This window comes from Citrobacter sp. Igbk 17, from assembly GCF_028069775.1.
Taxonomy (GTDB): Bacteria; Pseudomonadota; Gammaproteobacteria; order Enterobacterales; family Enterobacteriaceae; genus Citrobacter.
The window spans coordinates 1-57,395 of record NZ_JANEWI010000009.1 but is presented as its reverse complement, the minus strand read 5'-3'; the positions used below and the strand labels follow the sequence as shown (position 1 = coordinate 57,395).

Here is a 57,395-nt window from a genome sequence, read left to right as displayed (position 1 = left end):
TTTTATAATCGACAGGTTGGATTGTGGAAAAGTCGCACCATCTCCGCCAACGATCTGGAAAATGCCCGTTCATCGCGTGACCAGGCGCTGGCATCGTTAAAATCCGCGCAAGATAAACTCGCGCAATATCGCAGCGGTAACCGTGTGCAGGATATTGAGCAGGCAAAAGCCACGCTCGAACAGGCTCAGGCTGAGCTGGCACAGGCTGAGCTTAATTTGCATGACACCACGCTGACCTCACCGTCAGACGGCACGCTGCTTACCCGTGCGGTCGAACCCGGCAGTATGCTCAGCGCAGGCGGTACGGTACTGACGCTGTCGCTCACCCGCCCGGTCTGGGTGCGCGCCTATGTTGACGAACGTAATCTGAGCCAGGCGCAGCCGGGACGTGAAATTTTGCTCTACACCGACGGTCGGCCGGACAAACCGTATCACGGTAAAATTGGCTTCGTGTCACCTACCGCAGAATTTACCCCGAAAACGGTGGAAACCCCGGACCTGCGTACTGACCTGGTTTACCGTCTGCGTATTGTCGTGACCGACGCAGACGACGCGCTACGCCAGGGAATGCCGGTGACGTTAAAATTCGGTACCGAGGCGCGGCATGAATGACGCCGTCATTACGCTGAATGGTCTGACGAAACGCTTTGCCGGGATGGAAAAACCGGCAGTCGCCCCACTCGACTGCACCATTCATGCAGGCTACGTTACTGGGCTTGTCGGGCCTGATGGCGCGGGCAAAACCACGCTGATGCGAATGTTGGCGGGGTTATTAAAACCTGATGCCGGAAGTGCTGCGGTGATCGGCTTCGACCCCATCAAGGACGACAGTGCGCTGCATGCGGTACTCGGTTATATGCCACAGAAATTTGGCCTGTATGAAGATTTAACCGTCATGGAGAACCTCAATCTCTATGCCGATTTGCGCAGTGTCACCGGCGAAGCGCGAGAAAAAACGTTTGCCCGCCTGCTGGAATTTACCTCGTTGGGGCCATTTACCGGGCGTCTGGCTGGCAAACTTTCCGGTGGGATGAAACAGAAGCTGGGGCTGGCCTGTACGCTGGTCGGCGAGCCCAAAGTATTGTTGCTTGATGAGCCGGGTGTCGGCGTCGATCCCATCTCCCGTCGTGAACTGTGGCAAATGGTGCACGAACTGGCGGGGGATGGCATGTTGATCCTCTGGAGTACCTCGTATCTGGATGAGGCAGAGCAGTGCCGCGATGTGCTGCTGATGAACGAAGGCGAACTGTTGTATCAGGGCGAACCAACTCAACTGACGCAAACCATGGCGGGCCGCAGTTTCCTGATGAGCAGTCCGCAGGAAAACAACCGTCGGTTGCTGCAGCGGGCATTAAAACTACCGCAGGTCAGCGACGGGATGATTCAGGGGAAATCGGTACGTTTGATCCTGAAAAAAGCAGCCTCAGCAGACGATATTCGTCAGGCCGACGGGATGCCGGAGATTAACATCAGCGAAACGACGCCCCGCTTCGAGGATGCCTTCATTGATTTACTGGGTGGTGCCGGTACGTCGGAATCACCACTGGGCGCGATCCTGCATACGGTGGAAGGAACGCCTGGTGAAACGGTGATCGAAGCCAAAGCACTGACCAAGAAATTTGGTGATTTTGCGGCCACCGATCATGTGGATTTTGCCGTACAACGTGGTGAGATTTTTGGCCTGCTTGGGCCGAACGGTGCCGGTAAATCCACCACCTTTAAAATGATGTGCGGTCTGCTGGTCCCCACCTCCGGCAAAGCGCTGGTGCTGGATATGGATCTGAAAGTCAGCTCCGGCAAAGCGCGCCAGCATCTGGGTTATATGGCGCAAAAATTCTCCCTGTACGGCAACCTGACGGTTGAGCAGAATCTGCGCTTTTTCTCCGGGGTCTACGGTCTGCGCGGCCGTGCGCAGAAAGAGAAAATCGATCGTATGAGCGAGGCATTCGGCCTGAAAAGCATCGCGTCTCACGCCACCGACGATCTGCCGCTGGGCTTTAAGCAGCGCCTGGCCCTGGCCTGCTCGCTGATGCATGAACCCGATATCCTGTTCCTTGATGAACCCACTTCCGGGGTCGATCCCCTCACCCGTCGGGAATTCTGGCTGCATATCAACAGCATGGTAGAGAAAGGGGTTACGGTGATGGTCACCACCCACTTTATGGACGAGGCGGAATACTGTGATCGTATCGGGCTGGTATATCGCGGCAAGCTGATTGCCAGCGGCACGCCTGACGATCTGAAAGCACAAGCAGCCGATAGCGACACGCCGGACCCGACTATGGAGCAGGCGTTTATTACGCTTATCAATGACTGGGATAAGGAGCATACGCATGAGTAGCCACTCTCTCTCCTGGCGGCGCGTGCGGGCGTTGTGCGTGAAAGAAACACGCCAGATCGTCCGCGATCCCAGTAGCTGGCTAATTGCGGTAGTGATCCCGCTACTGCTGCTGTTTATCTTCGGCTACGGGATCAACCTCGACTCCAGCAAGCTGCGGGTGGGGATTTTGCTTGAACAGCAAAGCAAAGAGGCGCTGGACTTTACCCATACCATGACCGGCTCGCCCTATATTGATGCCACCATCAGCGATAACCGTCAGGAATTGATTGAGAAAATGCAGGCCGGACGCATTCGCGGCCTGGTGGTGATCCCGGTAGATTTTGCCCAACAGATGGCGCGCCCCAACGACGTAGCGCCCATTCAGGTCATCACCGACGGCAGTGAGCCAAACACGGCTAACTTTGTGCAGGGTTATGTCGAAGGTATTTGGCAGATTTGGCAAAAGCAACGGGCAGAAGACCGCGGTGAATCGTTCGAGCCACTGATCGATGTGCAGACCCGGTACTGGTTTAACCCGGCGGCCATCAGCCAGCATTTTATTATTCCCGGGGCGGTCACTATCATTATGACGGTCATTGGCGCAATCCTCACTTCGCTTGTGGTAGCGCGTGAGTGGGAGCGTGGAACCATGGAAGCGTTGCTGTCAACCGAAGTGACCCGCGTGGAGTTGCTGCTGTGTAAGCTTATCCCCTATTACTTTCTTGGCATGCTGGCGATGCTGCTGTGTATGTTGGTTTCGGTATTTATTCTGGGCGTGCCGTATCGCGGTTCGTTGCTGATCCTGTTTTTTTTTACCAGCCTGTTTCTGCTCAGCACACTCGGTATGGGTTTACTGATTTCCACCATCACTCGCAATCAGTTTAACGCCGCACAGGTGGCGCTAAACGCCGCCTTCCTGCCTTCAATTATGTTGTCGGGATTTATCTTCCAGATAGATAGCATGCCGGCGATTATCCGCGCGGTGACTTACATTATTCCCGCACGCTATTTCGTCAGCACGTTGCAAAGCCTGTTTCTGGCGGGAAATATTCCGGTGGTGCTGATTATCAACGTGTTGTTTTTAATCGCTTCGGCGGTGATGTTTATTGGCCTGACGTGGCTTAAAACCAAACGTCGGCTGGATTAAGGGGACTGGCATGTTTCATCGCTTATGGACATTAATTCGCAAAGAGCTGCAATCGCTGCTGCGTGAGCCGCAGACGCGGGCCATTCTGATTTTACCGGTACTGATTCAGGTCATTCTGTTCCCGTTCGCCGCAACACTGGAAGTCACTAACGCCACTATCGCTATCTATAACGAAGATAACGGTAAACATTCGGTGGAATTAACCCAGCGTTTTGCCCGTGCCAGCGCCTTTACCCATATTCTGCTGCTAAAAAGCCCACAGGAAATCCAACCCACCATCGACACGCAAAAAGCACTGCTGCTGGTGCGCTTCCCGGCAGACTTCTCGCGTAATCTGGATACTTTCCAACAAGCACCCATGCAGCTCATTCTCGATGGGCGCAACTCCAACAGCGCGCAGATTGCCGCGAATTATCTGCAGCAGATCGTTAAGGCGTATCAGCAGGAGCTGATGGACGGCAAGCCAAAACCGAACAACAGCGAGCTGGTCGTGCGTAACTGGTATAACCCCAATCTGGATTACAAATGGTTCGTAGTTCCGTCGCTGATCGCTATGATCACCACCATCGGCGTGATGATCGTCACCTCACTGTCGGTCGCCCGTGAACGCGAACAGGGCACACTTGATCAACTGCTGGTTTCTCCACTGACAACCTGGCAGATTTTTATCGGTAAAGCGGTGCCCGCACTGATTGTTGCCACCTTTCAGGCCACCATCGTACTGGCCATCGGCATCTGGGCCTATCACATCCCGTTTGCCGGTTCACTGGGTTTGTTCTACTTCACCATGGTGATTTACGGGTTATCGCTGGTGGGATTTGGCTTGCTGATTTCGTCATTGTGCGCGACACAGCAGCAGGCATTTATCGGCGTCTTTGTCTTTATGATGCCGGCGATTTTGCTGTCCGGATATGTCTCTCCGGTCGAAAATATGCCGGTATGGTTACAAAACCTGACGTGGATAAACCCGATCCGTCACTTTACGGACATCACAAAACAGATTTACCTGAAGGATGCGAGTCTGAAGATTGTCTGGGGAAGTTTGTGGCCGCTATTGGTAATAGCGGCCACAACAGGCTCAGCGGCGTATGCGATGTTTAGACGCAAAGTGATGTAACTTTTTGTCTTTCGCCAACAGCGAGACCACTGCGGGTCCGGCAAGGATCGCCAGCCCCGCCAGCGCCAGTAACACGTTGTTTTGCAGCACACGCGACAGCAGCCACAGTACGATCATTGCCGCACCGAAATACCACGTGGTCGTCAGTTCTTCCAGCACGTCAGCCACATCACGCCAGCGCTGTTCATGGTGACGTTGCAATGCCAGCATTAAGATAACCGTTACGCCATACACGACGCATAATCCCAGGCCGACGTGCACCAACTTGCCGCTCATCCAGCCCATTACCAGCAACGCCACTACCAGTAAATGCAACACAATCTGCCAGCAACTTAGACCCGTTGCGACACGAACACGTTGTTGCCACCTCATGGCTTTTCTCCTGAAGGATTTTTAACTAATTATTCAGAGTACCGGACTTTACGGAAAATTCCGCAACACCGCATCTTTTTGTGACGGCGACTACACTATTTATTTCGCCACAGAATTCGCGATACGGTCAAAACCCCCGCATCGCGAAGGATGACGGAGAGAGTCAGGAAAGTGACGCCAACGGGAGAATCATGAGCGAATCCGCAGACCGATTTTCATTCAATGTGCTCACCATTAATACTCACAAGGGTTTCACCGCCTTTAACAGACGCTTTATTTTGCCCGAGCTGCGGGATGCCGTCAGGGCAGTTGGCGCTGATATTGTGTGCCTGCAGGAAGTGCTGGGCGCTCACGACGTACACGCACTGCAGATAGAAAACTGGCCGGATACCAGCCACTACGAGTTTCTGGCCGACACCATGTGGAGCGATTTCGCCTACGGGCGCAATGCCGTGTATCCACAAGGACATCACGGCAACGCCGTGCTATCGCGTTACCCCATTGAACATTATGAAAATCGTGATGTATCCGTTGGCACGAGTGAAAAGCGTGGTGTGCTTTACTGCCGCATTGTGCCGCCGATGCTTTCCCGCCCGATTCATGTGATGTGCGTCCACCTCGGTTTGCGTGAGGCCCATCGCCAGGCACAGCTCAGCATGCTGACAAATTGGGTTAATGCCCTGCCCGACACGGACCCCGTGGTGGTTGCTGGCGATTTTAACGACTGGCGACAACAGGCAAATTATCCGTTAAAGAGCCAGGCCGGTCTTGACGAGATTTTTACTCGCGCTCACGGTCGCCCGGCACGAACGTTCCCGGTGCGATGTCCTCTACTGCGCCTCGACAGGATCTATGTAAAAAATGCTAACGCCAGTATGCCAACCGCGCTGGCGCTGCGACACTGGCGACATTTGTCCGATCATGCCCCCTGAGCGCGGAGATTCGTGTATGAAAACTGGCTGGCGTGAAGGCAATCAAATTCAGCTACTGGAAAACGGCGATCAGTACTATCCCGCCGTATTTCACGCGATTGAACACGCGGAGCAAAAAATCATTCTGGAGACCTTTATCTGGTTTGAAGATGCGGTTGGGAAACAGCTGCATGCCGCGTTACTCGCTGCCGCGCACCGCGGGATCGCCGCAGAGGTGTTGCTGGACGGCTATGGCTCACCAGATCTCAGCGATCGCTTTGTCGAAGAGTTAACCGCGGCGGGTATTGTTTTCCGTTATTACGATCCGCGCCCACGTCTGTTCGGGATGCGCACCAATTTGTTTCGCCGGATGCATCGCAAAATTGTGGTCATTGACGATCGCATCGCCTTCGTCGGCGGCATTAATTACTCCGCCGAACACATGTCTGACTACGGGCCGGAAGCCAAGCAAGATTACGCTGTGCGTGTTGAAGGCCCGATTGTGGTCGATATTCTTACCTTCGTGCTGGAGAGCCTGCCGGGACAAAGCGCCGTACGCCGCTGGTGGCGGCGGCATCACCGGGCCGTCGAAAATCATCGCCCCGGTGAAGCGCAGGTGCTGTTCGTCTGGCGTGATAACGAGGAACATCGCGATGATATTGAACGCCATTATTTGAAAATGCTCGCGCAGGCAAAGCGGGAAGTGATTATTGCCAATGCCTATTTCTTCCCCGGTTATCGTCTGTTGCATGCACTACGTAAAGCGGCGCGACGCGGCGTACGGGTAAAACTCATCGTTCAGGGCGAGCCTGATATACCCATTGTGAAAGTGGGTGCCCGGCTGCTGTATAACTATCTGGTCAAAGGGGGCGTCCACGTCTACGAATATCACCGCAAGCCGCTGCATGGCAAAGTGGCACTGATGGACGATCACTGGGCTACCGTCGGCTCCAGCAATCTTGACCCGCTCAGTCTGTCGCTGAATCTGGAAGCCAATCTCATTATTCATGACCGTGCTTTTAATCAGATACTGCGCGACAACCTGAACCCTATTATTGCGCAGGACTGCAAGCGGGTTGACGAATCCATGCTGCCAAAACGTACCTGGTGGAACCTGACCAAAAGCGTATTGGCATTTCACTTTTTACGCCACTTCCCGGCACTGGTCGGTTGGCTACCGGCACACACTCCACGCCTGACTGAAGTGGAGCCGCCGGCACAACCCGCGCTCGAAACACAAGATCGCATTCAAACCGGGGATGCAGGAGGAAAAAACTGATGGCGACGTCGGGTGAAAAAGTTGCGGGTATCAAACAAGGAGGCGATGGCTAAATCATCATGACTTTAGTGCCGGATGCGGCTTAACGCCTTATCCGGCCTACTTTCAAGGCCGGACAGGCGCAGCGCCATCCGGCGACAAGCATTATCGACGATTGCCGAAGATACGCAGCAACATCAGGAACAGGTTGATGAAGTCCAGATACAGCGTTAACGCGCCGAGGATCGCATACTTGCGCAGATTCGAACTATCACGCAAGTCGATCTGCTCACCGATGTTTTTCAGCTTTTGCGTATCGTAGGCCGTCAGGCCGACAAACACGATCACCCCAATGTAGGTCACCGCCCACATCAGCGCTTCGCTCTTCAGCCAGAAGTTAACCAACGAAGCCAGAACGATACCAATTAACGCCATAAACAGCATGTTACCCAAGCCGCTGAGATCGCGTTTAGTGGTGTATCCGTACAGGCTCATGATACCGAACATCCCGCCGGTGACCACGAAGGTACTGGCGATAGACGAGTAGGTATAAACGATAAAAATACTCGATAGCGTCAGCCCGGTTAACGCCGAATAGAGCATAAACAGCGTCGTTGCCATTCCGGCACTGAGCTTTTGCACCATTCCCGACAGGACAAATACCAGCGCCAGTTGTGCAATAATCAGCCCAAAGAAGGTAATTTTGCTGGAAAAAACAAACATCATCACTGCAGGCGTATTCGCCGCATACCATGCAATAAACGCCGTCAGTAACAACCCACAGGTCATCCAGCCGTAGACCTGCGCCATGTAGGTTTGCAGGCCGGAACGGGCCTGCACAATAGAATCGGATCGTGGGAATCGGTCCATGACAATCTCCTGAGTCAGTATGTGCCTAAACCAATTGTACTCTACCAGCGTTTTGCTGCTTGCTTATCGCTGTCGCGGGCGTCGACCCAACGTTCACCTTCTGGCGTGGCTTCGCGTTTCCAGAACGGCGCACGCGTTTTCAGGTAATCCATAATGAACTGCCCGGCATCAAACGCGCTACTACGGTGTGCGCTGGTCACACCGACAAAAACAATTTCATCGCCCGGCCACAGTTCGCCAATGCGATGGATCACCGTTACCCGGCCCAGCGGCCATCGCGTACGCGCTTCGTCGACGATTTCCGCCAGCGCTTTTTCAGTCATCCCCGGATAGTGTTCCAGCGTCAATGCCTGCACGCTGTCACCCAGATTATGATTGCGGACTTTACCGGTGAAGGTGACCACTGCGCCGTCTTCATCGCGCTCGGCAAGCCAGGGGTATTCATCACCGACGCTGAAGGGTGCATGCCCAACAACAATTCGCGTTTCAGCCATTTTAGCCTCCGGTCACTGGCGGGAAGAAAGCCACTTCATCACCCGCCCTGAGAGGATGATCAAAGCTGACCAGCGTCTGGTTTACCGCCGCCAGCAGCTTGCCATCTTCCAGCGCCAGTGCCCAACGATCGCTTTTGCCCGCCAGATGCTGGCGCAGTGCTTCTACCGTTGGAAACTCAGCCGTCACCTCTAGCGCATCGGTGTTGACCAATTCTCGCACCTGGGCAAAGAAAAGAACCTTAATCATGTGCATCCACCTTAAAATCCCCCGACTTGCCGCCGCTTTTTGCCAGCAGACGTACCGGACCAATCACCATATCCTTTTGTACTGCTTTGCACATGTCGTAAATGGTCAACGCCGCGACGGAAGCCGCCGTTAATGCTTCCATTTCAACACCGGTTTTTCCCGTCAGCCGACATAGCGTTTCGATGCGGACACGGTTGTGTTCCGGTTCGGCCTGCAGATTGACTTCAACCTTGCTGAGCATCAGCGGATGGCACAGCGGGATCAGATCCCAGGTGCGTTTAGCCGCCTGAATACCCGCAATGCGGGCCGTAGCGAAAACATCACCTTTATGATGGCTGCCATCAATAATCATCGCCAGCGTTTCACTGCGCATGGTCACGAATGCTTCAGCTCGCGCCTCGCGTACAGTCTCTGCTTTGGCAGAAACATCCACCATGTGCGCTTCACCAGCGGCATTAATATGGGTTAATTGCGACATACTTATTTCTTCAAATGTGGGTGGAAGTTACACGGACGTGTACGGGCATCGAGCTGCGGCGCAATAATATTTTCCCAGGCGGTACGACACGCTTTGGTCGACCCCGGCATGGCGAAAATCAGCGTCTTATTTGCCACCCCGGCAACCGCACGAGACTGCAGCGTCGCCGTACCAATCTCCTCAAAGGAGAGCATGCGAAATACTTCGCCGAAGCCTTCGACTTCTCTGTCAAACAGCGGCAGCAGCGCTTCCGGTGCTTGATCGCCTTCGGTTAAACCGGTACCGCCAGTAATGAGCACGACTTGCACATCGTCACTGGCAATCCACGCAGAAACCTGAGCGCGAATCGCATAGCGGTTCTCTTTGACAATCGCCTTATCAACAATCTGATGACCCGCTTCTTGCGCCGAATCACGCAGATAATGGCCGGAAGTGTCATCTTCTTCGCCACGACGGTTGGAAACGGTAAGAATAGCAATGCGTGTCGGGATAAATTCAGCGCTTACCTGACTCATGAGAAACTCCTTTTAGCGATCAGCCGCCAATGTAAGATAAGTTTTGCGTAATACCGGTATTGTTCTGATGCAGGAAATGGGTCTGCTTTTTCTCCAGCAACGCGGCAGAGATACGTTCTTCAAGCGCAGCCTGCTGGGCGTCGTCGGTCAGCAAATCACGCAAGTTCACCCCGCCTTCACCAAATAAACACAGATGAAGTTTACCGACGGATGACACACGCAGGCGATTGCAGGTGGCGCAAAAGTCTTTCTCATAAGGCATGATCAGACCAATTTCACCGGCATAATCAGGATGACAGAAAACCTGAGCCGGACCATCGCTGCGCTGGCGTAACTGGTGGATCCAGCCGCGCTTAAGCAGTTCATCGCGCAGTACCTGCCCGGAGATATGGTGTTTGCGGAAGAGAGAACTGCCCTCACCCGTTTCCATCAGTTCAATAAAACGTAGCTGAATTGGCCGCGGTTGAACCCAGGCCAGGAAGGTGTCCAGTTGATGATGGTTTACATCGCGCATCAGCACGGTGTTGACTTTCACTTTTTCAAAACCGGCATCGAAGGCGGCGTCAATCCCCGCCATCACCTGCTGAAACTTATCCTGCCCGGTAATGGCATGAAACTGACGGGCATCGAGGCTGTCGACGCTGACGTTAAGTGCCGTCAGCCCGGCATCGCGCCATGCAGCAGCATCGCGTGCCAGACGATAACCATTGGTGGTTACCGCAATCTGACGAATCGCGTCGTTTTCACGTACGGCAGCAATAATGTCGGTAAAATCGCGACGCAGTGACGGTTCGCCACCTGTCAGACGCACCTTTTCCGTTCCCAGACTGGCGAACGCACGTGTGACGCGGCGAATTTCATCAACGGTCAGAAAGCCGTTATTAGTCACACCACCTGGCTTATAGCCATCTGGCAGACAGTAGGTGCAACGAAAGTTACACACATCGGTAATCGACAAACGCAAGTAGTAAAACTTACGCGCGAATGCATCGGTAAGTTGAGAGCCCATGTACACCTTTCCAAATACGGGAGGCGAAGTCATTTCTTCCTGCGCCCTGGTGACAATCGTATTCACGTATCGTCACGGCCAAAGCACCGTATCATTTGACCCAGGTGCAGAGGCTAGAGTGTTTATACTCGTCATGCTTCGAGTACATTGTGGTTATGCCGATACTAGCGTGTAAATGACACTTTTGCCATGTACACTTTCGCTGTATAAATATGTATATAGCGACATGATCGTGCAATTTCGCTACAGAATAAGCAAAAACCATGGTTTTGCATTGATATACATCATCTTGCTATCAGGTGGATGTCGTCAGAAAGGGGTAGATCGCAGAAAATTATTTTCTGCCGATGGCGACTGGATAATTGCTGAAAACACGCTATTTACGTTACTGTAGCGCCGATCAATTGATATCAGGAATAACTATGCGCACTCGTACGCTGGCAGATCTGGATCGCGTTGTCGCTCTCGGCGGAGGGCATGGATTAGGACGCGTTCTCTCGTCACTTTCCTCTTTAGGTTCACGCCTGACGGGCATCGTCACGACCACCGATAACGGTGGTTCCACAGGGCGAATTCGCCGTTCAGAAGGCGGTATTGCCTGGGGAGACATGCGGAACTGCCTTAACCAATTAATTACCCAACCAAGCGTTGCATCGGCGATGTTTGAGTACCGTTTTGGCGGTAATGGCGAACTTTCCGGTCATAACCTCGGAAATCTGATGTTAAAGGCGCTCGATCACCTCAGCGTGCGGCCTCTGGAAGCCATCAATTTAATTCGCAGCCTGCTAAAAGTTGATGCACATTTAATTCCCATGTCAGAACTGCCGGTGGACCTGATGGCGCTCGACGATCAGGGACATGAAGTGTATGGCGAAGTAAATATCGACCAGCTCACTACCCTGCCGCAAGAATTAATGCTCTCACCTAAAGTTCCCGCCACGCGAGAGGCGATTGAAACCATCGCGGAAGCGGATCTGATCCTGATAGGACCGGGGAGTTTTTATACCAGCCTGATGCCGCTACTACTGCTTGACGAAATGGCGCAGGCATTGCGTCGTACACCGGCACCAATGGTTTATATCGGCAATCTGGGACGCGAACTCAGCCTGCCTGCCGCCAGCCTGACCCTTGCCGATAAGCTGGCTATCATTGAGCAATATGTTGGTAAGAAAGTGATTGATGCGGTGATTGTGGGGCCAAAAGTCGATGTTTCGGCCGTGACCGACCGCATTGTGATTCAGGATGAACTGGAAGCCAGCGATATCCCCTATCGTCATGACCGTCAGTTGCTGCATAGCGCGCTGGAGAAAGCGGTGCAGGCGTTAGGGTGAACGTCTTTGCCTGATGCGCTGCGCTTATCAGGCCTACAAAACGCGCTGCACTGCCATCGGGCACCAAACGCTGTCTGATGCGCTGCGCTTATCAGGCCTACAAAACGCGCTGCACTGCCATCGGGCACCAAACGCCGTCTGATGCGCTGCGCTTATTCGGCATACAAAAACGCGCTGCTCTGCCATCCGGCACCAAACGCTGCCTGATGCGCTGCGCTTATTCGGCATACAAAAACGCGCTGCTCTGCCATCCGGCACCAAACGCTGCCTGATGCGCTGCGCTTATCCGGTCTACAAAACGCGCTGCTCTGCCATCCGGCACCAAACGCTGCCTGATGCGCTGCGCTTATAAGGCCTACAGGTGCGCATGTAGGCCGGATAAGGGGTTTATCCCGCATCCGGCACACACTTACGATGCCGCGATAAACAACTCGCGCAACTGATGCAACTGGTCACGGATCTGCGCGGCCTCTTCGAACTCAAGGTTCTGCGCATGCTGCATCATCTGACCTTCTAACTCGTGAATCTTCTGCTGCAACGCTTTCGGCGTCATATCCAGCTCAACCACCTCGGATTTCGCCCCAGCACGCGACTTCCCTTTGCCCTTCGCTTTGGTCTTCGCAATATTCTGCCCCAACGCCAAAATATCAACGACTTTCTTGTTCAGCCCTTGTGGCGTAATACCGTGCTCTTCGTTATACAGTTGCTGCTTCTCGCGGCGACGTTCGGTTTCACCAATGGCCTTCGCCATCGATGCGGTAATTTTATCGCCGTAGAGAATCGCTTTACCGTTGATGTTACGCGCGGCTCGACCGATGGTCTGGATAAGCGATCGTTCCGAACGCAGGAACCCTTCTTTGTCTGCATCCAGAATCGCCACCAGGGAGACCTCTGGCATGTCCAGACCCTCTCGTAACAGGTTGATACCCACCAGCACGTCAAACTCGCCCAGGCGCAAATCACGAATGATTTCCATGCGTTCGACGGTATCAATGTCGGAGTGCAAATAGCGTACCCGCTCGCCGTGTTCTTCGAGATATTCGGTGAGATCCTCCGCCATCCGTTTCGTGAGTGTCGTCACCAGCACGCGTTCGTTAATCGCCGCGCGAATGCGGATCTCAGACAGCAGGTCATCAACCTGCGTCGCGACCGGACGAACTTCAATGACCGGGTCCAGCAGCCCGGTGGGTCGCACCACCTGATCGACCACATCATCACCGGATTTCTCCAGCTCATAATTGCCCGGCGTCGCTGAAACATAAATGGTTTGCGGTGCCAGCGCCTCGAACTCTTCAAACTTCAGCGGACGGTTATCCAGCGCCGACGGCAGACGGAATCCATATTCAACCAGCGTCTCTTTTCGTGCCCGGTCGCCGCGGTACATCCCACCAATTTGCGGAATCGTAACGTGGGATTCATCCACCACCAACAAGCCATCGGCGGGCAGGTAATCAAACAGCGTCGGCGGCGGCTCGCCCGGACCGCGTCCGGACAGATAGCGTGAATAGTTTTCAATACCCGAGCAGTAACCCAGCTCGTTCATCATTTCCAGATCGAACTGCGTACGCTGGCTTAAACGCTGTTCTTCCACCAGCTTGTTATTCGCCAGCAGGATTTTGCGGCGCTCCGCCAGCTCGACTTTAATTTCTTCCATTGCCTGCACAATACGTTCGCGCGGCGTCACGTAGTGGGTTTTCGGGTAAATGGTGAAGCGCGAAATAGTGGATTCAACCTGCCCGGTTAGCGGGTCGAACAGCGACAAGCGCTCAACTTCTTCATCAAACAACTCGACGCGCAGTGCGATATCGTCAGATTCAGCCGGAAAGATGTCGATCACCTCACCACGCACACGGAACGTCCCGCGCTGGAATGCCTGATCGTTACGCGTGTATTGCAGCTCAGCAAGCCGGCGCAGGATCGCGCGCTGGTCGATAATCATCCCCACCGTCAGGTGCAACATCATCTTCAGATACAGATCCGGATCGCCCAGACCGTAGATCGCGGAAACCGAGGCCACCACCACCACATCCCGCCGTTCAAGCAGGGCTTTGGTCGCCGACAAACGCATCTGTTCAATGTGTTCGTTTACCGACGCATCTTTCTCGATAAAAGTATCAGAGCTCGGGACATAAGCTTCCGGCTGATAATAGTCGTAGTAGGAAACGAAATATTCCACCGCGTTATCCGGGAAGAACTCTTTCATCTCGCCGTACAACTGGGCTGCGAGGGTCTTGTTAGGGGCCAACACCATCGTCGGACGCTGTAAGTCCGCAATCACGTTGGCGATAGTGAATGTCTTCCCCGACCCCGTCACCCCGAGCAGCGTCTGATGCGCCAGACCATCCTCCAGCCCTTCTTCCAGGCGACGAATCGCCTCAGGCTGATCGCCAGAGGGTTTAAAAGCGGAATTCAGTTTGAACGGTTTACTCATGAGCAGCTACCTGAAGCAATGGGCGGGCAGGAGTGTAATTTTACTCGCAGCAGTATATTTTGCCAGTAAAATATACTGGATGAAAAAACAGTAACGCACCAGAATATTTCTGTTACGCCATCAGAAAGCCCGCCATAGCAGGCTAAAATTTTGGCACTGGCGAGATAAAACACCAGCAAAAAGGTGTTATCCCCAAACCAATGACTTTTTTAACATTTGTCAAGACGGCAGATGAAAGTTTTATGGCAACGCATGACGCTTCTGCGACAGCCATTGCTTTTATCTAACATTCTGTATTTCAATGACTATTCTCTCAAGCCGTCTTTCGCATCAATTTAGTCGCAGGCCGCGTCTTCTCTCGCTTACATTGTGTTTTCTAACTCTAATACACAAGGTTATCCACAGGAATAGTGGATAACTGCCTCCAGCCCGTGCTGACTGCCGCCTGGCAAAAACACCGACTTGCCCTTTTCGGGTGGGATAAAAAAAAATTATCGGCATTTTTTTATATTTATCAGCCAACGAAGCCCTGGAGACGGTCGAGATCTTGCTCGCATTTTCACCATTTACCTGCCTGCACCATCCCGACGCGACCAGGCACTGGCAGTGTGCGCAAAATTAACCCGGATCGTTAAAATCCAGACATCGCTGCCGGTGGATCACGCTATCCCGCTGTTTTTCGCGTATTTCCCTTTTCTGGCAAGAGATTTGCAATTTTCTTCTGCTTCCCGGCCTGTCGGGCGAATAACTTCATGATGGAGAAAATCGATGTTGAGTCTTCGCGCAGTGAATCACTATTACGGCAACCAGCACACGCTATGGAATGTGGATCTCGACCTGCAGCCCGGCAAGTGCACCGGCGTGCTGGGACTTCCGGGGATGGGGAAAACGACGCTGGCCAATTGCATCATCGGCAATTTGCCTATCGAAAGCGGTACGATGGTCTGGCATCAGGCAGGCGCGCCACCGTGCGATCTGAGTCCGATCCCGGCGGCAAATCGCATTGCGCTGGGTATTAACTCTGTTTCACAAGAGAGACGAATTTTTTCGCAGCTGACAGTCGAGGAAAATCTGCATATTGCGCGCCAGGCGGTTGAAGAAAGCGAAACGATGAACAGCAGCGATATATACCGCCTCTTCCCACAGTTGTACAGTCTGCGTCAGACCAAAGGGGGCGTCTTATCAGAGGATGATCAGCACCAGCTCGCGCTCGCCAGCGCACTGGTTACACGCCCACGCCTGCTGATCCTTGATGAGCCTACGCGAGGCACGGGCCAGGCGTATATCCACAAGCTGGGGAACCTGATTGTGAGGCTAAGCCAGGAGTTGGGCATCGCGATTATGCTCGCAGAGCAAAGCCTGCCGTTTATTCGTCGGGTCGCTGATTGCTATTGCCTGTTACATCGCGGACGCAATGTGGCCCAGGGACAACTGACGCAGTTCAACGACCCGTTTCTTAACGCCTGGATGGTGCCAGAGGCAAAACGCTAAGGTCAAGATAGTGCCCTGTCGTTGCGCGTTCTGGCTCGTCTTCCAGCCAGGGGATTTCCCCCAGCAGCGGGGCCGGAATCGCGCGTTTCAGCGTTGCCATATATTCAGCATGGCGTTTCCCTGGCGGAGCCACATCATTGGCGACCCACCCCGCCAGCGTCAACCCAGCCTGTTGTACCGCTTGTGCAGTCAGAATGGCATGGTTGATGCAGCCAAGCTTGACGCCAACCACCAGAATAACCGGCAGTTGTTCCGTCTGTACCCAGTCAGAAAAACTCAGCGTGGGTGAAAGCGGCGTAAACCAACCGCCAGCGCCCTCCACCAGCACCCAGTCGGCCTGCATTTGCAGCGCCTGTAAACCCGCAGACATCACTGAAGCCAGAATCGGTCGCCCTTCATCAGCGCTGATGATATGCGGTGACGTGGGTTCGGCAAAGGTATAGGGGTTGATTGCCGTATAGTTCACTGCCACAGCGCTGTTGCGCTGCAGGGCAAGGGCATCAGAGTTTCGCAGACCATCTGCCGTCATTTCACTCCCAGAGGCGACGGGCTTATAGCCGACCGTTCGATAACCCAATTGTCCCGCTGCCTGCAGTAGCGCACAGCTGGCAATGGTTTTACCGACCTCAGTGTCCGTCCCGGTGACAAAATACGTTCTGGTCACGTTGAATTACTCCTAAAAAAAGTTGATACGTCAGCGGGTATTTTCCCTGCACGGAGGGCCAGGCTAACTGTAACTGCTGCAGCTGTGAACGGGTCAGTACGCGCTGCTCGCGTCCATCATGGAGATGCGTCGCACCGATCCCTTTGAGCGAGCGCATGGCGCTCAGCGCGTCGTCAAACCACAGTGTCACCGTATGATGCTGATACTCGACGTCCCAGCCATGCAGCGCCTTTTCAAGTTGCTCCACGGGCAAGAAACGGTTGGTGTGCTCCCGGTCATCTACCGCTTGCCACGCCCGACGTAATTCCGGCATCGATCCATGTGCCAACGTACTAAACGCCACCGTGCCTCCGGGACGCACAACCCGGCAAAGCTCGTTTAGCGCCCCGCGTAAATTATCGCACCACTGAACCGCCAGATTGCTCCAGGCCAGGTCAAAGGTGGCGGTGTTTTGTGGGATGGCTTCAATATCCGCCAGCAGATAATGGTGGGCGGCATTTTGCCGCTGTGCCTCTGCCAGCATTTGTTCAGAAAGATCCAGTGCGCTGACTTCACTTCCCTGCTCACGCCAGTAGCGACTCATGCGCCCAGGGCCGCAGCCCGCATCCAGTACCCGTGCATAATCCCGTTCACCAAGCAGCGCCAGCAAGGCGTCGGCGCTTTGGCACTGTAGCCCGGCATGTTGTTCATAGTGGGAAGCGGCGCGTCCAAATGCGGCAGCAATGGCCTGTTTATTGACCTGCGCCATGCAGCACCTCCAGTAAACGGTCAATATCCTGGCATTCATGAGCCTGCGTCAGCGTCAGCCGTAATCTGGCTGTGCCGACCGGTACAGTAGGAGGCCGAATGGCGGTCACCCAACAACCCTGAGCGCGTAAAGCCTCCGCCAGTTGCAGCGCTTTATGGTTATCGCCCACGATCAATGGCTGGATGGCACTGTCTGAATTTGCCAGCGTGAAATCCGGCGTATCCAGGCCAGCACGAAAACGTTGGATCAACATCGCCAGTTTTTCCCGGCGTTCATCCCCCTCACGACTGCGGATCACTGCCAGCGCGGCACGCAATGCCTGCGCCTGCGCTGGTGGCATGCTGGTGCTGTAAATCAGATGACGGGCAAACTGCAGCAGATAATCAGCCACGCTGTCAGAACACAGTATTGCCGCACCGCTGACGCCAAATCCCTTACCAAATGTCACCACCAGCAGTTCAGGTTTGACCTGCTGTCGGGAGCACGAGCCGCGCCCTTCCTCACCGCACACGCCGATACCGTGCGCATCATCCACCAGCAACCAGGCCGCCTGGCGTTGCGCTGCGGCATGGATATCCGCCAGCGGTGCGCTATCGCCATCCATGCTGAACACGCCTTCGGTAACTACTAACTGCTGCCCCGGACAGGGGGCAGACAGCAGACGAGCCAGATGTTGCGGGTCGTTATGGGTAAAACGGCGTAACACGGCGGGACTCAGGCTGGCCGCTTCCAGCAACGACGCATGGCTGAGGCGGTCGGCGACAATCCGATCCTCTTTTCCCATCAACGCGGCGATCACCGCCTGGTTGGCAGCAAAGCCGGAGATGAACAGCAATGCTCGTGAATAACCCAGCCATTGCGCCAGTTCGTCTTCGAGCGCCTGATGCGCGATGGAATAGCCGCTAACATGGCCTGACCCTCCGCTACCGACGCCAAAACGTTCAGCCCCCTGCTGCCAGGCACAGACTATCTGCGGATGGTGACTTAACCCCAGATAATCGTTACTGGAAAAATTCAGATACTGACGCCCCTCGGCCAACAACCAGCGCCCTGCCCCCTGCGTCACCGCATAACGGCGACGCAGGGCATCAGCACAACGACGCGCCGTTAGCGCATCGTCAATTTTTTGCTGCCAGGTCATACGGTTGCCGCGTTGTAGTAGTCGTCTGTATCCGGGGTACGCAACGCCTGCTCCAGACGTTGCTGCTGTTCGTTATCCCCCGCCAGCACCGTCGTTTGTTGCGGATTCAGACCGAGCTTGCGGAATAAAAGCAGATCTTTGTCTTCGTTCGGGTTGGGTGTAGTCAGCAGCTTGCAGCCGTAGAAAATCGAGTTGGCCCCGGCCATAAAACACATTGCCTGAGTCTGTTCGTTCATCTGCTCACGCCCGGCAGAAAGACGCACGTATGACGTTGGCATCATGATGCGGGCCACAGCGATAGTGCGAATAAAATCAAACGCATCGACATCGTCGTTATCTGCCAGCGGCGTGCCTTTTACTTTCACCAGCATGTTGATCGGCACACTTTCCGGCGGTGTTGGCAAATTCGCTAACTGCAGCAATAAACCAGCGCGATCGGTAACCGTTTCACCTAACCCCACGATACCGCCAGAGCAGACTTTAATCCCCGCCTCGCGCACTTTGTCCAGCGTATCAAGTCGCTCCTGGTAGGAACGGGTGGTGATGATATTGCCGTAGAACTCCGGCGAGGTGTCGAGGTTGTGGTTGTAGTAGTCGAGTCCCGCACTGGCCAGACGCTGAGCCTGCGTTTCATTGAGCGTGCCCAGCGTCATGCAGGCTTCCAGCCCCAGTTCTTTTACGCCCTGGACCATCTGTTCCAGGTAAGGCATATCGCGCTCATGCGGATTCTTCCACGCAGCCCCCATGCAAAATCGCGTTGAACCGGCCTGTTTCGCCTTACGCGCGGAATCCAGAACCTGCTCAACTTCCATCAGGCGCTCGGTTTCCAGACCGGTTTTATAGCGTGAACTTTGCGGGCAGTATTTGCAATCTTCCGGACAAGCACCGGTTTTAATCGACAGCAGCGTACTCACCTGTACCTGCCGCGGATCAAAATGCTGACGGTGCACCTGTTGCGCTTCAAACAGCAGATCCAGCAGCGGTTTTTCAAATAATTCGGTGACTTGCGACATTGTCCAGCGAGAAGTGTGAGCCATATTGATATACGTTTCGTTGTAAGTTTGGTGTAGACTCGTAAACCTAAATCTTTTTAATTTGGTTTACAAGTCGATTATGACAACGGACGATCTTGCTTTTGACCAACGCCATATCTGGCATCCATACACCTCGATGACCTCTCCTTTGCCGGTTTACCCGGTGGCTCGCGCCGAAGGTTGCGAACTGATTTTAGCCAGCGGTGAGAGACTGATTGACGGCATGTCATCCTGGTGGGCGGCGATCCATGGCTACAATCACCCGCAGTTGAACGCCGCGATGAAAACGCAGATTGATGCCATGTCGCATGTGATGTTTGGCGGTATTACCCATGCCCCAGCCATTACATTGTGTCGCCAGTTGGTGGACATGACACCCAGGGCGCTGGAGTGCGTTTTTCTCGCGGATTCAGGTTCGGTTGCCGTCGAAGTGGCAATGAAAATGGCGCTGCAATACTGGCAGGCAAAAGGCGAAGCGCGTCAGCGTTTCCTGACGTTTCGTAACGGCTATCACGGTGACACCTTCGGCGCCATGTCGGTCTGCGATCCCGACAACTCAATGCACAGCCTGTGGAAGGGTTATCTGCCAGAAAACCTGTTTGCGCCCGCCCCGCAAAGCCGCATGGGCGGCGAGTGGGACGAACTGGATATGGTACCGTTCGCCCGCCTGATGGCCGCGCATCGCCACGAGATAGCAGCGGTGATCCTTGAGCCTATTGTGCAAGGCGCTGGCGGTATGCGCATGTATCATCCCGAATGGCTGAAGCGTATTCGTAAGATGTGTGACCGTGAAGGTATCCTGTTGATTGCCGATGAAATCGCCACCGGATTTGGTCGTACAGGTAAACTGTTTGCCTGTGAACATGCTGGTATTACACCGGATATTTTGTGCCTCGGCAAAGCGTTAACGGGCGGCACGATGACCCTTTCCGCGACCCTGACCACCCGCCTGGTCGCAGAAACCATCAGCAACGGTGATGCTGGCTGCTTTATGCACGGCCCGACCTTTATGGGTAATCCGCTGGCCTGCGCCGTCGCCTCGGCCAGCCTGTCGCTGCTCAACACCGGCGAGTGGCGCTCACAGGTCGCGGCCATTGAAACGCAGTTGCGTGAAGAACTCCCCCCCGCAGCGGATTCCGACTATGTCGCCGACGTGCGCGTGCTTGGCGCTATTGGCGTGATAGAAACCACCCAGCCGGTAAATATGGCGGCACTACAGAAGTTCTTCGTTGAACGGGGCGTATGGGTAAGACCGTTCGGCAAACTCATTTATCTGATGCCGCCGTACATCATCCAACCCGATCAATTGCAACGTCTGACACAGGCTGTGAACGATGCTGTGCGCCAGGCAACATTTTTTAGCGAATAATCAGCGGTAAGCTGAGTGGTTTCTGGCTACACTTTTTGGCTAACGAGAGGAGTCAGCATGAAATTAATCAGCAACGATCTGCGCGATGGGGAAAAGCTACCACATCGCCACGTCTTTAACGGCATGGGGTACGACGGGGATAATCTTTCGCCACATCTGGCATGGGATGATGTGCCCGCCGGAGCTAAAAGCTTTGTCGTGACCTGCTATGATCCTGATGCGCCTACCGGCTCCGGCTGGTGGCATTGGGTAGTGGTCAATCTGCCGGCGGATACCCGCGCACTACCGCAAGGGTATGGCTCCGGACGGGTTGCCCTGCCGGATGGGGTCATTCAAACCCGAACAGATTTCGGCAAAGCGGGCTATGGCGGTGCGGCACCACCGAAAGGCGAAACCCATCGCTATATATTTACGGTTCACGCGCTGGATGTGGAACGGATTGATGTCGATGAGAGCGCCAGCGGCGCGATGGTCGGATTTAACGTCCATTTTCATTCGCTCGCCAGCGCATCGATTACTGCGATGTTTAGTTAAACGCAGCGCCGGATATCGGCTTCGCCTCATCCGGCCTACGGGTTTCCTGGTTTTGTAGGCCGGATAAGCGTCAGCGCATCCGGCAGGGTATTACAGAAACTCAGGCAACAATTTTAACAACGCACCCTGCGCTAACAGTTCGGTCGCACATTCAATATCCGGGGCGAAAAAACGGTCCTGCGTATAGTGCACAACCTGCTCACGCAGCGTCTGGCGCGCCTGCTCCAGTAGCGGGCTTGAGGTTAATCCTTCACGTAGATCAATCCCCTGACAAGCCGCCAGCCACTCCACAGCAATCACGCCACGCGTATTCGCCGCCATCTCCCACAGTCTACGACCTGCTGCAGGTGCCATTGAGACATGATCTTCCTGATTTGCTGACGTGGGTAAACTATCCACGCTGTGCGGGTGCGCGAGGGCTTTATTCTCGCTCGCCAGCGCAGCTGCAGTCACCTGAGCAATCATAAAGCCGGAGTTAACCCCGCCATTTTTCACCAGGAAAGGCGGCAGTTGCGACATATGTTTATCCATCATCAACGCAATACGTCGCTCGGATAACGCCCCGATTTCGGCAATCGCCAGCGCCAGATTATCCGCTGCCATTGCCACCGGTTCAGCATGGAAGTTACCACCAGAAATAACATCACCTTCTTCGGCAAACACCAGCGGGTTGTCCGAAACGGCGTTGGCCTCCACCAGCAACACCTCCATGACCTGGCGCATTTGTGTCAGACAGGCTCCCATGACCTGAGGCTGGCAGCGCAGAGAATAGGGGTCCTGCACTTTTTCACAGTTGTGATGCGACTGTGAAAGTGCGCTGGAATCGGTCAGCACATGGCGATACAGCGTCGCGGCATCAATTTGTCCACGCTGTCCTCGTGCCGCATGAATACGGGCATCAAACGGACGACGCGAGCCTAATACCGCTTCGGTGGTCAGTGCCCCGCACACCGTCGCGGAAGCAAACAGCTCCTGCGCCTCAATCAACCCACGTAATGCAAAGGCGGTGGAAGCCTGGGTGCCATTCAGCAGCGCCAACCCTTCCTTCGCTTCCAGAGTAATCGGCTCCAGCCCGGCCTTCTTCAGCGCGTCTGCCGCCGGGAGCCATTCTCCCTGCCAGCGCGCCTTGCCTTCTCCCAACAGCGTCAGGGACATATGCGCCAGCGGGGCCAGGTCGCCCGATGCCCCCACCGATCCTTTCGCCGGAATGAGCGGGTACACCCCGGCGTTGACCAGCGCAATCAGCGCTTCAATGACGTTCAGGCGAATACCGGAAAAACCACGCGCCAGGCTGTTAATTTTCAGCACCATAATCAGGCGCACCATCGCATCATCTAACGCTTCGCCTACACCTGCTGCATGAGACAATACCAGCGAGCGCTGTAAATTTTGCAGATCGTCAGTCGCGATACGTGTCTGAGCCAGAAGCCCAAACCCGGTATTAATGCCATACGCCGTGCGGCCTTCCGCGACAATGCTATTGACGCAGGCGACGCTGGCATTAATTGCATCAATCGCACTGGCATCAAGGCTCAGTTGAACCGGCTGTTGCCAGATATCGCGCAACTGCGCAAAGCTAAGGTGGCCAGGCGTTAAGGTAATTGTGTTCATATCAGCGTTTCCCCTGCGTGGCGGCAATCATCGGCAAATTCAGCCCTTCTTCGACGGCACATTCCACTGCAATGTCATACCCGGCATCGGCATGGCGCATAACACCTGTCGCCGGATCGTTATGTAATACCCGGGCAATACGTGCAGCAGCTTCATCAGAGCCATCACAAACAATCACCATGCCGGCATGTTGGGAGAACCCCATTCCAACGCCACCACCGTGGTGCAGTGATACCCAGGTCGCACCACTGGCGGTATTCAGCAGCGCATTCAGCAACGGCCAGTCGGATACCGCGTCAGAACCGTCGCGCATCGCTTCTGTTTCGCGGTTCGGGCTGGCAACAGAGCCTGAATCCAGATGGTCACGGCCGATAACAATCGGCGCAGATACTTCACCGCTGCGCACCATCTCGTTAAATGCCAGGCCCAGCTTTTGTCGCCATTCCAGACCAACCCAACAGATACGTGCCGGTAAGCCCTGGAAGTTGATCCGCTCACGTGCCATGTCCAGCCAGTGATGCAGATGCTTATCATCAGCCACGATCTCTTTCACTTTGGCATCGGTTTTATAAATATCCTGCGGATCGCCGGAAAGCGCTACCCAGCGGAACGGACCAATGCCGCGGCAGAACAACGGACGAATATAAGCAGGCACAAACCCTGGGAAATCAAAGGCGTTTTCCACCCCCATCTCTTTGGCCATCTGGCGAATGTTATTGCCGTAATCAAACGTCGGTACACCCATTTTGCTAAACGCTAGCATCGCCTCAACATGCGTCGCCATTGAACGTTTTGCCGCCTGTACCGTACCTTGCGGATCGGATACCGCTTTCGCCTGATACTCTTCCCAACTCCAGCCGGACGGCAGATAACCGTGCAGTGGGTCATGGGCGCTGGTCTGGTCAGTGACCATATCCGGGCGTACGCCGCGCTTAACCAGTTCCGGTACAATGTCGGCAGCGTTCGCGCATAATGCAATGGACACCGCTTTACCTTCGCGGGTGTATTTGTCGATACGCGCCAAAGCGTCGTCCAGTGAGGTGGCCTGCTCATCCACGTAACGGGTGCGCAGACGGAAATCAATGCGGCTTTGCTGACATTCAATATTCAGAGAACACGCGCCCGCAAGCGTAGCTGCGAGCGGTTGCGCCCCGCCCATGCCGCCCAGCCCGGCGGTCAAAACCCAGCGTCCACTCAGGTTACCCTGATAATGCTGACGTCCAGCTTCAACGAAGGTTTCATAAGTGCCCTGTACGATGCCCTGACTGCCGATGTAGATCCAGCTCCCCGCAGTCATCTGGCCATACATCGCCAGACCTTTGGCGTCCAGTTCGTTGAAGTGTTCCCAGGTAGCCCAGTGCGGCACCAGGTTGGAGTTGGCAATCAACACACGCGGCGCATTGTCATGAGTTTTGAACACGCCGACCGGTTTCCCGGACTGAACCAGCAGAGTTTCATCAGATTCCAGTTCGGTCAGTGCCTTGACGATGGCGTCATAGCATTCCCAGTCACGCGCTGCACGGCCAATCCCACCGTACACCACCAACTCATGCGGATTTTCCGCCACGTCAGGGTCCAGATTGTTCATTAACATGCGCAGCGGCGCTTCGGTCAGCCAGCTTTTGGCCGTTAAGGTGGTGCCGCGCGGGGCACGCACATCCTGCTGACGATACTTGCTGTGAGACATGACAAAAACTCCTCAGGCTGAATGTAGGCCGGATCAGGCGTGTATGCCGCCATCCGGCACAGCGCCTGATGGCGACGCTAACGCGTCTTATCAGGCCTACGATTAACGATCACATTAGCTAAAAGTATATACTTGTCTATACAATCAGGCGCAAGATCGCGATTAACAACTGAGCTACATTTTTGCCATACTGCGGCAGCAATCACGATTTTCAGGACATAAATCGCCCTTGCAGACGATAGCGGGAACCAGGGAAAAGTAAGCGGGCATGAGAGACAATAGAAGACGCCGACCAGGTCTTTCGGCGGATCAACAGGCAGGGATCGTGCTCTTTGATATGCAACAGCGCACACTCTTCCGCGCTGGCGCGTACCGCTTCGACAATATGTTCCCCTTCCGTCAAAGGGGCGATGAGTGACAGGTAAGCATGCGGCGTGGTCTGGCTGTAATCCTGCAACAGATACTCCGGCACAATCTCCGCATTCACGCAGCGATCTTCAATCTGCACCGGCAGCTCGTTCTCATAGTGCACCATGATGGAGTGAAAAATGGGGGTGCCTTCTTTGACGTTTAACGCCGTGGCTTGCTGCGCATTTGCCCGGGTTCTTTCCAGCGTCAGGACCTCACATCGATGCTGATGCTGGCGCGCATTAATTTCATCCGCGATGCTGCGAATTTCGAACAGCGCGGATTGACCTTTAGGTTCGGCGACAAATGTTCCCACCCCTTGCAAACGCACCAGCAATCCTTCATCCGTTAGCTCACGTAGCGCCCGGTTGATCGTCATACGGCTAAAGCCATACTGCGCCACCAGTTCCGCCTCCGATGGGATACGATCGTGAGGTTGCCAGATACCGCTGGAAATCTTCTCACTGATCTCCATTTTGACCTTTTCGTAAAAAGGAGCCGGAGCAGTTTGGGGGCGGGTTCGGTGCATTCGTGAGCCTTCCTTAAGCTGAGAATTTTAATAGGTGCAGTTTACAGGTATAACCCGGACCTGATAAGCGCAATTCCCTTAGGCATATCAGTGCCACCAGTGCGCAATTTGCCAACCCAATCGTGCCGCAACGCGTGCCGCCCTGCCATCGTCATCAAAACGCGGGTTAAACTCAACCATATCCACCGCCTGGAGTTTACCGCTGCGACAAAGGGGTTCAATGAGCCCCAACAACGTCGCCAGCGGGACCCCCAACGCGGCAGGCGCGGATACGGCCGGCATTTCCCATACCGGTAATACGTCAAGATCGATAGTCAGATAGATGACGTCCATGTTGGCAACAAATTGCGCTAACTGCGCCCGAGCCGTATGACAGTGCAGATCGTCCACCACGGTCACCCCCAGCCGTTGCGCCTCATCCCACAGCGCCTGGGTATTCGCCGCCCGACTGACGCCCACACAGGCGTAATGAAATTCACGCTGCTGTCGCTCACAGAGGTGCGCCAGTTGACGAAACGGCGTACCGGATGTGGGTTGTTCGGCGTAGCGTAGATCCAGGTGTGCATCGAGGTTGACGATCCCCACTTTTGCCTGCGGGAATGCATCCAACACTCCTGCACCATGCGCAAATGCCGTTTCGTGTCCCCCGCCCAACACGAAGGTACGCATATCCGCCTGCAGGCAACGCTGCACCGCTGTACGCAGCGCCTGCTGAGCACCTTCAAGGTCGGGTGCCTGGGCCACAATGTTTCCCAAATCGACCAGCCGTTGATGGCCCGCGTGACTGGCTAAATTGGCCAGTGCTTTACGCAGCACATCGGGCGCACCAGCCGCCCCCATACGCCCCAGATTGCGCTTTACACCTTCATCACAGGCAAATCCGAGCAACGCAATCTGCTCACGGTATATTTCCGGTGTAAATGCCGGGCTAAGCGAAATGGTCTGAAACAGACGCAGCGCAGTCGGCGACTCAGCGCGGTCATCTCGCCCCTGCCAGAGCGCAGGAGAAGTAGGTTGCCAGTTAGTCATGCTGATTGTCCTTTAAATACACGTTGGTAGAGCGGGTTACGCCCAGGTTCATAGAGGATCTCGACCGGGAGTTCGGCATCCCACACCACAAAATCGGCCACAAACCCGGCTTTCAGTTGTCCATGAGTAGCGTGACGACCCAGTGCGCGGGCAGCATGACGCGTTACCCCTGCCCATGCCTCTTCCGGCGTTAAGCCAAACTGTACACAGGCCATATTCATTGCCCAGTGCAGGCTAATAAACGGGCTGGTGCCTGGGTTGTAGTCGGTCGCCACCGCCATCGGAACCTGATACTGACGTAATAACTCAACTGGCGGACGCTGCTTCTCTTTGAGGAAATAAAAAGCGCCGGGCAATAGCACCCCAACCGTACCGTTTTGGCTCATCGCCGCTACGCCCGCTTCGTCCAGATATTCAATGTGATCGGCTGATAATCCGTGGTAGCGGCTAACCAGTTGCGCCCCGCCCAGTAATGACAGTTGTTCGACATGACCTTTAACCGGGATGCCCAACGCCTGCGCGGCCTGAAATACGCGTTCGCTCTGCGCCAGCGTAAAGCCCACGGTTTCACAGAACAGATCAACGGTTTCAAACAATCCCTGTTCCCACAACTGCGGCAAAATCGTTTCGCAAACCAGCGTAATGTAGCTATCGGGATCATCGCGATACTGCGCCGGTGTGGCATGTGCAGCTAACAGCGTTGGGCTTATTTCGACGGTGTTAGCTGCCGCCAGCGCAGCCACGACGCGTAAAATTTTCTCTTCTGTCGTCAAATCCAGGCCGTAGCCCGATTTGATTTCCAGCAACGTAACGCCTTCTTTGATCAACCGTTCCATTCGCCCCTGCGCCAGCTGTAAGAGCTGCTCATCGGAGGCGCTGCGCGTCGCCGACACGGTGGCATTAATACCGCCACCCTGGGCGCTTATCTGCTGATAGGATACGCCATTTAGCCGCTGTTCCCATTCACCTGCACGATTGCCCCCAAACACCAGGTGCGTATGGCAGTCAATCAGACCCGGCGTAATCAATCGTCCTTGCATATCAAGGGTATTATCGTGTGTAAGGTATAACGACGACTCAGGCACAATGTCCCGAATCTTACCCTGACGGACGATTAGCGCATGGCCATCCACCAGCCCATACGGAGTATCACGTTCAGGATCCATGGTCGCCAGGCGGACATTACGCCAGATAGCATCATCAGGGAAAAATTGCTGCATTCGACTCACCACTTGTCATAGGTTGTATAGACATTTATTTTGCATCCTGTGGATGTTGTCAACCTGAAGGACCAAAATTGTTATCTAATTGTGATATAAGGACTCTCTACACCCGACATTGCTGCTATAAAAAACAACTTTTTACCTTTTCACCTTCCCGTTTCGCTCAACTTAGTATAAAAAAGCAGGCTTCAATGGATAACTTTCAAAGCCCGGAGCAACCTGTGAACATTTCATCAGTTTCCCGTCTGGCGCTGGCAATGGCTTTTGGCGTGACGCTGACAGCCTGTAGCTCTACACCGCCCGATCAACGTCCTTCCGATCAGACCGCGCCAGGAACGTCTATGCGCCCGATTCTGTCGGCAAATGAAGCGAAAAATTTTGTCGCTGCACATTATTTTTCAGCTCTGACGCCAAACACTGCGCCATGGAGTCCTTCCGCTATTTCCCTGCCCGCCCAGCCTGACTTTGTCGTTGGCCCAGCAGGAACTCAAGGCGTTACCCATACCAGTATTCAGGCGGCAGTTGATGCGGCAATCATCAAACGCACCAATAAGCGTCAGTACATCGCCATCATGCCTGGCGAGTATCAGGGCACGGTCTATATTCCGGCCGCGACAGGAAGCCTGACGCTCTACGGTATGGGCGAAAAACCGCTTGATGTGAAAATTGGCCAGGCTATTGATGGCGAAATGAGTACCGCAGACTGGCGTCGTACGGTGAACCCTGGCGGAAAATATATGCCGGGTAAACCTGCGTGGTATATGTATGATAATTGCCAGAATAAGCGTGGCACAAACATCGGCGTGATGTGTTCTGCGGTTGTCTGGTCGCAAAACAATGGTCTGCAGTTGCAGAACCTGACCATCGAAAATAACCTCGGTGACAGCGTTGATGCGGGTAACCACCCGGCCGTCGCACTGCGTACCGATGGCGATAAAGTGCAGATCGACAAGGTCAATATTCTGGGACGTCAGAACACCTTCTTCGTAACCAATAGCGGCGTGCAAAACCGTCTGGAAAACGATCGTCAGCCGCGTACGCTGGTAACGAACAGCTACATTGAAGGCGATGTGGATATGGTTTCTGGTCGCGGTGCTGTAGTGTTCGATAACACCGATTTCCGCGTAGTAAACTCCCGCACCCAGCAGGAAGCCTACGTATTTGCGCCAGCAACCCTGTCGAATATTTACTACGGTTTCCTCGCCACCAATAGCCGCTTTACCGCAGCAGGCGATGGCGTCGCGCAGTTGGGCCGCTCGCTGGATGTCGATTCCAACACTAACGGTCAGGTGGTTATTCGCGACAGCGTGATCAACGAAGGCTTTAACATGGCAAAACCCTGGGCTGACAGCGTTATCTCAAAACGTCCGTTTGCCGGGAACACCGGCGCGGAAGATGACAAAGGTGAAATTCAGCGCAACCTGAACGACACCAACTTCAACCGCATGTGGGAATACAACAACCGCGGTGTAGGTAGCAAAGTGGTTGCAGTACCTAAGCAGTAAACGTCATTCCCTTAGGTAGGCCCGGTAAGCGCATGCGCCGACCGGGCAGTGTGCCGGGCAGGGGTTTACATGCCCTGTCCGGCCTGCAAAACGAATAACGAATTAGTACGCGTTAACCACCACCCACATTGGGCCCTGGCCTACCGCATAGCGTCCTTTCTCTGCCAGCAATCCCTGCTCACCCGCAATTTCATACACCGCAATATGGTGGGACTTCTGCCCTGCGGCAATCAGGTATTTCCCGCTGTGGTCGATATTAAAACCGCGCGGCTGTGTTTCAGTAGGCTGGAAGCCTTCTTTCGTCAGCACACTTCCGTCTTCTGATACGCTGAATACCGTAATCAGGTTGGCGGTACGGTCACAGGCATACAGATGACGACCATCTGGCGTAATATGGATATCTGCCGCCCAGCGGGTATCAGAGAAATCAGCAGGCATCATATCCAGCGTCTGTACACACTCAATTTTGCCGTACGGATCTTTCAGTTCCCAAACATCGACTGAACTGTTCAACTCATTCACGCAGTAGGTATATTGCTGATTCGGATGGAACACCATATGACGCGGACCTGCACCTTCAACGGTAGTCACTTCCGCGGGTTCCTGTGCAACCAAATGGCCATCATCACTGACGGTGAACAGGCAGATACGATCCTGTTTCAACGCAGGAACCCACAACGTACGGTTATCTGGCGAGATATTGGCCGAGTGACAGCCATCCAGACCTTCAACCACGTCAACCAATTCCACCGGCAGGCCATCCTCCAGACGCGTGACGCTCACACTGCCCGCGTTATAAGAGCCGACGAATACGAAACGCCCTTGATGATCGGTCGAAATATGCGTCGGGCTCCCCGGCAGTGCAGATTCCGCAGCGAATGTCAGTGCACCGTCATCAGGTGCGATACGGTATGCCAACACCCGAAACTCCGGACGCACACCGACATAGAGGTAGCGTTTATCCGGGCTGACAACCATCGGCTGTACCTGACCCGGTACATCAACCACCTGCGTCAGCGTCAGTGAACCATCGTGATTCAGGCCCCAGACGTGAATTTGCTGACTCTCAGGGCTGGCGGTATAAACGGTTTGCTTCATGAAAACTCCTTTGCTTTTGGCAGGTGGCTGCAATGGCCTGACACACGCCTAAGGTAGACGCTTTTATCGGTGAATGCTTAATTAAGGCTCAGAATTTTGTCCGGCCCCCGACTCGGTGTACCATTCTGACAGACAAAATTCTCAACCTTCATCTGGAAAAACCTATGACCGCACGCGTGATTGCCCTGGATTTAGACGGTACGTTGCTGACCCCGAAAAAAACCTTGCTGCCATCCTCTCTCGAGGCGCTCTCTCGCGCCAGAGAAGCAGGCTACCAACTTATCATTGTCACGGGTCGCCATCACGTTGCTATTCATCCTTTTTATCAGGCACTGGCGCTGGATACACCTGCAATTTGCTGCAACGGTACCTATTTGTATGATTATCAGGCGAAAAAGGTACTGGAATCCGATCCCCTTCCGGTTAATCAGGCGTTGCAGTTGATTGATATGCTGAATGAACACCAGATCCACGGGCTAATGTATGTTGACGAGGCCATGCTGTATGAACGCCCGACCGGGCATGTCGAGCGTACCGCAAACTGGGCGCAAACTCTGCCGCCGGAACAGCGTCCTACCTTCACTCAGGTACCGTCTCTGGCACAGGCCGCGCATGACGTGAATGCCGTGTGGAAATTTGCCCTGACTGACGAAGATATTCCAAAGCTACAGCAATTTGGTAAACATGTTGAACAGCAGTTGGGGCTGGAGTGTGAGTGGTCCTGGCACGATCAGGTTGACGTGGCCCGTAAAGGCAACAGCAAAGGACGACGCCTTGCCCAGTGGATTGAAGCGCAAGGTGGATCAATGGAAAACGTGATCGCCTTTGGCGATAACTTCAATGATATCAGTATGCTGGAAGCTGCGGGCACCGGCGTGGCGATGGGCAATGCCGATGATGCAGTCAAAGCCCGCGCCAATATTGTCATTGGCGACAATACCACCGACAGCATCGCCAAATTTATCTATTCTCAGTTGCTGTAATCAGGCGGTAATCGATACGCTCTTAATTTGGGCGTACAACCACAGGCCAGGCTTGATGCCAAGTTCATCCCTGGCCCATGGGCTAATTCTCGCCCACAGCGTTTTCCCGCCGACTTCAAGCTGTACTTCTACCTGTCCGTTGTCGTCATAGCATGACGCCACCTTTGCCCGTAGTACGTTACGAATACTGGTCTGCTGCGGCGGTTGTAATACCAGCGAAACATCAGATGCCTGAATCCGGATACGCAACGCGGTTTGCAGCGGTTTATCCAGCTTATTGACCCACAGATGCTGATCGCCCAGCGCCAGCGCTGTCATCGCATAATGCGGGTGATGTTCCAGTACGTTAACTTTCAGTATGCTGCTCTGCTGCTCTTTCGGTAGCCAGGGATGCATCACACTGCTTCCCCAGACATCCTCCAGCGAACCAAACGCTTTCACCTGCCCGTTTTCCAGCACCATCACTTTGTCCGCCAGGTGCAAAATTTCATCGAGCGAGTGGCTGACATACAACATGGGAATATTAATTTCGCGCGCCAGCCGCTGCAGATAAGGCAACAACTCACGTTTACGTGGAATGTCCAGCGAGGCTAACGGCTCATCGAGCAGCAACAATTCGGGTGCGGTCAGTAACGCGCGACCAATAGCAACACGCTGCTTTTCGCCACCAGACAGGCCGCCAGGTAGACGGTCGAGCAAAGGCTCTATGCCCAGCAATGCCACCAGCTTATCAAACTGTCCGGCCATGCTTTTCGCCATACCATAACGTAGATTACCGCGCACTTTGTAATGCGGGAACAGACGCGCATCCTGAAAAACATAGCCCACCCGGCGTTTTTCAGGCGTCAGGCAGATACCGTTTTCAACGTCATTCAGTACCCGACCGTTGAGCACAATGCGCCCGGACTGTGGTTGGGTCAGGCCACTGATAGCATTAATCAGCGATGTTTTGCCCGCACCAGAGACACCAAAAATAGCGGTGATACCGCTGGCTGGCAGCGTTTCGTTGAGCGTCAGACAATGGGTTCCCAGCGTCTGGGAGAAATTAAGTTCCAGCATAATTATCGCCCCGTCCGCTCACGGCTAATTCGCGCCAGCCACTCAGAAATGAGCAGCGAAATCAGCGCCAGCACAATAGAAATAATGCATAACCTTGCCGCCGCACTTTCGCCGCCCGGCGTCTGGATGAGGGTGTACATTGCCGAAGGAATGGTGCGCGTTTCGCCAGGGATATTTGAAACAAAAGTAATGGTTGCGCCGAATTCACCGAGTGAACGCGCGAACGCCAGCACCGTACCGACAATTATGCCAGGCAGCATCAACGGTAAGGTAATGGTCATGAATACGCGCCAGCGCCCGGCTCCCAGCGTTCGGGCCGCTTGCTCCAGCTTGACGTCTACGCCTTCAAGCGCCAGACGTATTGCCCGCACCATCAGAGGGAAAGACATTACCGCTGCGGCCAGAACCGCACCACGCCAGCTAAACGCAAAGGTGATGCCAAACCAGTCGTACAGCCATTCGCCAATAAATCCGCGCCGCCCCATAGCCACCAGCAGCAGGTACCCCACCACGACCGGAGGCAGTACCAGCGGCAAGTGCAGTACGCTGTCGAGCAACGCTTTGCCCGGGAACTTACAGCGTACCAGTAACCAGGCAAAGAAGATCCCAAACGGCAGGCTAAACAACACGGCCAGGGAAGAAACTTTCAGGCTCAGTAAGACAGCCTGCCATTCTGGATCAGTCAGTATCATTACTTGGTCGTAAATCCATAACGTTTGAAGATTTCAGAAGCCTGCGGTCCCTTCAGGTAATCATAGAACGCGCTGACCGTTGCGTTGGAGTGTCCATCAACAATCGCGATAGGGTATTCCACTTTTTTATGTGAGTCTTCCGGGAAGGTCGCCACAACTTTTACGCCTTTGCTGGCTACGGCATCAGAACCGTAGACAATGCCCAGCGGGGCTTCGTTGCGTTCAACCAGCGCCAATGCGCCACGAACATCTTCAGCCGGTGCCAGTTTCGGCGCCAGGGTATCCCATGCACCCAATTTTTGCAGCGCTTCTTTCGCGTAAATACCTGCCGGAACATGTTCCGGGTCGCCTACGGCCAGACGCCCGCCGTTCAACAGGCTGGTCCAGTTGGTTTTGCTGTCGATGGTGAAGTCTTTCTGTGCACTGGCTTTCGGCGCGACAACGACCAGACTGTTACCGAGCAGCGTTTTGCGCGTTGCGGTATCGATAGACTTTTTATCTACCGCGTAATCCATCCATTTCTGATCGGCTGAAATAAACAGATCGGCGGGTGCGCCTGCTTCAATCTGGCGTGCCAGCGTAGAAGAAGAGGCAAAAGAGGAGACAACATCAACATTCTTCTCTTTTTTATATTCTGCGGCAATGTCCTGCATCGCGTTCGTTAACGACGCCGCTGCAAACACTGTGATTTTACCTTCATCCGCCAGTGCATGTCCGGCAACAGAAAGAGAAAGTGTTGCCCCTGCAAACAAGCGTAACCATGTACGTGCCATCTGTAACTCCTTTGAGTTTCGTTATGTAGGCGCAAATATAACGATTAAATCAGGATTTTCCCAGTGGTTATTACTACCAATTAGAGGTTACACAAAGAAAATATCGGCAGGGAAAGCAGGATCTTGAGGAACTAACGCAGTTTGGTAATGAGCAATAAAAAACGCCCGGCTAAGCGGGCGTTCGGGGAATCAATGGTTCTGTCTGGATTGGTCTTTCTGACCGATACCGGAAAAAATGTTGAACACTTCACCCAGTCCGTAAATCAGTCCCAGAATGATGGCCATTACCACAGGTACCATGATTACGGCGAATACCAGACTTTTCAATAACTCTAACATGGTCAACTCCAGATATAGTCCTTAGTTGTATTCTAACCACATAACACAGAAAAGCACTCCCCTTTTGTGCGGTCGGCTTTGCTCGGGCGCGGTTTTCCGTCACAATACCCTTTTTTGCCAGGAGCTTGTTATGCAGGCCGAAATCCTACTTACACTGAAACTTCAGCAAAAACTGTTTGCCGATCCCCGCCGCATTTCTCTGCTTAAGCACATTGCGCTTTCCGGCTCCATCAGTCAGGGCGCGAAGGATGCAGGTATCAGTTATAAAAGCGCCTGGGACGCGATTAACGAAATGAACCAGCTGAGTGAGCAGACACTGGTAGAGCGCGCCACCGGTGGCAAAGGCGGCGGCGGTGCAGTGTTAACACGCTACGGCCAGCGCCTGATTCAGTTATACGATCTGCTGGCGCAAATTCAGCAAAAAGCCTTCGATGTCCTGAGCGATGACGATGCGGTTCCACTGAATAGCTTGCTGGCGGCCATCTCCCGCTTCTCACTGCAAACCAGTGCGCGTAACCAATGGTTTGGCACCATCACCGCACGCGACCACGACCAGGTGCAACAGCATGTTGACGTCCTGCTGGCCGATGGCGAAACCCGGCTGAAAGTCGCGATTACCGCGCAAAGCGGTGAACGTCTGGGGCTTGATGAAGGCAAAGAAGTCTTGATCCTGTTGAAAGCGCCGTGGGTGGGGATCACCCAGGATGATGCTATCGCTCAGGCCGCCGATAACCAATTGCAAGGCACCATCAGCCATATTGAACGCGGGAGCGAGCAGTGTGAAGTGTTAATGACCTTGCCGGATGGACAAACACTGTGCGCCACCGTGCCGACTGACGATGCACTATCACTGCAAGAAGGCGCGAATGTCACTGCCTATTTCAACGCGGACAGAGTGATTATCGCCACACTGTGCTAAATCTTTAAGCCCGCTTCGCCTGATGGCGCTGCGCTTATCAGGCCCACGTTCAGGCCGGATAAGGTACCCGCGCTGCCATCCGGCAACAAACTGCATTGACATTCCCGCCCGGACAACGTATCCCTGTCATTCATCGCTGCAAAAAATGGGATGCAAAATGTCATCGTTGCAAATTTCGCAAGGCACGTTTCGTCTGAGTGATACCAAAACGCTTCAGCTGAATTCGTTGACGTTAAACGCAGGTGATAGCTGGGCGTTTGTGGGGTCTAACGGCAGCGGAAAATCCGCACTGGCGCGTGCGCTCGCCGGAGAATTGCCGTTACTAAAAGGCGAACGCCACAGCCAGTTCACGCGTATAACCCGTCTCTCCTTTGAGCAGCTACAAAAGCTGGTCAGCGACGAATGGCAGCGTAACAACACCGATCTTCTGAGCCCAGGTGAAGACGATACCGGGCGCACCACCGCGGAAATTATTCAGGATGAGGTCAGCGACCCTGCTCGCTGTGCCGCCCTGGCGCAGCAGTTTGGTATTACCTCACTGCTCAGCAGACGTTTCAAATATCTTTCCACTGGCGAAACGCGGAAAACTCTGCTCTGTCAGGCACTGATGTCTGAACCCGATTTACTGATCCTTGATGAACCGTTTGACGGGCTGGATGTGGCTTCACGTCACCAGTTGGCAGAGCTGCTCGCAGCGTTACATCAGGCCGGTTTTACGTTAGTGCTGGTGCTAAACCGCTTTGATGAGATCCCCGATTTTGTGCAATATGCTGGCGTACTCGCCGATTGCACATTGACAGAAACCGGTGAAAAAACGGGTCTTCTGCAACAAGCGTTAATCGCCCAACTTGCGCATAGTGAACGGCTTGATGGTATTACCCTCCCCGAACCGGATGAACCTTCCGTACGCCGCATATTGTCTGAGAACGAACCGCGGATTATGCTCAACGACGGGGTCGTTTCCTATAACGATCGCCCTATTCTTCATCATCTGAGCTGGCGGGTAAACCCAGGGGAACACTGGCAGATTGTCGGTCCCAACGGGGCGGGAAAATCAACGCTACTCAGTTTAATTACCGGCGATCATCCGCAGGGCTATAGCAATGATTTGACGCTGTTTGGCCGTCGTCGGGGTAGCGGCGAAACTATCTGGGATATTAAAAAGCACATTGGCTACGTCAGCAGCAGCCTGCATCTGGATTACCGAGTGAGCACCACGGTGCGTAACGTCATTCTCTCAGGCTACTTCGATTCAATCGGTATTTATCAGGCCGTATCAGACAGACAACACAAGCTGGTGCAACAGTGGCTGGATATTCTGGGAATGGATAAGCGCACTGCTGACGCCCCTTTCCACAGCCTTTCCTGGGGGCAGCAGCGCCTGGCGCTGATCGTCCGCGCGTTAGTGAAACACCCTACGCTATTGATCCTTGATGAACCCTTGCAAGGTCTGGACCCGCTAAACCGCCAGTTGATCCGCCGCTTCGTTGATGTTCTGATCGGTGAAGGCGAAACCCAATTGCTGTTTGTTTCTCACCATGCTGAAGATGCACCCGCCTGCATTACCCACCGACTGGAGTTCGTACCAGAAAACGATATCTACACCTATCGGCAATCATCCCTGCGTTAGTTTTCATACCTGGGCGCGTTAATGCGCCCTTTTTTAGGCCAGATTTTTCAGATAAAATCTGCAATCATTAAATAACATAATGATTTAAAATCAAAAAATGCAGCTCAGGTGTTAAGAATTTGCATGTGTAAACGATTCCACTAATTTATTCCATGTCACACTTTTCACAACTTTGTTATGCTATCTTCATTACATGATATAGGCATAACGGAGCGAATTATGAGAGTATTGGTTACAGGTGGTAGCGGTTACATTGGGAGCCACACTTGTGTGCAGTTGCTTAAGAATGGCCACGACGTCGTGATCCTTGATAACCTCTGCAACAGTAAGCGCAGCGTACTGCCCGTTATTGAGCGTTTAGGTGGAAAACATCCGACCTTCGTCGAAGGTGATATCCGTAACGAAGCGCTGATCACCGAAATCCTGCACGATCATGCCATCGATACGGTCATCCACTTTGCTGGTCTGAAGGCCGTCGGCGAATCCGTTGCTAAGCCGCTGGAGTACTATGACAACAACGTCAACGGCACTCTGCGTCTGGTCAATGCGATGCGCGCCGCCAACGTGAAAAACTTCATATTCAGCTCCTCCGCCACAGTCTATGGCGATCAGCCGCAAATTCCTTACGTTGAAAGCTTCCCGACCGGCACACCACAAAGTCCATACGGAAAAAGTAAGCTGATGGTCGAGCAGATCCTGACCGATCTGCAAAAAGCACAACCTGAGTGGAGCATTGCGTTGCTACGCTATTTCAATCCGGTTGGCGCACACCCGTCAGGGGACATGGGCGAAGACCCGCAAGGCATTCCTAACAATCTGATGCCTTACATCGCGCAGGTTGCCGTGGGCCGCCGTGAGTCTCTGGCCATATTTGGTAATGACTACCCGACCGTAGACGGTACCGGCGTTCGCGATTACATCCACGTGATGGATCTTGCCGACGGTCACGTTGTCGCCATGGAAAAACTGGCAGGCAAGCAAGGGGTACATATTTACAACCTTGGCGCTGGCGTTGGTAGCAGCGTACTGGATGTGGTAAACGCCTTCAGCAAAGCCTGCGGTAAACCAGTGAACTATCATTTTGCTCCGCGCCGCGACGGCGATCTGCCTGCCTACTGGGCTGATGCCAGCAAAGCAGACCGCGAACTTAACTGGCGCGTGACGCGTACACTGGATGAAATGGCACAAGATACCTGGCACTGGCAATCACGCCATCCACAGGGATATTCGGATTAAGGACACGTCATGACGCAATTCAACCCTGTCGATCATCCACACCGCCGATTTAACCCGCTCACCGGGCAGTGGATCCTCGTTTCGCCGCATCGTGCAAAACGTCCCTGGCAAGGGGCGCAGGAAACGCCATCTAAACAGGTTCTGCCCGCGCATGATCCGGACTGCTTCCTGTGTGCAGGCAATACACGCGTTACCGGCGATAAAAACCCCGATTACACGGGAACCTACGTTTTTACCAACGATTTTGCCGCGCTGATGTCTGATACCCCGGATGCTCCCGACAGCCATGATCCATTAATGCGTTGCCAGAGCGCACGCGGTACCAGCCGCGTGATCTGCTTCTCGCCCGATCACAGCAAAACACTGCCAGAGCTCAGCGTACCCGCGCTGACCGAAATCGTGAAAACGTGGCAGGAACAAACCGCAGATTTAGGGAAAACCTATCCCTGGGTGCAGGTATTTGAAAACAAAGGTGCGGCAATGGGATGTTCAAACCCGCACCCGCACGGACAGATTTGGGCCAACAGTTTCCTGCCCAACGAAGCCGAACGTGAAGACCGTCTGCAAAAAGCGTACTTTGCCGAGCAGGGCACGCCAATGCTGCTAGATTATGTCCGGCGTGAACAGGCAGACGGCAGCCGTACGGTAGTAGAAACCGAACACTGGCTGGCAGTAGTGCCCTATTGGGCGGCATGGCCATTCGAAACACTGCTGCTGCCAAAAGCACATGTCCTGCGAATTACCGATTTGACCGACGAACAGCGAACTGACCTGGCGCTGGCGTTGAAAAAACTGACCAGTCGTTATGACAACCTGTTCCAGTGCTCTTTCCCCTACTCTATGGGCTGGCACGGCGCACCGTTTAACGGCGAAGAGAATGACCACTGGCAGTTGCACGCACACTTTTATCCACCGCTGCTGCGTTCCGCGACCGTACGTAAGTTTATGGTTGGTTACGAAATGCTGGCGGAGACCCAACGCGATCTGACAGCAGAACAAGCGGCAGACCGTCTGCGTGCGGTCAGCGACACCCATTTTCGCGAATCCGGAGTTTAAATAATGAGTCTGAAAGAAAAAACACAATCTCTGTTTGCTGAATCGTTTGGCTACCCTGCCACCCATGCTATTCAGGCACCCGGTCGTGTAAACCTGATCGGCGAACACACTGATTATAATGACGGCTTCGTCCTGCCGTGCGCCATCGACTATCAAACGGTTATCAGTTGTGCCCCCCGCGATGATCACACCGTTCGTGTGATTGCGGCGGATTACGACAATCAGACAGATGAATTCTCTCTTGATGCGCCGATTATCGCCCACGAAACCCAGCAGTGGTCAAACTACGTGCGCGGCGTCGTGAAGCATCTACAAAAGCGCAATAACGCCTTTGGCGGCGCGGATCTGGTGATCAGCGGCAATGTGCCGCAAGGTGCGGGCTTAAGCTCTTCTGCCTCGCTGGAAGTGGCCGTAGGTACTGTGTTCCAACAGCTTTATCACATGCCACTCGACGGCGCACAGATTGCCCTGAATGGCCAGGAAGCGGAAAACCAGTTTGTCGGCTGCAACTGCGGCATTATGGACCAACTCATCTCTGCACTGGGCAAGAAAGACCATGCGCTACTGATCGACTGCCGTACGCTGGGCACCAAAGCTGTTTCCATGCCGGAAGGTGTGGCGGTAGTGATCATCAACAGCAACTTTAAACGTACACTGGTTGGCAGTGAGTACAACACCCGTCGCGAACAGTGTGAAACTGGTGCGCGCTTCTTCCAACAACCCGCGCTGCGTGATGTCAGCCTTGAGGCCTTTAACGCGGTCGCACATGAACTGGATCCCATCGTTGCCAAACGTGTTCGCCATGTGATCACAGAAAATGCCCGCACGGTTGAAGCCGCAGCGGCTCTGGAGAAAGGCGATCTGCAACGTATGGGCCAGCTGATGGCTGAATCTCACGTTTCAATGCGCGATGACTTCGAAATCACCGTGCCACAAATTGATACGCTGGTCGAGATTGTTAAAGCAACTATCGGCGATAAAGGCGGTGTACGTATGACCGGTGGCGGCTTCGGCGGCTGCATCGTGGCGTTGATCCCACAAGATTTGGTTCCTGCCGTACAGCAGGCTGTCGCTGAACAATACGAAGCGAAAACCGGTATCAAGGAAACCTTTTACGTCTGCAAACCTTCACAAGGAGCCGGACAGTGCTAAACGAAATTCCCGTAATGGCGCCCGACGGCCAACCGTTTCGCCTGCTCACCCTGCGTAATGACGCGGGGATGGTAGTCACGCTGATGGACTGGGGCGCGACGCTGCTTTCTGCCCGTATCCCGCTTAGCGATGGTAGCGTGCGAGAAGCATTACTCGGCTGCGCCAGCCCGGAGCAATACCCACAACAGGCCGCATTTTTAGGCGCATCCATCGGCCGCTATGCTAACCGTATCGCAGACAGCCGTTATACCTATGCCGGTGAAACCGTTGCGTTACTGCCAAGCCAGGGTGACAACCAGTTGCATGGTGGGCCGGACGGTTTCGATAAACGCCGCTGGCAGATAGTGGATCAAAATGATCGTCAGGTGCTGTTTGCCTTAACCTCTGACGATGGCGACCAGGGTTTTCCGGGTCACCTCTGCGCCACCGCGCAATATCGCCTGACCGATGATAACCGTATTTCGATTACCTACCGTGCGACGGTGGATAAGCCCTGCCCGGTAAATTTGACGAATCACGTTTATTTCAATCTTGACGGCGACAAAACGGATATCCGTCAGCATACGTTGCAGATTCTGGCCGATACGTACCTGCCGGTTGATGAAATGGGTATCCCGCATGACGGACTGAAACCCGTGGCTGGCACCTCGTTCGATTTCCGGGCACCTAAACGCATCGACAGCGAATTTCTGGCCGATGACGATCAGCGCAAGGTGAAAGGTTACGACCACGCTTTCTTGTTGCAGGCGCAAGGCGATGCCCGCAAACCGGTCGCTATAGTTTGGTCCCAGGATGAAAAACTGCAAATGGAGGTATACACCTCTGCCCCGGCATTGCAGTTCTATTCCGGTAACTTCCTCGGCGGCACGCCCTCCCGTGGACCTGAAGTCTATGCCGACTGGCAAGGACTGGCGCTGGAAAGTGAATTTCTGCCTGACAGCCCAAATCATCCAGAATGGCCGCAACCAGATTGCTTTCTGCGACCGGGTGAAGAGTACACCAGCCTGACCGAATACCGGTTTATTCCTGCCTGACAGTTTACCGTGACGAGCTGATACCCGGCTCGTCATTTATTCCCTCTCGGGATCCGCTCAAAACCACACCACTCAAAGACAAAATCGCAACCTTGAGTTCACAAGAACCTTACACTGCGCCGCTATTTTCGCTATGGTTATGCGTAAGCATTGCCGCTGGTGCATTACGGCAATATAATGATAATTATTATCATTCAATATGATTCATAGGAGTGAGTGTATGGCTGTAACTAAGCTGGTTCTGGTACGTCACGGTGAAAGTCAGTGGAACAACGAAAACCGTTTTACCGGTTGGTATGATGTTGACCTGTCTGAGAAAGGCGTGGGCGAAGCAAAGGCGGCAGGTAAACTGCTGAAAGAGGAAGGCTACAGCTTCGATTTTGCTTATACCTCTGTGCTGAAACGTGCCATCCACACCCTGTGGAATGTCCTGGACGAACTGGATCAGGCCTGGCTGCCCGTTGAGAAATCCTGGAAACTGAACGAACGTCATTACGGTGCGCTACAGGGGCTGAACAAAGCCGAAACCGCTGAGAAATATGGTGACGAGCAGGTTAAGCAATGGCGTCGTGGTTTTGCGGTAACCCCGCCGGAACTGACTAAAGATGACGAGCGCTATCCGGGTCACGATCCGCGTTATGCCAAACTGACGGACAAAGAACTTCCGGTCACCGAAAGCCTGGCGCTGACTATCGATCGCGTTATCCCTTACTGGAATGAAACCATTCTGCCGCGCATGAAAAGCGGTGAGCGCGTCATTATTGCCGCTCACGGTAACTCCCTGCGTGCGCTGGTGAAATACCTGGATAATATGGGTGAAGATGAAATTCTTGAACTGAACATCCCGACGGGTGTACCGCTGGTGTATGAGTTCGACGAAAATTTCAAGCCGATCAAACATTACTATCTGGGTAACGCTGACGAGATCGCAGCAAAAGCCGCAGCGGTAGCCAACCAGGGTAAAGCGAAGTAATTTTCATCCCGGTTCAAACGAAAAAAGCGTGGAATGCTCCACGCTTTTTTTATTGCCGGATGGCTGCGTTGCCTTATCCGGCCTACCGAGCGTAGCCCGGATAAGTTTTTTACCCGCGACGCGCTTTAACCGCATCCGCCAGTTGGCGCAGTACCGCATCGGTATCTTCCCAACCAATGCAGGCATCAGTGATGCTCTTACCGTAAGTCAGCGGTTCACCGCTATCCGGGTTCTGATTACCTTCGACCAGATGGCTTTCGATCATCACACCAATAATGGCTTTCTCGCCGCCGGCAACCTGTCCACAAACATCGCTGGCTACATCCATCTGCTTTTTGAACTGCTTGCTGGAGTTGGCATGGCTAAAGTCGATCATCACCTGCGGAGACAGACCCGCTTTGACCAGACCTTCTTTTACGTCTGCGACGTGCTGGGCGCTGTAGTTCGGCTCTTTGCCACCACGCAGAATGATATGACAATCGCCGTTACCACTGGTATTCACAATGGCGGAGTGACCCCATTTGGTCACGGACAGGAAGCAGTGTGGTGCGCCTGCGGCGTTAATGGCATCAATGGCAACTTTGATGGTGCCATCGGTACCGTTTTTAAAACCAACCGGACAGGAAAGACCAGACGCCAGCTCACGGTGCACCTGAGACTCAGTGGTACGCGCGCCAATTGCGCCCCAGCTCATCAGATCCGCAAGATATTGCGGGGTGATCATATCCAGAAACTCACCCGCAGCCGGCAATCCGCTGTCGTTGATATCCAGCAGCAATTTACGTGCGATGCGCAGGCCATCGTTGATCTGGAAGCTGTTGTCCATATGTGGATCGTTGATAAGCCCTTTCCAGCCGACAGTGGTACGCGGTTTTTCAAAGTAAACGCGCATGACGATTTCAAGCTCGCCTTTCAGCTCTTCGCGCAGCGCCAGAAGACGTGCGGCATACTCTTTAGCGGCAGCCGGATCATGAATTGAGCACGGTCCAATAACAACCAACAGGCGATCGTCATTCCCTTTCAGAATTTTATGAATCGCCTTACGGGCATGCGCAACCGTATTTGCGGCATTTTCAGTAGCGGGGAATTTTTCCAGCAGTGCAACCGGGGGTAATAACTCGTTGATCTCTTTAATGCGTAAATCGTCGTTCTGATAATTCATGATTATTCCAGCGTAGCCATACTTATATAAATGAATGCAATCCCCCCAATCTATATCTTCAGTCATAAAGTGTAAACGGGGTTTTACAGTACGAACCGTGTTATCCCGGGATTAAGCAAAAAACGCAAGAATGTAGCGAATAGTGATATCCAGACCGCAAATCCCAACTGTAATTGCGGCTTTTATTATTATTTTCAAAATTCTGTGCTGACTATCGATACACATCGTGGATCTTTACCCACTGTACGGTAAGGCAACGCCCACTATTTACGTGGCTGATAAAGGGAGAATAGAAGCTCTCCTTTTTAATTTTATCCCCCCAAAAACGGTATGATGTCATACAGTAAAGATGAGAATAACAAAGGGATGGCACAATGGCGCACTCACATACTCATACTTCCCCCGACCAGCCAAAAGATAATAATGCCCGTCGACTGCTGTTCGCCTTCTGCATTACAGCGGGGTTCATGCTGGTCGAAGTAGTAGGAGGGATACTTTCAGGCTCGCTGGCGCTGCTGGCGGATGCCGGACATATGCTCACTGATGCCGCAGCGCTGCTTTTTGCTCTGCTGGCCGTTCAATTTGCCCGTCGACCGCCGACCATCCGACACACTTTCGGCTGGCTGAGGCTCACGACGCTGGCCGCATTTGTGAACGCTATTGCGTTGGTGGTGATCACGATTTTAATCGTCTGGGAAGCGATTGAGCGCTTCCATACGCCCCGTCCGGTCGCCGGCGGGATGATGATGGTCATCGCCGTTGCGGGTTTACTGGCTAACGTCCTTGCCTTCTGGGTTTTACATCGCGGCAGCGAAGAGAAAAACCTCAACGTTCGTGCCGCAGCGCTGCATGTGATGGGCGATTTGCTGGGCTCGGTCGGCGCGATCATTGCGGCACTGATCATTATCTGGACGGGCTGGACCCCTGCAGACCCTATTCTCTCTATTCTGGTTTCTGTTCTGGTGTTGCGTAGCGCCTGGCGCTTACTGAAAGACAGTGTGAATGAATTACTCGAGGGCGCGCCCCATGCGCTGGATATCGCCGCTCTACAGCGACATCTCAGCCGGGATATCCCCGAAGTTCGCAATGTACACCATGTTCACGTCTGGATGGTGGGTGAAAAACCGGTCATGACACTGCATGTTCAGGTCGTCCCGCCGCACGATCACGATGCGTTGCTGGAACGCATTCAGCACTTTCTTATTCATCACTATCAGATTGAACACGCGACGATTCAGATGGAATATCAGCCGTGCAATGGGCCGGACTGTCACCTGTATGAGGGACTGTCCGGCCATTCACATCACCATCACTAATGGGAAAACGCGCGTGAACCCCGTTCGCGCGCGCTGTTAATCCACATCCTGCTGCCGTTCAACGCGATCACAGTCAGAATCATGTATTCCAGCGACATGGCATACACCCCTTGCAGGGCAAAGATCACGACGCTGATGATGTTAATGAGCACCCACAATAGCCAGTTCTCGACGTATTTGCGCGTCATCAGGATCATCGCCACAATCGATAGCACCATCATGCAGGAATCCCAAAACGGGAACGCATCCGGTTGCAATTCAGGTAATGCAACCTGTAATCCCAGTCCTTGCATGATAGTCACCGCAATACGGGTGAGAAACGCAAACACCGGGTCGATGTACACTGTCATCAGACCAATTGCCACCACACAAGCCGCCAGCCAGCCCAACGCTTTTGGCAACGGCAGCCAGCGAATTTTAAGTTCAGCCTCATGCTGGCTGGTTTGCCGGGACCAGGCGTACCAGCCATAGATATTGGCGGCAAAAAAGAACACCTGCAGCAACAAGCTGGCGTAAAGTTGGATCTGAAAGAAGATAATCGCAAACAGCGTGACGTTTATCAGACCAAAGAAGTAATTACTGATTTTCTCCATACTGGCGAGGCCAATACACAGTAACCCGGCGATAGTCCCCACCGCTTCAATCCACGACAGATCGTACCCGCCTGCACCGATTGGAATATGTACCAGAATGTTCTGCGTGCTAAAAAAATCCATCTTTTCCCCCAGAGCGAAACGCCGTAATTAAGCTCGTAGTGTAGCCGCAAATTCCAGCATGCGGTTTAACGGCAGCAATGCGCCTTCTCGCAGCGCGGCATCAACATGTATCTCATGAGCCACACCACCCTGCTCAAGTCCCTCAGCAATCGCTTTAAGGCCGTTCATTGCCATCCACGGACAGTGCGCACAGCTACGACACGTTGCACCTTCACCCGCTGTCGGGGCTTCAAGCAGCTCTTTATCCGGAACAGCTTGCTGCATTTTGTAAAAAATACCCCGATCGGTCGCCACAATCAGTTGCTTGTGCGGTAACGATTTAGCGGCGCTGATTAGCTGGCTGGTTGATCCCACCGCATCAGCCATATCAACGATAGACTGGGGAGATTCAGGGTGCACAAGTACGGCAGCGTCAGGATACAGCCCTTTCATGCGTGTTAATGCCTGGGTTTTAAATTCATCATGAACGATACAGGCACCCTGCCAGCAGAGAACATCCGCCCCGGTCTGTTTTTGTACGTAGTTGCCCAAGTGCTTGTCAGGGGCCCAAATGATTTTTTCCCCCAAGCTATCAAGGTGTTCAATCAGTTCGACGGCAATACTGGACGTCACGACCCAGTCCGCACGTGCTTTAACGGCGGCTGAAGTGTTGGCGTAAACCACGACAGTGCGATCCGGATGCGCATCGCAAAATGCGCTAAACGACTCAATCGGGCACCCCAGATCTAGTGAGCATTCAGCCTGTAAGGTTGGCATCAGTATGGTTTTTTCCGGGCTCAGAATTTTGGCTGTTTCGCCCATAAACCGGACTCCCGCAACCAGCAACGTAGAGGCAGGATGTTTTGATCCGAACCGCGCCATCTCCAGCGAGTCAGAGATACAGCCTCCGGTTTCTTCGGCCAACTGCTGTATTTCAGGATCGGTGTAATAGTGCGCAACCATGACGGCATCACGCTCTTTCAGCAGACGTTTAATTTTCTCTCGATAAAATTGCTTTTCATCCACACTCAACGGCGCAGGTTTTGGCGGAAACGGGTAGATTGCTGCTTCAGGATCAAACATCACGCTCATCTTGCTTTCTCGTTTTACTGGCTTAACGAAATAACCGAGTAGAAGCGTGACATACGCTATATTCGGTTAGAATTGTTTTGTATGCTAAACAAGATAGCGGATTGGTGTCGAAAAGTCACAAGAATTGCGAGTGATGAATGCCGGATGGCGACTGGCGTCTTATCCGGCCTACATGAGTCGTGTCGTCAGTAGGCCTGATAAGCGAAGCGCATCAGGCAAGCAGATTCGAATCTTATAAATCGCAGATAGCAAAAAGGCGCCGCCAGCGCCCTCTTTTACACTGGTGGGGCGTGCAGGATGACTCGCTTCGCTCGCCCTCCGGGCCGTCGCCGTAAACGGCTCCGTTGTCTCACTACGTGAGACCCGAACCTGCTGCAGGTTCGAATCGTTAATTCTGTGCATAGCAAAAAGGCGCCTTTAGGGCGCCTTTTTACACTGGTGGGGCGTGCAGGATTCGAACCTGCGACCAATTGATTAAAAGTCAACTGCTCTACCAACTGAGCTAACGCCCCCATATGGGGTTTACTGCTTCAATTATTCAGGATGGTGGGTCGTGCAGGATTCGAACCTGCGACCAATTGATTAAAAGTCAACTGCTCTACCAACTGAGCTAACGACCCGCTCGGATGTCGCCTGAAAAATTTTTTACTCGACACCAATATAAGAATTGGTGGGGCGTGCAGGATTCGAACCTGCGACCAATTGATTAAAAGTCAACTGCTCTACCAACTGAGCTAACGCCCCGAGTGGTGGGTGATGACGGGATCGAACCGCCGACCCCCTCCTTGTAAGGGAGGTGCTCTCCCAGCTGAGCTAATCACCCGTTACTGCGCTGGATACTGCATTAAGTGGTGGGTCGTGCAGGATTCGAACCTGCGACCAATTGATTAAAAGTCAACTGCTCTACCAACTGAGCTAACGACCCACTTTTGCGCTGCTTTTGGTTTGTTTGATATCCCTTGGCAACGGCGGCATATATTACTGATTTCAGATTTTAGCGCAACAAAAATTTCGATGTAAATTACTCAACTGCTTAGGAATCACACGACGCGACCAGAAATAACACGATTTCTGGTCGCATGGTGTGCATTACATCGCGCCAAGACGTTTTTGCGCTTGTTTCGCGCCATCAGTACCAGGGTATTTAGTGATAACCTGCTGATAAACGGCTTTCGCTTTTGCTGTGTCACCTTTGTCCTGCATGATGACGCCGACTTTATACATCGCGTCTGCAGCCTTCGGTGATTTTGGGAAGTTTTTAACTACGGATGCAAAATAGAACGCTGCATCATCTTTTTTACCCTTGTTGTAATTCAACTGACCGAGCCAGTAATTCGCATTTGGCAGGTAAGTAGAATCCGGGTACTTTTTGATGAAGTTCTGAAATGCAACGATCGCATCATCCTGACGGGATTTATCCTGTACCAGAGCGATTGCCGCATTGTAATCAGTATTCGCATCGCCAGTTTGCGCCGGAGCGCCTGACGAGGCTGCAGCACCCGCATCGGGTGCTGGGGTTGCCGCCCCACTCTGATCACCAGCCGCAGATTGCGCCGCAGGCGCGCTACCGCTGCCGAGATTATTCATCTGCAGCAATATCTGTTTTTGGCGTTCAACAACTTGATTCAGCTGGTACTGACTTTCCTGAATTTGACCACGCAGGGCATCAATATCGGACTGATTATCGGAGAGTTGTTGCTGGAGTTGGGTTAAAAGCTGACTGTGAGCGTTAGAAATACGCTCGAGTTGAGTGACGCGGTCTTCGACCGAGCCAGAGCCGACACTACTGATTGGCGCCTGAGCAAAAGCGGCCCAGGGGGCCGCTATGCCAACCAGTAACGACAGACTCAACAGGTGATGTCTGAAGTTACTGCTCATGCAATTCTCTTAGTAAACCAGTACGGCGCGACGGTTTTTGGCGTAAGCCGCTTCGTCATGACCCAGTACTGCAGGTTTTTCTTTACCGTAAGAAACGATGGAGATCTGGTCCGCAGAAACGCCTTTACCCTGCAGGTACATCTTAACGGCGTTAGCACGACGTTCACCCAGGGAGATGTTGTACTCAGGAGTACCACGTTCGTCCGCATGACCTTCTACGGTGACTTTGTAAGACGGGTTGCTACGCAGGAAGTTAGCGTGCGCATCCAGCATTGCAGCGAAGTCAGAACGGATATCGTACTTATCCAGATCGAAGTAAACGATGTTGTTCTGCTGCAGTTGTTGCATCTGCAGACGCGCTTGCTCTTCGGAGGACATGTTGCCGCTACCGTTTGCATCCATACCAGTGCCGGCACCCAGCATGCCTTCGCTGCCGTCATTGCTGGCGTTCTTGTTAGAAGAACATGCCGCAATAGCCATAACAGGCAGAGCAATCATCAGCCCTTTCAGCACTTTGTTCAGTTGCATTTCAATGATTCCTTTATTAATCAATTATTTATTATCACAGATACGGCGACCAGGCAGGGAATTTAACCTGTCCATCAGTTGCCGGAAGACGCGCTTTGAAACGCCCATCTGTAGAAACCAAATTCAGCACGGATCCCATCCCCTGAGAAGAGCTGTAGATTACCATAGTGCCGTTAGGTGCCAGACTTGGCGTTTCGTCCAGGAACGTTGACGACAGAACTTGTACGCCACCCGCTACCAGATCTTGTTTGGCAATGTGCTGCTGACCATTCGCCGAGCTTACCATTACCATAAACTTACCGTCGCTGCTGACATCAGCATCCTGGTTTTGCGAACCTTCCCAGGTAATACGCTGCGGAGCACCGCCGTTGACGTTAACTTTATACACCTGCGGACGACCGGCCTGGTCAGACGTAAAGGCCAGGTTTTGGCTGTCCGGGAACCAGGTAGGTTCCGTGTTGTTGCTACGACCATCAGTGACCTGACGGATCTGACCGGAACCGATGTCCATAACGTACAGGTTCAGGCTACCGGTTTTAGACAGGGCAAACGCCAGTTTGCTGCCATCCGGAGAAAACGCAGGTGCACCGTTGTGACGCGGGAACGAAGCAACCTGACGCACTGCGCCGTTGGACAACGTCTGAATAACCAGCGCTGAACGACCGCTTTCGAAGGTAACGTAGGCCAGTTTAGAACCGTCCGGAGACCACGCCGGAGACATCAACGGCTGCGGAGAGCGGTGAACGACAAACTGGTTGTAACCATCGTAGTCAGACACACGTAATTCGTACGGGAACTGACCACCGTTCGTCTGAACAACATACGCGATACGGGTACGGAATGCGCCCTTAATACCGGTCAGTTTTTCAAATACTTCGTCACTTGCAGTATGCCCCGCATAACGCAGCCACTGCTTGTTCACTTTATAGGTGTTCTGTGCCAGTACGGTACCTGGTGCGCCACCGGTATCAACCAGTTGATATGCAACGCTATAGGAACCATCCGGGTTTGGCGTAACCTGGCCTACCACGACGGCATCAATACCCAGAGCGGACCATGCAGCAGGCTGAACTTCAGCTGCAGTCCCCGGCTGCTGAGGCAGACGAGATCTGTCTAGTGGGTTAAATTTACCGCTGTTACGCAGGTCAGCACCTACGATACCACCGATATCTTCAGGTGCAGCGCCCGGCCCTGCCCACTGGAACGGGACAACACCAATCGGGCGTGCCGAGTCTACCCCTTGGGTGATCTCGATACGTACTTCTGCATGCAGCACTGCTGCCCACAGCATCAGAAAACCAAATGCTACTCGTAATGCCTGCTTCATCATATCTCCCTTATCTGGACGGAACGCCCACGATAATTTAGCAGAATGTTAACAAACTCAAATACACAAAACTACCAGAACTCAGCGACTCCCGAAGATTGTTTTCCCCGCCGTAACGGGGAAACCTGGCTTACGGTTTAAAGTCCAGAGGTGCGTTTTTAAACACTTCGTATACCGCCTGGCTTGGTGGTTTTGGAATCTTCGCCTGTCGGGCTGCGGCAAGCGCTGCCTGACACAGTGCGGGATCGCCACCTTCAGACTGAATATCCAGCAACATGCCATCAGAAGCCAGTTTTATCCGCAGCGTACAGGTTTTGCCTGCATAGGACGATGCGTCATAGAACTTACTTTCAATAGCAGATTTAATCTGCCCGGCGTAATTGCTGATGTCCGCGCCTGATGCGCCATTATTTTTAGTATTACCACTCCCCGCCGGGGAAGCATTGTTTCCTTTCGCCCCACCGCCTGATTTCGGCGCATTCTTACCGGAGCTTAAGTCACCTAATAAGTCGTCAACACCCGAAGCGGCAGCAGCTTTTTCAGCGGCCGCTTTTTTCGCAGCGGCGGCTTTATCGGCTGCGGCTTTCTTATCGGCTGCAGCTTTTTCAGCGGCAGCTTTCTTATCTGCAGCGGCTTTTTCGGCGGCGGCTTTCTTCTCTGCAGCCGCTTTTTCAGCAGCGGCAGCTTTCGCGGCAGCCGCTTTTTCGGCAGCAGCAGCGGCTTTCTCAGCGGCAGCTTTTTCAGCCGCAGCTTGTTTAGCGGCTTCAGCCTGCGCTTTCTTCGCGGCGTCTGCGGCGGCCTTGGCAGCCTGCGCCTCAGCAACCTTCTTAGCATCGGCAGCCGCTTTTGCAGCTTCAGCTTCAGCTTTTTTCTGGGCATCAGCAGCGGCTTTCTTCGCAGCATCTGCCGCTTGTTTCGCCTGAGCATCTGCTTTGGCTTTCGCGTCTGCTGCAGCCTTCGCCGCAGCTTCTTCAGCCTGCTTCTGTTGCTCCTGTGCTTTCGCCGCAGCGGCTTCAGCCTGTTTCTGCTGTTCCGCCTGCTCGCGCACTTTTTCCTGCGCCGCTAAACGTTCTTTCTCCAGCTGTTTCAGACGCTCTTGCTCTGCCGCCTGCTTCTCACGAAGCTCCTCGGCCTGCTGCTGCGCCTGTTTCTCACGCTGTTCTTCTGCACGTTTCGCACTTGCCTGCTGTTGCTGCTGCCTGTCGTACTGTTGAACAACAGCACCAGGATCGACCATAACGGCGTCGATGGACGAGCCACCACCACCGCCGGCTGAAGCATCAATGTGCTCATCGAACGAACTCCAGATCAGTGCCGCAAATAAAATGACATGCAGCACCGCTGAAATAATTATCGCCCTTTTGAGCTTGTCGTTTTGTTCGGTTGCCTTTGACACTCTCGGTTCCCAAAAAACTGTTCGCCTGTTACGCGCTATCTTTCAAGCCAGGAATACGCAGACATCAGATTGGCTGCGTCATTAAGCCAACCGATTTCACGCCTGCACTGTGTAACAAGTTCAGCGCTTTAATTATTTCATCATAAGGCACGTCTTTCGCACCACCGATTAAAAAGACCGTTTTCGGGTTGGCCTGCAGGCGGCTCTTCGCTTCCGCAATAACCTGCTCTGGTGGTAGTTGATCCATCCTGTCTTTTTCAACCACCACGCTGTATTGTCCAACACCGGAAACTTCAATAATGACCGGAGGTTCGTCGTTGCTACTGACGGCTTGCGACTCAGTCGCATCCGGCAGGTCGACTTCCACGCTCTGTGTAATGATTGGCGCTGTTGCCATAAAGATCAGCAGCAGGACCAGCAGTACGTCGAGCAACGGTACAATATTGATTTCGGACTTGAGTTCGCGACGACCTCGTCCACGCGTTCTGGCCATGGTTTACCCCTTGTTGCTCTCGCTAACGGTAAACGCCTGGCGGTGCAGAATCGCGGTGAACTCTTCCATAAAGTTGTCGTAATTCAGTTCCAGCTTGTTCACGCGCTGATTCAGTCGGTTGTAAGCCATAACCGCCGGGATTGCCGCAAACAGGCCAATGGCTGTTGCAATCAACGCTTCCGCGATACCCGGTGCAACCATTTGTAGGGTTGCCTGTTTTACCGCGCCCAGCGCGATAAATGCGTGCATGATCCCCCAAACGGTACCGAACAGACCAATGTATGGGCTGATGGAGCCGACGGTTCCCAGGAACGGAATATGCGTTTCCAGCGTTTCCAGTTCGCGGTTCATAGAGATACGCATCGCACGGGATGCCCCCTCAACAACCGCTTCCGGCGCGTGGCTATTTGCCCGATGCAGGCGCGCAAATTCTTTGAATCCACTGTAGAAAATTTGTTCCGAACCGGCCAGATTATCCCGGCGCCCCTGGCTTTCCTGGTACAAACGCGATAATTCGATACCAGACCAAAACTTATCTTCAAACGCTTCTGCTTCACGTGAGGCGGCATTCAAAATACGGGTCCGCTGGATAATAATGGCCCAGGATGCGATTGAGAAACCAATCAAAATCAACATGATAAGTTTAACCAGAAGGCTTGCCTTCAGGAACAAATCAAGGATATTCATGTCAGTCACTGCTTAAACTCCGCGACAATAGACTTGGGAAGCGCACGAGGCTTCATTTTGAGTGGATCAACGCAAACAATCAGAACTTCGGCTTCATTCAGCACGACGTTCTCTGCGTTGACAATGCGTTGCGTGAAAACCAATGAGGTGCCACGCATTGACGTAATTTCGGTTTGGACTTCGAGCATATCGTCGAGCCGGGCTGGCGCAAAATATTCCAGGGTCATCTTGCGCACCACAAAGGCTACACGTTCTGCCAACAGCACCTGCTGACTGAAGTGATGATGACGCAGCATCTCTGTGCGTGCTCGCTCATAAAAAGCAACATAGCTGGCGTGGTAAACCACCCCACCGGCATCGGTGTCTTCATAATAGACACGAACCGGCCATCGAAATATATACTTATTCATTCTTACTGCCTCTTTGTTGGCTTCGTCCACTCACACCAGTCGCTTATCTTTGTAAACGCCTGGTGACTCGCGTTCTTGCCGCCGCGATGCATCAAGAATGTCGTTGTATATCGCGCTGTCTTCACTGTACATCCCGGTAGTGCTTTCAAACTTCGCTACTATACGCGCGGGAATGATGCTTTGGAATGGGGGAAAGTAAACGGAGAGTAAAAAATTATGGGCTTATGCAAGCCCATAAATATTTAAGGATGTTTCTTATTCAAAAGAAGAAGAAAATAAGACCAACAACGAGGACGATATCTGCGATAAGCGGGCAGAAGATGCCCTGCCAGTGCACCGCACGAGGACGAAATCCAACGCCATGAATGATGCCAGTGCAGACCGCCCACATCAGCAGGAAGCCATGCCAGATCTCAAGCTCACTGGTTTTGGCCGCGAAACGTGACGGATCCCAGAATATGCAACCAGCCAACACGATTGCCAGCACAAAGGAAAGCGCCCGCAAGGGGCGCTTATCCATCGCGTTGTATACCATCGCGATAATGTTGGTCATCAACTTTCTTCTTGTCCGGCTTTGCCTGATTCAACGTGCTCAAGCGCCAGTGCTGTGATTATCCCAAATGCACAGGCAAGAAGCGTTCCCAAAATCCATGCGAAATACCACATTTTTAGCTCCTTACTTAGTACAGAGAGTGGGTGTTGCTTTCAATATCTTCTTTAGTGATGCGACCGAACATCTTCCAGTAACACCAGCTGGTGTAGAGCAGAATAATCGGTACAAACACCGCCGCAACCCAGGTCATTAGGTTCAATGTTCTCTGGCTGGAGGTGGCATCCCACATGGTCAGACTTGCGTTCATCATGGTGCTGGACGGCATCACAAACGGGAACATTGCGATACCGGCAGTCAGGATGATGCAGGCTAACGTCAGTGAGGAGAAGATGAACGCCCAGGCCCCTTTCTCCATACGAGAAGTCAGAATGGTCAGCAGCGGCAGAACCACGCCCAACGCCGGAACCAGCCACAGGATAGGTGCATTATTAAAGTTCACCATCCAGGCGCCCGCTTCACGCACCACTTCTTTGGTCATCGGGTTAGAGGCCGCGTGGTGATCCAGTGCGGAAGTCACCACATAACCATCAATCCCGTAAATAACCCAAACACCGGCCAGTGCGAAGCAAACCAGAGTCACCAGCGCCGCAACCTGTGAGGTGGTACGTGCACGCAGGTGTAGTTCACCTACGGTACGCATCTGCAGATAGGTTGCGCCCTGAGTGATGATCATCCCTACGCTCACAATCCCTGCCAGCAGACCAAACGGATTCAGCAACTGGAAGAAGTTACCGGTGTAGTACAAACGCATGTACTCATCCATGTGGAACGGAACACCTTGCAGCAGGTTGCCAAACGCAACGCCGATAACCAGCGGCGGAACGAAGCTACCAATGAAGATGCCCCAGTCCCACATGTTGCGCCAGCGCATATCTTCAATCTTGGAGCGGTAATCGAAACCGACCGGACGGAAGAACAATGACGCCAGTACCAGGATCATCGCCACGTAGAAACCGGAGAACGCAGCAGCGTACACCATCGGCCATGCAGCGAACAATGCGCCACCCGCGGTGATAAGCCATACCTGGTTACCGTCCCAGTGCGGGGCGATGGAGTTAATCATAATTCGACGCTCGGTATCATTACGACCGAGGAAACGGGTGAGCATGCCCACCCCCATGTCGAAGCCATCAGTGACCGCAAAACCAATCAGCAGAATGCCAACCAGCAGCCACCAGATAAAACGCAATACTTCATAATCGATCATTTGACGACTCCTGTCTTAGCGTGCCGGCTGAGTAGTCACAGTAGACTGCTCGTAGTGATAACGACCGGTTTTCAGGCTACTCGGCCCAAGGCGTGCGAACTTGAACATCAGGTACAGTTCAGCCACCAGGAACAGGGTATACAGGCCGCAAATCAACAGCATCGAGAAGATGAGATCACCCGCAGTCAGCGAAGAGTTCGCCACGGCTGTCGGTAACACTTCACCTATCGCCCACGGTTGACGGCCATATTCTGCGACAAACCAGCCAGATTCAATGGCAATCCACGGCAGCGGAATCGCATACAGCGCTGTGCGCAGCAGCCATTTTTTCTCGCCGATACGATTACGAATCACGGTCCAGAAGGACACAGCAATGATAGCCAGCATCAGGATGCCGCACGCCACCATAATACGGAATGCGAAGTACAGCGGCGCAACACGAGGGATAGAGTCTTTCGTGGCTTGCTGGATTTGCGCTTCAGTCGCATCAGTCACTTTATCTGTATAACGTTTCAGCAGCAGACCATATCCCAGATCTTTCTTCATGCTGTTGAACTGGTCGCGAACAGCCTGATCGGTAGAGCCTGCGCGCAGTTCTTCCAGCAGCTGATACGCTTTCATCCCGTTACGGATACGCTCTTCGTGCTGCACCATCAGATCTTTCAGACCAATGACCGGTGTATCAACAGAGCGGGTAGCGATGATGCCCAACGCATAAGGAATTTGAATCGCAAAATGGTTTTCCTGCGCATCCTGGTCCGGAATACCGAACAGCGTAAAGGATGCCGGTGCAGGTTGGGTTTCCCACTCGGCTTCAATAGCAGCAAGTTTGGTTTTCTGCACGTCGCCCATTTCGTAACCAGATTCATCACCCAGAACGATAACAGACAGAATGGCAGCCATACCAAAGCTGGCAGCGATAGCAAAAGAACGTTTAGCAAACGCGAAGTCACGGCCGCGCAGCATATAGTAGGAGCTGATACCCAGAACGAACATCGCGCCACAAACATAACCAGAAGCCACAGTGTGAACAAATTTCACCTGAGCAACCGGGTTGAGCACCAGTTCAGAGAAGCTCAGCATCTCCATACGCATGGTTTCAAAGTTGAAATCCGCAGCGATTGGGTTTTGCATCCAGCCGTTCGCAACCAGAATCCACAGTGCGGACAGGTTAGAACCCAGCGCCACCAGCCAGGTGACACACATATGCTGGACTTTACCCAAACGGTCCCAGCCGAAGAAGAACAGACCTACAAAGGTGGATTCGAGGAAGAAGGCCATCAAACCTTCAATCGCCAGCGGCGCACCGAAAATATCCCCTACATAGTGGGAATAGTAAGACCAGTTAGTCCCGAACTGGAACTCCATGGTCAGACCGGTTGCCACACCCAGAGCGAAGTTGATACCAAACAACTTGCCCCAGAACTTGGTCATATCTTTATAAATCTGTTTGCCGGAAAGGACGTAGACCGTTTCCATGATGGCCAACAAGAACGCCATACCGAGCGTCAGTGGCACAAACAGGAAGTGGTACATCGCGGTCAAGGCAAACTGTAAGCGCGACAGTTCGACTATATCTAACATCATGACTCCTTGCTCATCGCATGAAGACTCCGAGAGTGAACCCCGTTAGAAAGGGTCACACGCATGCCCCAATACAAATTTATTTGCTTCCTTCCCCCGCTGCTCTTTCTTCTCATTTGAAGAAAGGACAATGATGAAAAGTTACAAACATGTTAATAAAACACTCAAATTGATCCCGCAATTATATTACGCCGTAAAATCCTTACAATAAACAGGTTTTTATCGAGGTAAATTTGCATTTTTCGATAGTGATCAATTTATAGCTAATTTATCACTTTCAGACCAATTTGATCTGCAGCAATTTAACCTCATTTGGTGAGGTTTACCAAGTTTTAAACATTGATTTAAATCAATTTTCAATTTTAATGTTAATAGTGTTTATCGCTAGCGCGACTAGTGAACACCATGTTAACGATATGTTTTTCAATGAGTAATTGCCGTTACTACAAATGATAGGATATTTATTTAAATCTACACGATCTTTTAACCAGTCGGCGGGACAAAATTATGGACAGATAAAGAGTCACTATTGCTGGGTAGCTCACAGTTTTTTGTTTAGCAAGTCCTGTAATCATTATTTAATACAAATT

At 53.2% G+C, this 57,395-nt stretch carries 56 protein-coding genes, 5 tRNA genes and 1 riboswitch (1 of these 62 running past the window's edge); of the genes, 20 read left to right on the top strand and 41 right to left on the bottom strand.

The window, feature by feature from the left end; translation table 11 throughout:
* The 4 genes in view from hlyD to NNO08_RS07675 are tightly spaced (at most 10 nt apart) and all read left to right on the top strand, a layout consistent with a single transcriptional unit that may run on beyond the window.
* Positions 1–612 carry the 3' portion of a secretion protein HlyD gene (gene hlyD / locus NNO08_RS07690; RefSeq protein ID WP_271456474.1) on the top strand. The gene continues 384 nt to the left of window position 1, outside the view, so the window shows 612 of its 996 coding nt (coding positions 385–996); the start codon falls outside the window, past its left edge; the stop codon is at positions 610–612.
* Complete coding sequence (locus NNO08_RS07685; RefSeq protein ID WP_271456473.1) at positions 605–2,341, top strand: ATP-binding cassette domain-containing protein; 1,737 nt, start codon at positions 605–607, stop codon at positions 2,339–2,341. The genes hlyD and NNO08_RS07685 overlap by 8 nt, the downstream gene beginning before the upstream one ends.
* Positions 2,334–3,467, top strand: coding sequence for an ABC transporter permease (locus tag NNO08_RS07680; protein WP_271456472.1), 1,134 nt, complete (start codon positions 2,334–2,336; stop codon positions 3,465–3,467). The genes NNO08_RS07685 and NNO08_RS07680 overlap by 8 nt, the downstream gene beginning before the upstream one ends.
* Positions 3,468–3,477: 10 nt before the next feature.
* The gene (locus NNO08_RS07675; RefSeq protein ID WP_271449721.1) at positions 3,478–4,584 is read left to right on the top strand and encodes an ABC transporter permease; all 1,107 of its coding nucleotides are present in this window, start codon (positions 3,478–3,480) and stop codon (positions 4,582–4,584) included.
* Here the strand turns inward: NNO08_RS07675 and NNO08_RS07670 are convergent.
* The gene (locus NNO08_RS07670) at positions 4,546–4,956 is read right to left on the bottom strand and encodes a YbhQ family protein (RefSeq protein WP_048212208.1); all 411 of its coding nucleotides are present in this window, start codon (positions 4,954–4,956) and stop codon (positions 4,546–4,548) included. The genes NNO08_RS07675 and NNO08_RS07670 overlap by 39 nt on opposite strands.
* A gap of 191 nt (positions 4,957–5,147) precedes the next feature.
* Between NNO08_RS07670 and NNO08_RS07665 the strand changes: the two genes are divergently transcribed.
* Positions 5,148–5,888 (top strand): endonuclease/exonuclease/phosphatase family protein, encoded by a 741-nt coding sequence (locus NNO08_RS07665; protein WP_271456471.1) that lies wholly within the window; start codon positions 5,148–5,150, stop codon positions 5,886–5,888.
* A 16-nt stretch (positions 5,889–5,904) separates the two neighbouring features.
* Positions 5,905–7,146, top strand: a complete 1,242-nt coding sequence (gene clsB, locus NNO08_RS07660) for a cardiolipin synthase ClsB (protein ID WP_271441257.1) — start codon at positions 5,905–5,907, stop codon at positions 7,144–7,146.
* A 144-nt stretch (positions 7,147–7,290) separates the two neighbouring features.
* On the opposite strand, the gene NNO08_RS07655 is transcribed toward clsB, so the two are convergent.
* The 6 genes from NNO08_RS07655 to moaA form a co-directional block, all read right to left on the bottom strand.
* A complete protein-coding gene (locus NNO08_RS07655; protein ID WP_137384338.1) occupies positions 7,291–7,995 on the bottom strand; it encodes a Bax inhibitor-1/YccA family protein in 705 nt (234 codons plus the stop codon).
* Positions 7,996–8,036: 41 nt separating this feature from the next.
* The gene (gene moaE, locus NNO08_RS07650) at positions 8,037–8,489 is read right to left on the bottom strand and encodes a molybdopterin synthase catalytic subunit MoaE (protein WP_271441256.1); all 453 of its coding nucleotides are present in this window, start codon (positions 8,487–8,489) and stop codon (positions 8,037–8,039) included.
* 1 nt (position 8,490) lies between these two features.
* Entirely contained in the window at positions 8,491–8,736 is a 246-nt protein-coding gene (moaD, locus tag NNO08_RS07645) for a molybdopterin synthase sulfur carrier subunit (protein ID WP_137384340.1), read from the bottom strand.
* Complete coding sequence (gene moaC, locus NNO08_RS07640) at positions 8,729–9,214, bottom strand: cyclic pyranopterin monophosphate synthase MoaC (RefSeq protein ID WP_137384341.1); 486 nt, start codon at positions 9,212–9,214, stop codon at positions 8,729–8,731. Before moaC ends, moaD begins: the two co-directional genes overlap by 8 nt.
* 2 nt (positions 9,215–9,216) lie before the next feature.
* Entirely contained in the window at positions 9,217–9,729 is a 513-nt protein-coding gene (gene moaB, locus NNO08_RS07635) for a molybdenum cofactor biosynthesis protein B (RefSeq protein WP_115643677.1), read from the bottom strand.
* A 19-nt stretch (positions 9,730–9,748) separates the two neighbouring features.
* Positions 9,749–10,738, bottom strand: a complete 990-nt coding sequence (moaA, locus tag NNO08_RS07630; RefSeq protein ID WP_115602345.1) for a GTP 3',8-cyclase MoaA — start codon at positions 10,736–10,738, stop codon at positions 9,749–9,751.
* Positions 10,726–10,871: riboswitch (molybdenum cofactor riboswitch) on the bottom strand. (Overlaps the previous gene by 13 nt.)
* 289 nt (positions 10,872–11,160) lie before the next feature.
* Here moaA and yvcK point away from each other — a divergent pair.
* Positions 11,161–12,069, top strand: a complete 909-nt coding sequence (gene yvcK, locus NNO08_RS07625) for a uridine diphosphate-N-acetylglucosamine-binding protein YvcK (protein WP_101741867.1) — start codon at positions 11,161–11,163, stop codon at positions 12,067–12,069.
* Positions 12,070–12,478: 409 nt separating this feature from the next.
* Here the strand turns inward: yvcK and uvrB are convergent, their stop codons facing one another.
* On the bottom strand, positions 12,479–14,500 hold the full coding sequence (gene uvrB / locus NNO08_RS07620; RefSeq protein WP_271441251.1) for an excinuclease ABC subunit UvrB: 2,022 nt from the start codon (positions 14,498–14,500) through the stop codon (positions 12,479–12,481).
* A 768-nt stretch (positions 14,501–15,268) separates the two neighbouring features.
* Between uvrB and NNO08_RS07615 the strand changes: the two genes are divergently transcribed.
* Positions 15,269–15,991: an ABC transporter ATP-binding protein gene (locus NNO08_RS07615; protein ID WP_271441250.1), complete on the top strand. Its 723-nt coding sequence runs from the start codon at positions 15,269–15,271 to the stop codon at positions 15,989–15,991.
* Here NNO08_RS07615 and bioD read toward each other — a convergent pair.
* From bioD to bioB, 4 genes are read right to left on the bottom strand one after another with little or no spacing between them, the layout of a single operon-like run.
* Positions 15,957–16,655 (bottom strand): dethiobiotin synthase, encoded by a 699-nt coding sequence (gene bioD / locus NNO08_RS07610; protein ID WP_271456470.1) that lies wholly within the window; start codon positions 16,653–16,655, stop codon positions 15,957–15,959. The two genes, NNO08_RS07615 and bioD, sit on opposite strands and share 35 nt — an antisense overlap.
* On the bottom strand, positions 16,618–17,403 hold the full coding sequence (bioC, locus tag NNO08_RS07605; RefSeq protein ID WP_271449728.1) for a malonyl-ACP O-methyltransferase BioC: 786 nt from the start codon (positions 17,401–17,403) through the stop codon (positions 16,618–16,620). The genes bioD and bioC overlap by 38 nt, the downstream gene beginning before the upstream one ends.
* Positions 17,387–18,544 (bottom strand): 8-amino-7-oxononanoate synthase, encoded by a 1,158-nt coding sequence (gene bioF, locus NNO08_RS07600; protein WP_137384348.1) that lies wholly within the window; start codon positions 18,542–18,544, stop codon positions 17,387–17,389. The genes bioC and bioF overlap by 17 nt, the downstream gene beginning before the upstream one ends.
* Positions 18,541–19,581 (bottom strand): biotin synthase BioB, encoded by a 1,041-nt coding sequence (bioB, locus tag NNO08_RS07595; RefSeq protein WP_271456469.1) that lies wholly within the window; start codon positions 19,579–19,581, stop codon positions 18,541–18,543. Before bioB ends, bioF begins: the two co-directional genes overlap by 4 nt.
* 76 nt (positions 19,582–19,657) lie before the next feature.
* On the opposite strand from bioB, the gene bioA reads away from it, so the two are divergent.
* Together bioA and NNO08_RS07585 are read left to right on the top strand one after the other, a co-directional pair.
* A complete protein-coding gene (gene bioA, locus NNO08_RS07590) occupies positions 19,658–20,947 on the top strand; it encodes an adenosylmethionine--8-amino-7-oxononanoate transaminase (protein WP_271456468.1) in 1,290 nt (429 codons plus the stop codon).
* A 57-nt stretch (positions 20,948–21,004) separates the two neighbouring features.
* Positions 21,005–21,481 carry a kinase inhibitor gene (locus NNO08_RS07585; protein ID WP_271449730.1) on the top strand — a complete coding sequence of 159 codons (477 nt, stop codon included), beginning with the start codon at positions 21,005–21,007 and terminating at the stop codon, positions 21,479–21,481.
* A gap of 90 nt (positions 21,482–21,571) precedes the next feature.
* Here NNO08_RS07585 and hutH read toward each other — a convergent pair whose 3' ends face one another.
* The 5 genes from hutH to hutI form a co-directional block, all read right to left on the bottom strand.
* The gene (hutH, locus tag NNO08_RS07580) at positions 21,572–23,092 is read right to left on the bottom strand and encodes a histidine ammonia-lyase (protein ID WP_271441243.1); all 1,521 of its coding nucleotides are present in this window, start codon (positions 23,090–23,092) and stop codon (positions 21,572–21,574) included.
* Between the two features lies 1 nt (position 23,093).
* Positions 23,094–24,779 carry a urocanate hydratase gene (gene hutU, locus NNO08_RS07575; RefSeq protein WP_137384353.1) on the bottom strand — a complete coding sequence of 562 codons (1,686 nt, stop codon included), beginning with the start codon at positions 24,777–24,779 and terminating at the stop codon, positions 23,094–23,096.
* 211 nt (positions 24,780–24,990) lie between these two features.
* A complete protein-coding gene (locus NNO08_RS07570) occupies positions 24,991–25,716 on the bottom strand; it encodes a histidine utilization repressor (protein ID WP_271441241.1) in 726 nt (241 codons plus the stop codon).
* An 87-nt stretch (positions 25,717–25,803) separates the two neighbouring features.
* Positions 25,804–26,745: a formimidoylglutamase gene (hutG, locus tag NNO08_RS07565; protein ID WP_271456467.1), complete on the bottom strand. Its 942-nt coding sequence runs from the start codon at positions 26,743–26,745 to the stop codon at positions 25,804–25,806.
* Positions 26,742–27,965 carry an imidazolonepropionase gene (gene hutI, locus NNO08_RS07560; protein ID WP_271449734.1) on the bottom strand — a complete coding sequence of 408 codons (1,224 nt, stop codon included), beginning with the start codon at positions 27,963–27,965 and terminating at the stop codon, positions 26,742–26,744. The genes hutG and hutI overlap by 4 nt, the downstream gene beginning before the upstream one ends.
* 224 nt (positions 27,966–28,189) lie before the next feature.
* On the opposite strand from hutI, the gene NNO08_RS07555 reads away from it, so the two are divergent.
* Complete coding sequence (locus NNO08_RS07555; protein ID WP_271456466.1) at positions 28,190–29,473, top strand: putative acyl-CoA thioester hydrolase; 1,284 nt, start codon at positions 28,190–28,192, stop codon at positions 29,471–29,473.
* A gap of 102 nt (positions 29,474–29,575) precedes the next feature.
* On the opposite strand, the gene pgl is transcribed toward NNO08_RS07555, so the two are convergent.
* Complete coding sequence (pgl, locus tag NNO08_RS07550; protein ID WP_271450196.1) at positions 29,576–30,571, bottom strand: 6-phosphogluconolactonase; 996 nt, start codon at positions 30,569–30,571, stop codon at positions 29,576–29,578.
* 164 nt (positions 30,572–30,735) lie between these two features.
* Between pgl and NNO08_RS07545 the strand changes: the two genes are divergently transcribed.
* Positions 30,736–31,554: a pyridoxal phosphatase gene (locus tag NNO08_RS07545; RefSeq protein WP_271441236.1), complete on the top strand. Its 819-nt coding sequence runs from the start codon at positions 30,736–30,738 to the stop codon at positions 31,552–31,554.
* Here NNO08_RS07545 and modC read toward each other — a convergent pair whose 3' ends face one another.
* The 4 genes from modC to NNO08_RS07525 all read right to left on the bottom strand — a co-directional run bounded on the left by modC (position 31,555) and on the right by NNO08_RS07525 (position 34,417).
* Entirely contained in the window at positions 31,555–32,613 is a 1,059-nt protein-coding gene (modC, locus tag NNO08_RS07540; protein WP_271456465.1) for a molybdenum ABC transporter ATP-binding protein ModC, read from the bottom strand. It lies immediately after the preceding gene.
* 2 nt (positions 32,614–32,615) lie between these two features.
* On the bottom strand, positions 32,616–33,305 hold the full coding sequence (modB, locus tag NNO08_RS07535; RefSeq protein WP_005125418.1) for a molybdate ABC transporter permease subunit: 690 nt from the start codon (positions 33,303–33,305) through the stop codon (positions 32,616–32,618).
* A complete protein-coding gene (gene modA, locus NNO08_RS07530; RefSeq protein WP_271456464.1) occupies positions 33,305–34,078 on the bottom strand; it encodes a molybdate ABC transporter substrate-binding protein in 774 nt (257 codons plus the stop codon). Before modA ends, modB begins: the two co-directional genes overlap by 1 nt.
* Positions 34,079–34,267: 189 nt before the next feature.
* Positions 34,268–34,417, bottom strand: a complete 150-nt coding sequence (locus NNO08_RS07525) for an AcrZ family multidrug efflux pump-associated protein (RefSeq protein WP_003023026.1) — start codon at positions 34,415–34,417, stop codon at positions 34,268–34,270.
* 130 nt (positions 34,418–34,547) lie between these two features.
* Here NNO08_RS07525 and modE point away from each other — a divergent pair, with 130 nt between their 5' ends.
* The 7 genes from modE (at position 34,548) to gpmA (ending at position 42,417) form a co-directional block, all read left to right on the top strand.
* A complete protein-coding gene (modE, locus tag NNO08_RS07520; protein ID WP_137384363.1) occupies positions 34,548–35,336 on the top strand; it encodes a molybdenum-dependent transcriptional regulator in 789 nt (262 codons plus the stop codon).
* Positions 35,337–35,493: 157 nt separating this feature from the next.
* Positions 35,494–36,966 carry a molybdate ABC transporter ATP-binding protein ModF gene (gene modF / locus NNO08_RS07515; protein ID WP_271450198.1) on the top strand — a complete coding sequence of 491 codons (1,473 nt, stop codon included), beginning with the start codon at positions 35,494–35,496 and terminating at the stop codon, positions 36,964–36,966.
* A 219-nt stretch (positions 36,967–37,185) separates the two neighbouring features.
* The gene (gene galE, locus NNO08_RS07510) at positions 37,186–38,202 is read left to right on the top strand and encodes a UDP-glucose 4-epimerase GalE (RefSeq protein WP_271450199.1); all 1,017 of its coding nucleotides are present in this window, start codon (positions 37,186–37,188) and stop codon (positions 38,200–38,202) included.
* Positions 38,203–38,211: 9 nt separating this feature from the next.
* On the top strand, positions 38,212–39,258 hold the full coding sequence (gene galT / locus NNO08_RS07505; RefSeq protein ID WP_271450200.1) for a galactose-1-phosphate uridylyltransferase: 1,047 nt from the start codon (positions 38,212–38,214) through the stop codon (positions 39,256–39,258).
* A gap of 3 nt (positions 39,259–39,261) precedes the next feature.
* On the top strand, positions 39,262–40,410 hold the full coding sequence (gene galK, locus NNO08_RS07500) for a galactokinase (protein WP_271456463.1): 1,149 nt from the start codon (positions 39,262–39,264) through the stop codon (positions 40,408–40,410).
* Positions 40,404–41,444, top strand: a complete 1,041-nt coding sequence (galM, locus tag NNO08_RS07495) for a galactose-1-epimerase (RefSeq protein ID WP_271441231.1) — start codon at positions 40,404–40,406, stop codon at positions 41,442–41,444. Before galK ends, galM begins: the two co-directional genes overlap by 7 nt.
* Before the next feature lie 220 nt (positions 41,445–41,664).
* A complete protein-coding gene (gene gpmA, locus NNO08_RS07490; protein WP_003022999.1) occupies positions 41,665–42,417 on the top strand; it encodes a 2,3-diphosphoglycerate-dependent phosphoglycerate mutase in 753 nt (250 codons plus the stop codon).
* 109 nt (positions 42,418–42,526) lie between these two features.
* Here the strand turns inward: gpmA and aroG are convergent, their stop codons facing one another.
* Positions 42,527–43,579: a 3-deoxy-7-phosphoheptulonate synthase AroG gene (aroG, locus tag NNO08_RS07485; protein WP_271456462.1), complete on the bottom strand. Its 1,053-nt coding sequence runs from the start codon at positions 43,577–43,579 to the stop codon at positions 42,527–42,529.
* A gap of 374 nt (positions 43,580–43,953) precedes the next feature.
* Here aroG and zitB point away from each other — a divergent pair, with 374 nt between their 5' ends.
* The gene (gene zitB / locus NNO08_RS07480) at positions 43,954–44,895 is read left to right on the top strand and encodes a CDF family zinc transporter ZitB (protein ID WP_271441228.1); all 942 of its coding nucleotides are present in this window, start codon (positions 43,954–43,956) and stop codon (positions 44,893–44,895) included.
* On the opposite strand, the gene pnuC is transcribed toward zitB, so the two are convergent.
* The 18 genes from pnuC to cydA form a co-directional block, all read right to left on the bottom strand.
* Positions 44,892–45,611: a nicotinamide riboside transporter PnuC gene (gene pnuC / locus NNO08_RS07475; protein ID WP_271454197.1), complete on the bottom strand. Its 720-nt coding sequence runs from the start codon at positions 45,609–45,611 to the stop codon at positions 44,892–44,894. The genes zitB and pnuC overlap by 4 nt on opposite strands.
* 27 nt (positions 45,612–45,638) lie before the next feature.
* Entirely contained in the window at positions 45,639–46,682 is a 1,044-nt protein-coding gene (gene nadA / locus NNO08_RS07470) for a quinolinate synthase NadA (RefSeq protein ID WP_271441227.1), read from the bottom strand.
* 436 nt (positions 46,683–47,118) lie between these two features.
* Positions 47,119–47,194, bottom strand: a tRNA-Lys gene (locus tag NNO08_RS07460).
* A gap of 32 nt (positions 47,195–47,226) precedes the next feature.
* Positions 47,227–47,302: transfer RNA gene (locus NNO08_RS07455), tRNA-Lys, on the bottom strand.
* A gap of 48 nt (positions 47,303–47,350) precedes the next feature.
* Positions 47,351–47,426: transfer RNA gene (locus NNO08_RS07450), tRNA-Lys, on the bottom strand.
* 3 nt (positions 47,427–47,429) lie between these two features.
* Positions 47,430–47,505 (bottom strand) — tRNA-Val (locus tag NNO08_RS07445).
* A gap of 26 nt (positions 47,506–47,531) precedes the next feature.
* Positions 47,532–47,607, bottom strand: a tRNA-Lys gene (locus tag NNO08_RS07440).
* A gap of 164 nt (positions 47,608–47,771) precedes the next feature.
* Positions 47,772–48,560 carry a cell division protein CpoB gene (cpoB, locus tag NNO08_RS07435; RefSeq protein WP_048212240.1) on the bottom strand — a complete coding sequence of 263 codons (789 nt, stop codon included), beginning with the start codon at positions 48,558–48,560 and terminating at the stop codon, positions 47,772–47,774.
* Positions 48,561–48,569: 9 nt separating this feature from the next.
* Positions 48,570–49,088, bottom strand: coding sequence for a peptidoglycan-associated lipoprotein Pal (pal, locus tag NNO08_RS07430; protein WP_003022983.1), 519 nt, complete (start codon positions 49,086–49,088; stop codon positions 48,570–48,572).
* A gap of 34 nt (positions 49,089–49,122) precedes the next feature.
* A complete protein-coding gene (tolB, locus tag NNO08_RS07425) occupies positions 49,123–50,415 on the bottom strand; it encodes a Tol-Pal system beta propeller repeat protein TolB (protein WP_038638949.1) in 1,293 nt (430 codons plus the stop codon).
* Between the two features lie 130 nt (positions 50,416–50,545).
* Positions 50,546–51,811, bottom strand: a complete 1,266-nt coding sequence (gene tolA, locus NNO08_RS07420) for a cell envelope integrity protein TolA (protein WP_271456461.1) — start codon at positions 51,809–51,811, stop codon at positions 50,546–50,548.
* Between the two features lie 64 nt (positions 51,812–51,875).
* Positions 51,876–52,304 (bottom strand): colicin uptake protein TolR, encoded by a 429-nt coding sequence (gene tolR, locus NNO08_RS07415; protein WP_137381327.1) that lies wholly within the window; start codon positions 52,302–52,304, stop codon positions 51,876–51,878.
* Between the two features lie 3 nt (positions 52,305–52,307).
* A complete protein-coding gene (gene tolQ / locus NNO08_RS07410) occupies positions 52,308–53,000 on the bottom strand; it encodes a Tol-Pal system protein TolQ (protein WP_003022976.1) in 693 nt (230 codons plus the stop codon).
* Complete coding sequence (ybgC, locus tag NNO08_RS07405; protein ID WP_005125439.1) at positions 52,997–53,401, bottom strand: tol-pal system-associated acyl-CoA thioesterase; 405 nt, start codon at positions 53,399–53,401, stop codon at positions 52,997–52,999. The genes tolQ and ybgC overlap by 4 nt, the downstream gene beginning before the upstream one ends.
* 259 nt (positions 53,402–53,660) lie before the next feature.
* Entirely contained in the window at positions 53,661–53,954 is a 294-nt protein-coding gene (gene ybgE, locus NNO08_RS07400) for a cyd operon protein YbgE (protein WP_149335058.1), read from the bottom strand.
* The gene (cydX, locus tag NNO08_RS07395; protein WP_061381940.1) at positions 53,954–54,067 is read right to left on the bottom strand and encodes a cytochrome bd-I oxidase subunit CydX; all 114 of its coding nucleotides are present in this window, start codon (positions 54,065–54,067) and stop codon (positions 53,954–53,956) included. The genes ybgE and cydX overlap by 1 nt, the downstream gene beginning before the upstream one ends.
* Positions 54,068–54,081: 14 nt before the next feature.
* The gene (cydB, locus tag NNO08_RS07390) at positions 54,082–55,221 is read right to left on the bottom strand and encodes a cytochrome d ubiquinol oxidase subunit II (RefSeq protein ID WP_271441224.1); all 1,140 of its coding nucleotides are present in this window, start codon (positions 55,219–55,221) and stop codon (positions 54,082–54,084) included.
* 15 nt (positions 55,222–55,236) lie between these two features.
* Positions 55,237–56,805 (bottom strand): cytochrome ubiquinol oxidase subunit I, encoded by a 1,569-nt coding sequence (gene cydA / locus NNO08_RS07385; protein WP_137381347.1) that lies wholly within the window; start codon positions 56,803–56,805, stop codon positions 55,237–55,239.
* Positions 56,806–57,395 lie beyond the last annotated feature (590 nt).

Coding starts and splice junctions, on each gene's coding strand:
- galT (WP_271450200.1), top strand. CDS start 38,212: ATGACGCAATTCAACCCTGTCGATCATCCACACCGCCGATTTAACCCG.
- ybgC (WP_005125439.1), bottom strand. CDS start 53,401: ATGAATAAGTATATATTTCGATGGCCGGTTCGTGTCTATTATGAAGAC.
- modB (WP_005125418.1), bottom strand. CDS start 33,305: ATGATACTGACTGATCCAGAATGGCAGGCTGTCTTACTGAGCCTGAAA.
- moaB (WP_115643677.1), bottom strand. CDS start 9,729: ATGAGTCAGGTAAGCGCTGAATTTATCCCGACACGCATTGCTATTCTT.
- moaD (WP_137384340.1), bottom strand. CDS start 8,736: ATGATTAAGGTTCTTTTCTTTGCCCAGGTGCGAGAATTGGTCAACACC.
- modF (WP_271450198.1), top strand. CDS start 35,494: ATGTCATCGTTGCAAATTTCGCAAGGCACGTTTCGTCTGAGTGATACC.
- cydA (WP_137381347.1), bottom strand. CDS start 56,805: ATGTTAGATATAGTCGAACTGTCGCGCTTACAGTTTGCCTTGACCGCG.
- tolB (WP_038638949.1), bottom strand. CDS start 50,415: ATGAAGCAGGCATTACGAGTAGCATTTGGTTTTCTGATGCTGTGGGCA.
- NNO08_RS07680 (WP_271456472.1), top strand. CDS start 2,334: ATGAGTAGCCACTCTCTCTCCTGGCGGCGCGTGCGGGCGTTGTGCGTG.
- galK (WP_271456463.1), top strand. CDS start 39,262: ATGAGTCTGAAAGAAAAAACACAATCTCTGTTTGCTGAATCGTTTGGC.
- NNO08_RS07665 (WP_271456471.1), top strand. CDS start 5,148: ATGAGCGAATCCGCAGACCGATTTTCATTCAATGTGCTCACCATTAAT.
- NNO08_RS07585 (WP_271449730.1), top strand. CDS start 21,005: ATGAAATTAATCAGCAACGATCTGCGCGATGGGGAAAAGCTACCACAT.
- hutI (WP_271449734.1), bottom strand. CDS start 27,965: ATGCAGCAATTTTTCCCTGATGATGCTATCTGGCGTAATGTCCGCCTG.
- bioF (WP_137384348.1), bottom strand. CDS start 18,544: ATGACCTGGCAGCAAAAAATTGACGATGCGCTAACGGCGCGTCGTTGT.
- uvrB (WP_271441251.1), bottom strand. CDS start 14,500: ATGAGTAAACCGTTCAAACTGAATTCCGCTTTTAAACCCTCTGGCGAT.
- cydB (WP_271441224.1), bottom strand. CDS start 55,221: ATGATCGATTATGAAGTATTGCGTTTTATCTGGTGGCTGCTGGTTGGC.
- nadA (WP_271441227.1), bottom strand. CDS start 46,682: ATGAGCGTGATGTTTGATCCTGAAGCAGCAATCTACCCGTTTCCGCCA.
- yvcK (WP_101741867.1), top strand. CDS start 11,161: ATGCGCACTCGTACGCTGGCAGATCTGGATCGCGTTGTCGCTCTCGGC.
- moaE (WP_271441256.1), bottom strand. CDS start 8,489: ATGGCTGAAACGCGAATTGTTGTTGGGCATGCACCCTTCAGCGTCGGT.
- NNO08_RS07525 (WP_003023026.1), bottom strand. CDS start 34,417: ATGTTAGAGTTATTGAAAAGTCTGGTATTCGCCGTAATCATGGTACCT.
- galE (WP_271450199.1), top strand. CDS start 37,186: ATGAGAGTATTGGTTACAGGTGGTAGCGGTTACATTGGGAGCCACACT.
- bioB (WP_271456469.1), bottom strand. CDS start 19,581: ATGGCTCACACTTCTCGCTGGACAATGTCGCAAGTCACCGAATTATTT.
- zitB (WP_271441228.1), top strand. CDS start 43,954: ATGGCGCACTCACATACTCATACTTCCCCCGACCAGCCAAAAGATAAT.
- modC (WP_271456465.1), bottom strand. CDS start 32,613: ATGCTGGAACTTAATTTCTCCCAGACGCTGGGAACCCATTGTCTGACG.
- hutG (WP_271456467.1), bottom strand. CDS start 26,745: ATGACTAACTGGCAACCTACTTCTCCTGCGCTCTGGCAGGGGCGAGAT.
- hutU (WP_137384353.1), bottom strand. CDS start 24,779: ATGTCTCACAGCAAGTATCGTCAGCAGGATGTGCGTGCCCCGCGCGGC.
- ybgE (WP_149335058.1), bottom strand. CDS start 53,954: ATGACCAACATTATCGCGATGGTATACAACGCGATGGATAAGCGCCCC.
- pal (WP_003022983.1), bottom strand. CDS start 49,088: ATGCAACTGAACAAAGTGCTGAAAGGGCTGATGATTGCTCTGCCTGTT.
- moaC (WP_137384341.1), bottom strand. CDS start 9,214: ATGTCGCAATTAACCCATATTAATGCCGCTGGTGAAGCGCACATGGTG.
- NNO08_RS07545 (WP_271441236.1), top strand. CDS start 30,736: ATGACCGCACGCGTGATTGCCCTGGATTTAGACGGTACGTTGCTGACC.
- hutH (WP_271441243.1), bottom strand. CDS start 23,092: ATGAACACAATTACCTTAACGCCTGGCCACCTTAGCTTTGCGCAGTTG.
- tolR (WP_137381327.1), bottom strand. CDS start 52,304: ATGGCCAGAACGCGTGGACGAGGTCGTCGCGAACTCAAGTCCGAAATC.
- NNO08_RS07675 (WP_271449721.1), top strand. CDS start 3,478: ATGTTTCATCGCTTATGGACATTAATTCGCAAAGAGCTGCAATCGCTG.
- clsB (WP_271441257.1), top strand. CDS start 5,905: ATGAAAACTGGCTGGCGTGAAGGCAATCAAATTCAGCTACTGGAAAAC.
- modA (WP_271456464.1), bottom strand. CDS start 34,078: ATGGCACGTACATGGTTACGCTTGTTTGCAGGGGCAACACTTTCTCTT.
- NNO08_RS07615 (WP_271441250.1), top strand. CDS start 15,269: ATGTTGAGTCTTCGCGCAGTGAATCACTATTACGGCAACCAGCACACG.
- bioC (WP_271449728.1), bottom strand. CDS start 17,403: ATGGCGCAGGTCAATAAACAGGCCATTGCTGCCGCATTTGGACGCGCC.
- NNO08_RS07685 (WP_271456473.1), top strand. CDS start 605: ATGAATGACGCCGTCATTACGCTGAATGGTCTGACGAAACGCTTTGCC.
- bioA (WP_271456468.1), top strand. CDS start 19,658: ATGACAACGGACGATCTTGCTTTTGACCAACGCCATATCTGGCATCCA.
- NNO08_RS07655 (WP_137384338.1), bottom strand. CDS start 7,995: ATGGACCGATTCCCACGATCCGATTCTATTGTGCAGGCCCGTTCCGGC.
- aroG (WP_271456462.1), bottom strand. CDS start 43,579: ATGAATTATCAGAACGACGATTTACGCATTAAAGAGATCAACGAGTTA.
- NNO08_RS07670 (WP_048212208.1), bottom strand. CDS start 4,956: ATGAGGTGGCAACAACGTGTTCGTGTCGCAACGGGTCTAAGTTGCTGG.
- cydX (WP_061381940.1), bottom strand. CDS start 54,067: ATGTGGTATTTCGCATGGATTTTGGGAACGCTTCTTGCCTGTGCATTT.
- gpmA (WP_003022999.1), top strand. CDS start 41,665: ATGGCTGTAACTAAGCTGGTTCTGGTACGTCACGGTGAAAGTCAGTGG.
- cpoB (WP_048212240.1), bottom strand. CDS start 48,560: ATGAGCAGTAACTTCAGACATCACCTGTTGAGTCTGTCGTTACTGGTT.
- modE (WP_137384363.1), top strand. CDS start 34,548: ATGCAGGCCGAAATCCTACTTACACTGAAACTTCAGCAAAAACTGTTT.
- moaA (WP_115602345.1), bottom strand. CDS start 10,738: ATGGGCTCTCAACTTACCGATGCATTCGCGCGTAAGTTTTACTACTTG.
- pnuC (WP_271454197.1), bottom strand. CDS start 45,611: ATGGATTTTTTTAGCACGCAGAACATTCTGGTACATATTCCAATCGGT.
- NNO08_RS07570 (WP_271441241.1), bottom strand. CDS start 25,716: ATGCACCGAACCCGCCCCCAAACTGCTCCGGCTCCTTTTTACGAAAAG.
- pgl (WP_271450196.1), bottom strand. CDS start 30,571: ATGAAGCAAACCGTTTATACCGCCAGCCCTGAGAGTCAGCAAATTCAC.